Raw genomic sequence first — 57,191 nt, forward strand, 5'->3', positions numbered from 1 at the left:
CGCTGGAGCGTGATGCCATGACTCTGCTCAATGGCGAGGGGATGTTCCTGATCGACGACTTCAAAGTGTGGTCTGCGTCCGACAACCTGGGTGTGGACGCGAACCTCGAGGTTGAAGGTGTCGCCGAAGGGGAAGATGTTGGTGTTGAGCCAGCCTGGAAATGGCGGCGTCTGCTCGCGGCCCTCTGTGCTCCAACGTTCGGTGGTGAGGAGAAAGCTCTTGGGGCTGACCTCGGCCCAGACTCCCCAGATGAAGGGATCTTCAAAGCCTTCGACCGGGATCGGTATTCGGCCGCGCAGGTAGAAGTCCTTGCCATCGACGACACATTGATCCACGGTGTAGACGACCCGCTGCTCGAACTCTTCCGGCGGAATTCCGGCTACTGCGAGCGGTGCCTTGACGCTATAACTCATTGGGAGCGGGTCGTGCTGCTCGCCACAAACGGTACACAAAAAGCCCATTCGCCTATTGTTCCATAGAGCGATGGCTGGCTCTGCTGCTTTGACTTGGACATGGCGAATCCCATACAACTTAAGCTATATCTGTGAGTCCTTTGCGACCTGCGTCTGCGGCTCTCGTGCCGATTCCCGAGAGAAAACGGAGTACTTTCACCATGATCTCTACCTTCCGCCGCGCTGCACGATGCTTTACTTTGCGGGCGATTGCGCCGCTTATGTTCCTTTCTCCAGTTGCGGCTCACGCTGTGATCGTGCGGGGGACTGTAACCGATCCGCTTGGAGCGGCTATTCCGTTTGCCAAGGTGGAGCTGGTGCAGGGTAAGCGTGTCGTCGCTATCGCGCTGAGTGGCCCTGAAGGATCGTTTGAGATTCTGACGGATGCCCATGGTCGTTTCCTTCTGCTGACCTCGGCACAGAGCTTTGCTGTGGGGATTGGGCAGGACTTCTATGGCGGGCGGACGGAGACCATCTCTCGGAATGTCGTGTTGAGTGTGGCGTCGATCACGGAGCGGGTGACGGTCACGGCGACTGGAGCGCCGACTCCGCTGGAACAGGTAAGTTCGGCGGTGACGCTGATCCCAACCCGCGATCTTGAGACGCGGGTTGGGCTGCTGGATGACCTGCGGCAATCGCCGGGGACTGTGGTCGTGCAGACGGGACAGCTTGGCGGCGCTACCTCGCTGTTCGTGCGCGGTGGCAACTCGGATGCGAACAAGGTGCTGATCGACGGGATTCCGGCGGAGGATGTTGGCGGTGGATTCGACTACGGGACGGTGTCGACGACGGGTTTTGGCAGCACGACGAACCTTGGGACGGCGATCGAGCTGTATCGCGGACCAGATTCGGTTCTGTATGGATCGAACGCGGCGGCTTCGGCGCTGAGCCTGACGACAACTCGTGGGACCTCGCTGCGGCCGGTGTTCAACTACTCGGGCGATGCGGGGAATTTCCATAGCTATCGGAATGAAGGGACGCTGAGCGGCGCGTTCCGCAAACTGGACTACTTCGGGGGGTTCTCACGGTTTGACACGTCGAACTCTATCCCTCTGGAACGGTTTCATGCGACGACTTCGGTGGTGAACATTGGGGCTGACCTGATCGCGAATACGCAGATGCGGTTCACGCTGCGGAACACGGATTCGGCTTCGGGACTGCCGAATGCTCATGACTTCTATGGTGTTTCGCAGGATGGTAAGCAATCGGATCAGGATCTTTATTCGGGTGTGACGGTCGAGAATCGGTTGCTTGGGAATCTGCATACGTTGGTGAGCTATGGGATTGCGCGGAAGCGAGAGCAGGCGGCTTACTACGGGAATCCTGGGACGCTGGTGACGATTCCGAGTGCGTTTGGGCCGTTCCAGGCATATGTCGGCGATCTGGTTACATTTACCGGGGCGAATGGCTATTCGGCTACGGGACAGGCACAATTTTTCAGCACGGATCGGGATCAGGATTCGAATCGCGATGAGCTTTACTATCAGACCGACTACACCTTTCCGCATCGCATCTTTGCGCTGTTCGGCTTCCGGTATGAGAACGAGCGTGGCGTCTTCAACGCGCCTGCGTTTGGGGAGAGTAATTCTATAAAACGAACGAACTTCGAGTACACGCTACAGTTTCAGGGCGACATCAAGAACCGGCTGTTCTACTCGGCTGGTGGAGCGATTGAGAAGAACCATCTCTATGGCGTTGCGGGGACGCCACGAATTGGGCTGGCTTACTTTCCGGTTCGTCCAGGCAGCAAATGGTTTCGTGGGACGAAGCTGCGGGCCAATGTTGCTACGGGGGTTCAGGAGCCGAGCCTTGCTACCGAGTTTTCGAGCCTCTATCGCGAGCTGTTGCAGGCTGGCGATACCGCGGATATTGCGAAGTTTTCCATCGCTCCGCTTGGCCCTGAGCGGTCACGGACGCTTGATATCGGTGTCGACCAGAACATCCGGGGAGAGAAGCTGATCTTCAAGGGGGGCTACTTCCATAACCAGTTTTCGCATCAGCTTGAGGGCGTTGCTCCGGGTGATCTGCAGACTTACTTTGGGGTTACGATCAGTCCGGCGAATGATGCGGCGTTCCTTGGTGCGGAGCTGAATTCACTGGCGTTTCGAGCGCAGGGGATTGAGACGGAGTTGCAGTACCAGCCGTTCAACCGGCTGTTTCTTCGCGGTGGCTACACGTATCTTGATAGCGTGGTGAGCCAGTCTTTCTCGGGTGATGCGGCTGCTGCTCGGCAGGGGGTTCCGGAGATGAACCCGAATCTGCCGGGGATTGCGATTGGAAGCACCTCGCCGCTGATTGGGGCGCGGCCGTTTCGGCGTCCTCCGCATACTGGCTTCTTTGCGGTGCAATATAGCGGTTCGAGTTTTACGTGGGCCTTCAAGGGCGCGCTTGCGAGTCGTGCGGATGACTCTACATTTCTGGGTGCGCTTGATACTACTTTGAATGGCAACACGTTGCTGCTGCCGAATCGAAATCTGGACTACGGGTTTGCGAAGCTGGATACGAGTTTCACGTATCGAGCTACCAGCCATGTGAGTGTTTTCTCTCAACTGGATAATTTGCTGAGTCAGCAGCATATCGGTCCGATTGGTTATCCAAGTTTGCCGTTTACGTTTCGGACGGGATTGAAGATACGGCTCGGCGGAGAGTAGTTCTGGGGACTTACAAGTTTTTTCTCCAAGTCCAAGGTCTAACAAAACATTGGACTTAGGCTTGGACTTCAACTTGGGTCGGTGAGCGTTTCGAGACTTATCTGCGCTGAGGGACCTCTTCTGGAGGCGATGTTTGTCAAACAGGGCACTTTTATTCAGGACGTGTTTATCTGAAGATTGTCTTCCGCGCCCGGTTGGCGTAGATGAGCGTCTAATGGGTAGAAGCTATTTTGAAATGACGAAGATACAGATAGAAGGAAGACTCATGAAGAAGTACCTCCCCATCGCCCTGCTTTCCCTTGGACTACTTGCTCACGCGCAGGAGGGTCCGCTGCCTACGCAGGTGCTTGTGACTGCCGACTCGAAGGACGCTCCGCCGCTGACGGCAAGCAGCCTGATCTTTGAAGTGAACCGTATGAAACAGCCACCTACCAGCCTGGTGCCGGTGACACCGGCTACGGCACAGGTCGCCCTGCTCATCGATGATGGTCTGCGCGAATCGGTTGGTCGCGAATTGAATGCGCTTCGCGCGTTTGTGACGGGGCTGCCTGCTGGAACCGAGATATTTATCGGGTATATGTCCAACGGTGCGATTCGCCAGGAGAGCTTCTTTACGACAGATCATGAGGCGGCGGCGGCCAAGCTTCGGTTGCCGATTGGCCTGCCGGGCGTGAGTGCGAGCCCTTATTTCTGCCTCTCCGAGTTCGTAAAGAACTGGCCGACGGAGGGCTTCAACGGTGGCGGTGCAACGCGGAAGGCTCGTTTTGTGTTGATGATTACGAACGGCGTCGATCCGTATAACGGCAGCACGAGCATCCTGAACCAGGACAGCCCCTATGTCGCTTCGGCGATTAAGGACGCGCAGCGTGCAGGAGCTTCCGTTTCCTCCATTTATTTCGCGGATGCGGGATTTCGTGGCGGTCGTGGAAGCTTCAGCGGACAGAGCTACCTGGCGCAGATGGCCGAGGGAACAGGTGGCCGGTCGTACTGGCAGGGAACTGGTAATCCGGTTTCGATGGTGCCGTATCTCGAGCAATTCCACAAAGATATTCTCGAGACGTACGTTGCGACGTTCCCGGCTGCAGGCAAGGACCTTGTGGATGTGCGGGTGAAGACGACGGTTCCTCACCTGAAGGTGCGGACGGCAATGCTGGTGCGTCCGGGTAATGTTGAGATTTCGCAGTAGGTAGTAGAACAGCAGTCGTAGGATGAGGGCCATGCGCGTGCATGGCCCTCGCTGATTGCACCGTCATGCCTCAGCAGGAGCAGTTCTGGACTGCGCTTGCGATTCCGTTGAAGTAGTCTGGCGGAAAGGAGAACTGCGCCACCCAGCCATACCGGGGAGGAGGATTACCGTCCTGCATGTGCGGGCTGTCGAAGGGACCTACACTGAAGAGGGTCGCTCCGTTGGAGCCCTTGATCTGGAATCCTGCGTGCCAGATGTCGCGGTTGGTGGTGTGGTAGGTGAGGACCGTCGCGGTCCATGTCCCGGTGCCATCGGAGTGGAAGGTGAGACGGCCATTATCCTGCTGGCAGTCGCCGCGGTGTAGCTCAGGCCAGGTGAGGACCTTGGTCTGCAGTGCCTGCATGTGAACGTCGGACGCTGTCTCTTCCAACGGTTTTACTGCGGTTGTTGTGCTCATGATTCATCCCTCTTCAGCTTGATTTGTAGAACCTTGTCCCGTGTTCAGGGAACGCTACAAGGTTTGCGCACCCTGCCAGAGATGTTCTGGCGATGAATGGTGCAGCGCTGGACCGGATCGTTTCATGCGAAACGACGCCTGAAACAGGGCCAGGGCTAGAACCTTGGGTTACGCTGAAGCTGGGTGGTCAGGTTCGACTTGTTTTCGGGATCGCTCTCACGAGTTGGACACAAACATAGGCCCCATCGGGTGGGCGGGATGAGAGCAAGGGCGACCGCAGGTCCTTCGGCTTCGCTCAGGATGACAGGTTTTTGGGGGACGAAGAAGAAGCAGCGGCTGTTTGTACCCTTTACGATGACAGTCTCTGGGGTGGGGATGAGTGCGAAGGCGGGCGGAGGTCTCCCTCGGGAATGATCACCTGAGGGCGAAGAACCTACTAAATGGATGCAGCAACAGGAAGGCCCCGGATGATCTCGGGGCCTTTTGTTTTGTTGCGTGATGGTGGAGGCTTAGTACATGCCGTCCATACCGCCGCCGCCGCCGTGCTGGTGACCGCCGCCGCCCGCTTCCTTCTTCTCGGGGATGTCGGCAATCATGGCTTCGGTGGTGAGCATGAGACCGGCGATCGAGGCTGCGTTCTGCAGAGCAGTGCGCGTTACCTTGGTCGGGTCGATGACACCGGCAGCAACGAGATCCTCATAGGCGCCGGTTCCGGCGTTGTAGCCGAAGTTCGGTTCCTTGGACTCGTGGATCTTGCCGATGACGACTGCACCCTCTTCGCCGGCATTCGAAACGATCATGCGAAGTGGCTCTTCGATGGCGCGGCGAATGATCGTTGCACCGATCTTCTCGTCACCCTCGAGGGTCTTGATGACCTCCTCGACTGCGTAGGTGCAGCGAATGAGAGCAACACCGCCGCCGGGGACGATACCTTCTTCGACAGCCGCACGGGTTGCGTGCATGGCATCTTCGACGCGAGCCTTCTTTTCCTTCATCTCGGTTTCGGTAGCAGCACCGACCTTGATGACGGCTACGCCGCCGACGAGCTTGGCGAGACGCTCCTGGAGCTTCTCACGATCGTAGTCGGAGGTGGTCTTCTCGACCTGAGCGCGGATTTCCTTGACGCGGCCAGAGATATCGTCGTCCTTACCGCCGCCGTCGACGATGGTGGTGTTGTCCTTGTCGATGGTGACGCGCTTGGCGGTGCCGAGGTCTTCGATCTTGACGCCCTCAAGCTTGATGCCGAGGTCCTCAGTGATCGCCTTGCCACCGGTGAGGATGGCGATGTCCTGCAGCATAGCCTTGCGACGATCGCCAAAGCCGGGAGCCTTGACGGCTGCGACGTTGAGCGTGCCACGGAGCTTGTTGACGACCAGGGTCGCGAGCGCTTCGCCGTCGACATCCTCAGCAATGATGATGAGGGGCTTGGCGGTGCGGGCGATCTGCTCGAGCAGGGGAAGGAGGTCCTTCATCGAGGAGATCTTCTTCTCATAGATGAGGATGTAGGGGTTCTCGAGGGCTGCTTCCATGCGCTCTGCGTCGGTGACGAAGTAGGGCGAGAGGTAGCCGCGATCGAACTGCATGCCTTCGACGACGTCGAGCTGGGTCTCCATGGTGCGGGACTCTTCGACGGTGATGACGCCATCCTTGCCAACCTTGTTCATGGCTTCGGCGATGATGGTGCCGATCTGGGAGTCAGAGTTCGCGGAGATGGTGCCGACCTGGGCGATCATCTCGCCCGAGACGGGCTTCGAGAACTTGCTGAGGGCTCCGCCCTGGGAGACGCCGTGCTCATCGCGCTTGCCGATGATGGCCTCGACGGCCTTATCGATGCCGCGCTTGAGCGCCATCGGGTTTGCACCGGCGGCGACAGTCTTGACGCCCTCACGGTAGATGGCCTGGGCGAGAACGGTGGCGGTGGTGGTACCGTCGCCGGCTACATCCGAGGTCTTGGAGGCTACTTCACGGACCATCTGTGCGCCCATGTTCTCGAGGGAGTTCGAGAGCTCGATCTCCTTGGCGACGGTGACGCCGTCCTTGGTGATGGTGGGGGAGCCGAACTTCTTTTCGATGACGACGTTGCGACCCTTAGGTCCAAGTGTCACCTTCACTGCGTCAGCCAAGATGTTGACGCCGCGCAGGATAGCCTGTCGCGAATCTTCTCCGTGCAGAATCTGCTTTGCCATGATGCTTACTCCTAATATGTTGTTGCTGCTGTGTTTTAAGGTTTTGCGCCCTAAAGGCGCGGCTGCCGCACGCAGTGCTTACTTCTTGAGGATGCCGAGGACTTCTTCTTCGCGCATGATGAGGAACTCTTCGCCGTCGAGCTTGATCTCGGTGCCGGAGTACTTGCCGAAGAGGATGCTGTCGCCAGCCTTGACGTCGAGCGGGAATACCTTGCCCTCGTCGTTCGACTTGCCCTTGCCAACGGAGATGACTTCGCCTTCTTGCGGCTTCTCTTTAGCGGAATCGGGGATGATGATGCCGCCGCGAATGCTCTCGCCTTCTTCGACGCGCTTGACCAGGATGCGGTCGTGGAGCGGTGTGAACGATGCAGTTGCCATTGCTTTACGTCTCCTTGTTGCGATTTTGGCGAGTGGACATCCTCGCGTTTGAACAGCGCAGCCTGCGGATGCTGACTGCGGGACCCTGCGGACAAGCCGACTGCTTCGGGATTTTGGCCGTTAGCACTCTTGCCCTACGATTGCTAACTTTAGTGAGTTGGGATTTGCTTGTCAACTGGCTTGGTGTGAAATGTGAGTGAATGTCGCGCAGATGTTTTTGGTTGAAAGAAAAAAGCAAGGACAGACGCAAGTTCCCTCCGGGAATGACAACCGAAAGGCAACCTCCGCGTCCTTCGAATTCGCTCAGGATGACGGGGCCTGGGCCGGTGGGAGATTAGGAGAGGAAGTTTTTTAGCCAGGGGTCTTCGGAGTGGACCAGTTGTTCGGTAGTGCCGTGGAAGACGATCTTTCCTTCGTTGAGGACGAGGAACATGGTGCTGGCGTCAATGCCGTTATCGGGGATGAGTTCCATCTTGTTGGTTTGCTGATTGAAGCGGTTCATGGCGAGGACAAAGGCGTCCTGAAGGCGGTGGGTGATGAGGAGGGAGGTGGCGTTGGAGACGTCGCGCTGTTTGACGACGAGTTCGACGATGGTGGTAGAGGTGATGGGGTCGAGGCCGCCGGTGGGGGAGTCGTAGAGGATGAGGTCGGGGCCGGTGATGATGGCGCGGGCGATGGAGACGCGGCGGCGCATGCCTCCAGAGAGCTCGGAGGGGAATTTGTCGATGGCGTGTTCGAGGTCGACGAACTTGAGGGCTTCGACGACGCGGTTGTGGCTTTCCTCCTCAGGGATGCGCTGCTCGTGCAGGCGGAAGGCGATGTTTTCTTCGACGGAGAGGGAGTCGAAGAGGGCAGACTCCTGAAAGACCATGCCGATGTGGGCGCGGAGGGCGTAGAGATCGACCTCGGACATGGTGGTGATCTCCTGCCCGAAGATCTCGATGGTGCCGCTGTCGGGGCACATGAGGCCATTGGCGAGCTTCATGAGGACGGACTTGCCGCCGCCTGCAGGGCCAAGAATAATGAGGGTCTGGCCGGCTTCGACGGAGAAGGAGATGTTCTGGAGGACGGGCTTGAGGTCGAAGGCGATGGAGACGTCATTGAAGACGACCACGGGGCCGGGCGGGACCTGAAACTTCTCCTGCTCGGCGGGCGCGGTGGCGGTGCTCATGAGAAAAGCCCGATGAAGGCGCGGCTGATGAGGAAGTCCACGACGATGATGGTGACGGAGGAGACGACCACGGCCTGGGTGGTGGAGCGGCCGACGCCCTGGGTGCCGCCCTTGGTGTTCATCCCGAAGTAGCAGCCGACGCTGGCAATGATGAAGCCGAAGAAGATTGCCTTGGTGAGGCCCTGCACGACGTCCGAATAGACGAGGGCGCGGTAGGAGTTGTGAAGATAGGACGAGGCGTTGAGGCCGAGGAGGGCTACGCTGACGAGCGCTCCACCGGCGATGCCTACGGCGTCCGAGAGGATGGTGAGGAAGAAGAGCATGAAGACGGTGGCGATGATGCGGGGGGTGACGAGCTTGCGGGTGGGGTCGGTGCCGAGGGCGCGCATGGCGTCGATCTGCTCGGTGACCTTCATGGAGCCGAGTTCGGAGGCCATGCCGGAGGCGTTGCGGCCGGAGACCATGAGGCCGGTGAGGACGGGGCCGAGTTCCTTGACCATGGAGAGGGCGACGAGATTGCCGGTGAGGGAGACGGAGCCGAAGCTTCTGAGGGCGGTCGCGGACTGGAGGGCGAGCACGCAGCCGGTAAAGAAGCCGGTAAGTACGACGATCGGCAGCGAGCCTACGCCGATGGCGTCCATCTGCGTGAAGATGTCGGCCCAATAGCGGGGGCGGGAGAAGAGATTCGCGATTGCGCGACCGGACAGGACGGAGTACTCCTGCAGGGCGGAAATCCTCTCTTTGGCGAAGACCTCGGGGGAGACTAATGGCATGTAATTCTCTGGCTCAGGTTATCAGATGCAGTGGAGTGGATCTTTGACTGTCTTTGGTGACTGGATTGAATGGAGACGAATGGTGGGCCTTACGCGTCAATAGGATACGTGGCTGCGAAGTGAGATGATGGTAAGGATGAAGGTCCAGATGAACGCAGCTGTTTTATACGGGAAGGAAGACCTGCGACTTGAGCGAGTCGCAGTCCCTTTGGCGGGGCCGGGTGAGCTGATCATCCAGGTGGGAGCGGCGTTGACGTGCGGTACGGACCTGAAGGTCTACAAGCGCGGATATCACGCGATGATGTTGAAGCCGCCGATTCCGTTTGGGCATGAACTGGCGGGTGTGGTTTCCGAGGTTGGGGCGGGGGTGACGAAGTTTGCGTTGGGACAGCGTGTGGTGGCGCTGAACTCGGCTCCCTGCGATGTGTGCTATTTCTGCAGACAGGGGCAGCAGAACCTCTGTGAGGACCTTACGTTCAATAATGGAGCGTATGCGGAGTTTATTCGCATTCCGGAGCGGATTGTTGAGAAGAACACGCTGGTGATCCCGGAGCACGTGCCGTTTGAACACGCGGCGCTGACGGAGCCTCTGGCGTGCGTGGTGCGTGGACTTGAGGAGAGCGGGGCGCGGGCGGGCGACTCGATGATTGTGATCGGGGCGGGCCCGATCGGGTTGATGTTGATGCATGTCGCTGCGCTTGCGGGAGTCGAAGTAATTGCCGTCGTGAAACGGCACGACCAGATTGAGACGGCGAAGTTGTTTGGCGCGCGGCAGGTGATGCAGGTTGGATTGCGGGATGCGTTGGATGTGATCGATGCGGCGCGGGCGTTGACGCCGGAGCGGCGCGGGGCTGACGTGGTGATTGAGGCGGTCGCGAGTCCGCAGACGTGGCACTGGGCGGTGGGGATGGTCCGCAAGGGTGGCGTGGTGAACTTCTTTGGCGGGCCGCCGAGCGGGACGAAGGTGCAGTTGGACACGAACCGCCTGCATTACGGCGACATTACGCTGAAGGCTAGTTTTCATCACACCCCGTCTACCTGCCGGACGGCGTTCGAGCTGATTACGAGCGGGCGATTCAAATGTGCCGAGGCAATTACGGGACGAGTCGGACTGGAGGCGGTGCCTTCGGTCTTTCGGGCGATGATGACGCGGGGCGGAGCGGCTGGCATCCACAAGCCGGAGATCAAGACGGCGATCTTTCCGGGTGGTGTGCGATGAGCGTGGCTACCTTTAATGAGCATGCGCTGGGATGGGACTCGCTAGGGGATGGACCGGCGGAGTATCGGACGCCTGCGGAGCGGCCTTCGCTGGAGCAGGCGAAGGTGTGGTGCCGGGAGCTGGCTACATCGCATTATGAGAACTTCCATGTGGCTACGTTCTTCCTGCCAAAACAGGTGAAGCCACATTTTGAAAGCATTTATGCCTACTGCCGTGTTTCGGATGATCTCGGTGACGAGGTAAGCGATCCGCAGACGGCGACGCGGTTGCTGGATGCGTGGGGCGGGATGCTGGACGAATGCTATGAAGCTCCGGAGCGGTCGCGGCATCCGGTGTTTGTCGCACTGCGAGAGACGATCGTGGCTCATGATGTGCCGCGGGAGCTGTTCGCGCGCTTGCTGCAGGCGTTTCGGCAGGACCAGGTGAAGACACACTTTGAGTCGTTGGGCGAGTTGATGGACTACTCGCGCGACTCGGCGAACCCGGTAGGGCGGCTGGTGCTTTGGGTCTGCGGCTATCGCGAGGAATCGCTGGGACTGCTGTCGGATAAGGTGTGCACGGCGCTTCAGTTGGCGAACTTCTGGCAGGATGTTGTCGAGGATGATGAGCGGGGGCGGCGTTATTTACCCGGCGACGCGATGCTGCAGTATGGCGTGACCGACGCCCAGATTCATGAGCGGGTGTTTACGGCGGAGTTCTGGCGGTTGATGCAGAGCCTTGTAGAACAGACGCGCATGATGCTGCATGATGGCGGCAGGATCAGTGGGCTGGTGGATAAGGAGCTTGGGGCAACGCTCGAATTGTTTCGCAAGGGTGGCGATGCGATTCTGGACGCGATCGAGGCACAGGGCTTTGACGTGTTGCGACAGCGGCCTGAGGTTTCGAAGGGCAAGAAGGCACGGTTGCTGGCCGGAGCTTTGGTGGGGAAGATGCGAGGAATGTTCTCGTGACGCTTGTTGAGGCGTATAGGGTATGCCGTGGGATTGCGAAGCGTGAGGCGAAGAACTTCTACTATGCGTTTCGGGTGCTGCCACCACATAAGCGCGATGCGATGTGCGCGGTGTACGCCTTTATGCGGCGGGCGGACGATCTTGCGGATGATGAAGCTGTGTCCGTGGTTGAGCGCAGACGCCTGATGGAGGAGTGGATGGTGGCGTGGCGGGCTTCGCGGCAGCCGGGCTCGACCTCTCAGGATGCGGTGTTCCTCGCGCTTGCGGATACTCAGCAGCGGTTTGGGATTTCGGACGCGTTGCTCGAGGAGTTGGTGCAGGGGACGAGTATGGACCTTGCCGAGTCGGGTGCGGGGACCGGTGTACTTGTCGGGGCGGGACTGCAGGGATATCGGACGTTCGATGAGGTCTATCAATACTGTTACCTGGTGGCTTCGGTGGTGGGACTGGTGTGCATTCGGATCTTTGGGTACAGCGATGCTCGGGCTGAGGAGTTGGCGGAGAAGACAGGGATTGCGTTCCAGTTGACCAACATCCTGCGTGACGTGAAAGAGGATGCGGAGCGCGGTCGTCTGTACCTGCCGATGGACCTGATGGGGAAGTTCAGCGTGCTGCCTGAGGATGTTATTGCGCTGACTGCAGGGCGGGGGATCCGGGCGAACGAGCAGGGATTGCTGCGCGAGCTATCGACCAAAGCGTGGGAGTATTACGGTGCGGCGAAGATGCTACTGCCGCTGATCGATGCCGATAGCCGAGCGGCGCTTTGGGTGCTGGTCGAGATCTACAGCGGACTGCTGAAGCGGGTGGATGCGCGCAACGGGGATGTGTTTTCGCAACGGGCGCGGGTACCGACGATGGTGAAGCTGGCGATCCTTGGACGGGGGATTGAGAAGTCGCTGGTGAACCGGGTGATGGGGTGAGCGGTTCGGTGATTGTGGTGGGCGGCGGGCTTGCTGGGATGGCTGCTGCTGTTGCACTGGCGAATGATGGGGCACAGATAACGCTGGTGGAGCGTCGTCCGGAGATTGGTGGGCGGGTGTATTCGTACCCTCATCCGGCGCTTGGGGAGACAGTCGACTCGCAGCATGTGGTGCTGGGATGCTGTACGAATCTGCTGGAGCTGTGTGGGCAGGCGGGACAGAGCGGGGCGATCCGTTGGTATGACGAATTGGTTTTTCTGGAGCCGGGTGGACGGCGGAGTGTGATGAGGCCGGGGTTGCTGCCCGCCCCGTCGCACCAGACGATGAGCTTTCTGCGTGCGCCGATGCTGTCGCTGCGGGACAAGGTGGGGATCGCGGCGGGGCTGATGGAGTTTCTGCGCGGGTATCCGGCGGGTGACGCGGAGAGCTTTGCGACCTGGGTGAAACGGACGGGGCAGACGGAGCGCGCGGTACGGCACTTCTGGGAGCCGGTGGTGGTCGGGGCGCTGAACGATGGTTTTGAGAACTGTTCTACAAAGTATGCGGGTAAGGTGTTTCATGAGTCGTTTCTGCGGTCGCCGGAGGGTGGGCGGCTGGGGATTCCGGCTCAGCCGCTGAGTGAGTTTCTGGCTCCTGTGGGGGACGTTGCGCTGCGGGCTGGAGTTACGGTGAAGAAGGCTGGCGTGGAGCGACTTGCGCAGTCTGCGGGTGGCTGGGTGGTGACTGCGGGCGGGGAGGAACTTCGTGCGGAAAATGTTGTGCTGGCGGTGAGCTTCAAGGAGGCGGAGCGGCTGATGCAGGGGTTGCCAGGTACGGCGATCGACTTCACTCACTTTGTGCATGCGCCGATCACGACAATTCATCTCTGGTATGACCGTGATGTGACAGGGCTGGACCATGCGGTGCTGCTGGACACGAGGATTCAGTGGGTGTTTGTGAAGTCGCGGATTCGTGGCTGGGCGGCGAGCCGAGGGAGCTATCTTGAGTTGGTCATCAGTGCTTCGGAGCCGGAGTTGGCGATGGGGCGTGAGGAGATTCTTGCGTCGGCTCTACGGGAGTTTCAGCTTTTCTTTCCAGAAGCGAAGAGTGCGAAGCTTCTGAAGAGCGGGGTGTTGAAGGAGGCGCGGGCTACGTTCTCGGTGACGCCGGGGCTGGATCGGTTTCGACCGGCGCAGCGGACGCAGTGGCCGGGGCTCTTTCTGGCAGGGGATTGGACGGCTACGGAGTGGCCCTCGACGATGGAAGGTGCGGTGCGTAGCGGGCGGCTGGCTGCGGGGGAGATTGTCGGGGAGCGCGGGCGGTTTATGGCGGCAGAGCTTCCAGCTACGGGGCTGATGCGGTGGCTTAGCCGGTGCTGATTTGCTTAGAGAATTCTGTCTAAAGATTTTTACCGCGAGAGCAGGACGACGCCGATGCAGACGAAGATGGCGGCGAACCAGCGGCGGCGGTCTACATTCTCATGCAGGAAGAGCTTGGCGGCGGCGGCGTTCCCGATGAAGGTGAGCGAGGCGCTGGCGGGTGCGGCTAACGAGACGTCCACTTTGCTGAGAGTGAAGAGCAGCGAGAAGAAGCTGAGCGCCATGCAGACGACGCCGAGGAGAAACATCGGACTGCCGACGACAGCTTTGATGGCGCCGCCGAGGCCGGATTTGGCGCGGATGAGGTCGAGGTCGCCGATGCGGCGCATGGCTCCGGCGGTGAGGACGTCGCCGGCTATGGCGGTGACGGCTACGGTGAGGATGAGGGCCCAGGTTTCGAAGGTGGAGGCAGGTGCGGGAATCGGGGTCACTTTGCGGGGCTTTCGGAGGGTGCGGGGTGCTCGGTGAGCGAGGGACCGTTGGCGACGAAGCCTACTCCGCAGACGATGAGGATGATGCCAAGCCAGCGGTAGGGGGAGATGTGCTCATGCTGCCAGAAGCGGGCGAGAAGTGCGACGACTACGTAGCCGAAGGCGGTGCTGGGGAGGACGAAGGTGAGGTCCGCCCAACTGAGCGCGGTGAGATAGCTGGCGAAGAAGCCGAGGAGACAGAGGATTCCGGCGACGACCCAGGGGTTGCGCAGGGCGGTGAAGAGAAGTCCAAGGTTCTGGAAGGAGACGGCTCCGACCTGGGTCATGCCGTGGGCGAGCATGGTGTCGCCGATGGAGGCGGTGAGCATGACGCAAAGGAGGATGAGGTAGCGCTGGGGGGTGAGGGTGTGCTTCATCTCTGTTGATTCTAGTGGACGGCAGGTTAGAACGAGATGTCGGCTGGCTTGGTGACGCGGAGGACGGATTGGTCGCCGGTGCGCTGCTTCCATGCGGCGCGGATGGCTTCGACCTTGGCTGCGTTTTCGGGGGTGGCGGGGTAGTCGATGATGAGCATCTTGGAGCGGATGCGCTCGGGTTGGCTGGCGGTCTGTCCGCGTTTGGACTGCCACTGCCCGTAGACATCGAGGACGCTGAGGCCGGCGGGGAAGCGCGGGGTGACCTCCTGATCGAGGAAGGCACGCCAGGCTGCTTCGGTGACTCCCTTGTTGGGTGCGTCGGCGGGGCCGAGGCCGAAGTAGAGGCGGGTGTCGACCCAGTTCTGCGTTGCGGGCGGGTGAACTGGGTCGCCGTGCAGGGTGGGGATTGCCTGGAAGGCCATCATCTCTGACGGCAGAGCGGATGCGATGGCGAGAAATGCAACCAGGTGCGGAAGGCTTCTGAATTGCGGCATACACGTCACTATAGTGTGCCGTGCACGTATCAGACGACATGCATGCACCTATGAATATCTAAGGAAGGGGGGAGATGGAAGTCAAAGACGCCGGGAACACTGACATCATGCTCGTACCATCGGATATCTGCTGCGGAGGAGACACCAGGACGAGCGGGATCTTTGATTCGGCTATTTTCTTCCCGGTGAGATCGAGCAGCTCGACATAGCCGGGCGAGCCGCTTGCGTCTCCGGGAAGAGCAAAGAGACGGTGGGAGCTGTGAACGACCAATTTGTTAGGTTCCGGAAGGACTGAGGTACACCGCGCGGATTGGGCCGGGTGGCCGGAGGATGAGCACGGCAGCAGCATTCAGGATGCACAAAGAGGATAGCCAAATGGCTATCCTCTTTGTGTGCGTTGCATTTTTCAACTTCAGGCGTTCATGCTTACGGATTCCTGAGCCTTGGTGGCGTTGGCTTCCTTGGCGGCGCGTGATGCCTTGTTGCGCTGTGAGCGGAGCTTCATGAAGTCCTTTGCCTCGGAGTAGAGACGAGGGACGTCGCGGTTCACGATGGCCTGCCATACGACGCGGAAGGCTGCCTTGGGGCGGAAGTAATACTCGTCGTAGAACTTGTGCACCATCTCCATGACATATTCGACGGGCAGGCCGGGGTACTCGATGTGGGCCATCTGGTGGCCGTTATCGTCGGACATGGCCTCGTTGGTGATGAAGCCCTTTTCCTTGGCGTAGTCGAAGAACTCGGTGCCGGGGAAGGCGTGGGCGATCGAGACCTGGATGGTCTCGCAGTCGAGCTGCTTGGCGAACTCGATCGTGTTGCGGATGGACTCTCTCGTCTCGCCGGGAAGGCCGAGGATGAAGTCACCGTGAACGACCAAGCCGAGCTTGTGGCAGTCGCGCTGGAAGTCGAGTGCGCGCTGGACGGTAGCACCCTTCTTGATGTTCTTGAGGATCTGGGCGTCGCCGGACTCGTAGCCGACGATGAGGAGGCGGCAACCGGCTTCCTTCATGGCCTTCAACGTCTCGTAGGTCGTGGTGACGCGCGAGGTGCAGGACCAGGTGAGGCCGAGCGGCTTGAGCTTTTCGCAAAGTTCGACGGTGCGCGGTCCATTGATGTTGAAGGTGTCGTCGTCGAAGAAGAACTCTTTGACCTGGGGGAACTTGGCTTTGGCGGACTTCATCTCTGCGGCTACATCGTCGGTGGAGCGCTTGCGCCATGCATGGCCGGAGAGCGTCTGGGGCCAGAGGCAGAAGGTGCACTGCGCCGGGCAGCCGCGCGTGGAGTAGAGCGCGACATATGGGTGCAGGAGGAACGGAACGTTGTACTTGGTGACGTCGAGGTCGCGGTGATAGATGTCGGTCGCCCATGGCATCTCGTCAAGCTGCTCGGGGGTTACCTGGGGACGATCCGGATTGTGCTGAATTGTGCCGGAGGCATCTTTGTAGCTGACGCCAAGGATTTCATTGAGCGGCTTGCCCTGGGCAAATTCAACGACGGTGAAGTCGAACTCGCGGCGGCAGATGAAGTCGATCGCGGGGCACTCGTTGAGGGCCTTGTCCGGGGACGTGGTCACGGGTGGGCCGACGAAGGCGATCTTGATGGACGGATAGGCTTGCTTGATGGTCTCGGCCATCTTCTGGTCGCCATCCCATCCCATGGTGCTGGTGAAGAGGACGAGGAACTCATAGTCCTTGAGGATCGTGACGACCTCAGCCCACTTGATGTGGTGCGGCGGAGCATCGAGGAGGCGTGAGCCTTCCAACATGCCGGCCGGATAGGTGAGCCACACGGGATACCAGTACGACTCGATCTCACGGGTAGCAGGCCAGCGGGAGCTGGCGCCACCGTCGAATTTCTCAAAGGAGGGCGGGTTCAGGAACAGTGTTTTTAGAGGCGTCATCGCTACCTTGTAGTTTACCACTCAGGAACTATCGTGCGAGGAATCTACAAGGGTTCCTCGCACGCCAGCCCTAAGGTTTTGACTGGCGGGAGGTGGCTTTGGTGAGACCTTTCGCATCCACAAAGACCAGCCAGTATGAGGGTTTCAACGGGCCGAATGCCGACCTGTAGACGAGAACATGGTCGCAATTGACCGTGAGTTGGGTGTCGTAGGCAGCGCAGGAGGAGTTGATTGACGATGGTTTGCCGAGCAGCCCACGTACGCTGTCTTCCGTGGCGTCGGCCCGGATGGTGGCGAAGCCTTCATTGATGCGGCGATCGTGGACCCAGCCGAAGAAGAGGACAGCCAGAACGAAGACGAGCAGAACGATGAGTGGGGATTTGAGCTTCATGGGTGCAGCCTCAGGGGGTTTGAGGGTGGGCGGATAAGGACTTCAGCCATGGCTCGAGCTGGCCGGTCTGCCGGAGGAGATTGATCTGGGTCTGACGAAGCTGGAGGTTGGTGTCGAGATAGCTTAGATATTTCTCGCGCTCGGCGATACGGGCGTTTTGCTCGTCTTTAGGAGACATCTGCCGACCGCCTGAGTTGCCGTTGCCCTGAAGCTGGAGGAGCATGGCATCGAGCTGCTGCTGGGCTAACTGCTGGTCGAGATCAGCTACCTCGGAGCGGGCGGCGAGTTCGGCGGAGGCGTGCTTGAGCTTGAGCCGACCGTCGAGGAACTGATCACGCTGCTGGTCGGCGTCACGGAGGGCGTGGACGGCGTCGGCTGCGGATTCCCGAGCCTTGGCGCGGTGGACGTAGTCGACGATGGGCAGGCTGATCTGTATGCCTATTTCGGCGTTGTTCTGTTGGAAGTGGTTATAGTATTCGGCGTAGTTGTTGTAGGCGGCGAAGCGGTTGTATTGTGCGCCGAAGGAGATCTGGGGACGGCGCTCATAACGAGCATCGCCATAGGCCTGCTCCTGCTTTGACTTGGCATTGGCATAGGCGGCCAGGATGCCGGGAGCTGTCGGCAATCCAGTTGAAACGACAGGGGTGAGCCATGTGCCGGATGTGGGAAGACTGCTGGTGAGGGTGGTGAGGCCGGGCTCCGGAAGGCCGATGAGCCGGGCGAGCTTGGCGCGGTCGTACTCGGTTTCATCTTCGTCGCGGAGAGTGGTCAAGCGGATCTGTGCGTTCGTCAGGCGGGCGGTGGTGAGATCGATGCCCGTGTCCTGACCGGCGTCGAGACGATCCTGCACGATGGAGACGAGGCGGGAGGCGTAATGCTTCTCGTCATTGAGAGCGATTTCGCGCTGCTGGTCGCGGTCGAGGGCCAGATAAGCTATAGCGGCCTCTTCAGCGACGGCCTGGCGGGCGTCCATGAGGGCGAGGTTTGCGGCTTCAAGGCCTGAGCGGGCGGCGCGGATGTAGTCATGCTGGGAGAAGTTAAAGACCAGAGACTGAGCGTTAAAGTTGTAGATGGATGGCTGTCCAACTGGGAAGCCATAGGAGTATCCGAGGCCAGAACCGCCTACGACGGCAGGGATGTAGACGTCCCGTGCTTCAGAGAGCAGGGCTCGCGCCTTGTCTACATCGGCCTGAGCCATGAGGACTCGCGGATTATTGCGAAGAGCGAGATCGATGGCGGTGGTGAAGGAGATCTGGGCGTGGGCGGTCACGGCGAGAAAAGCCAGCGAAGTTATCGTAAATGCGAAGCGAAGCAGACGTGCCATGGGTCCTGACGAAACAGTGCGAGATCGATTGACCTCCATGGTATCGCGTTCCACCTGAGTGTCTTCCATTCAGGGCCTCTGCAGTGCTTTGCGTGCGGGGTTATACGCGGGGGCGAGTTGGAGGGCTGCTTCGTACTCAGCGTGGGCGCCGGTCTGGTCCCCGTGCTGGGAAAGCAGATGGCCGAGCTGGACGTGGACCTTGAAGGCAGGGGCGTCTTCGGACTTGGCGGAGGAGGCGAGGTAGAGACGAAGCACCTTCTCGGCAAGGTCGGGGGAGCGCTGTGCGTCCGTCAAGATGCTGGCCATGTCCATCAGCGCGGCATCGTGGGCCCGGTCGGCATTGAGGGCGGACTGAATGGTAATGACCGCTTTGTCGGGTTGATTCTGACGCTGGTAGAAGGCTCCAAGGTCCACCATGGCGTCGGGGCGGTGACCTTCGGCGATGGCACTGCGAAACTCGGATTCGGCGGTTGAAAAGTCTTTCCGCTTCTCTGCGATCATCGCTCGAAGACGATGGGCGGCGGCTGGAGAGTAGCGCTGAAGCTGTGACGCGATGCGCTCAGCCTTATCGAGTCCACCACCGATAAGGGAGGGCGCGGCGATGTAGAACTCACCGAGGGCGGTGCTTGCCGGGATGTTGGATGGGTCAAGTTGGGCGGAACTCTCGAAGGCTACGCGAACTTTCTTCGCCAGACTCAGGCCGGTGAAGGGTCCTGCGTGTTCGGCCTTCAGGCCATAGGCTCGACCGAGCCACATCTGGTTGTTGCTGGAAGCAGGTACGTGGGCGACGGCCTGCTCACACTCATGAATTGCCGGATCGGCCAACTCTTCGGCGTAGTAGACGCGGCAGAGAAGCTGGTGAGCGGCGGGGTCGGAGGGCTGGGCGGCGATCAGGGGCTGAAGGAGGTTGACGGCTTCGGCAGCGCGACCCTGCTGGAGCGCCCGATCCGCAGACGCTATGTCTGCGCGTGCGGGACGAAGAGTCCCAAAGAGGAGGAGCAGGCAAAGCACGACCCGCAGCGAGGCTGCTTCGGCTTTGTTGAGCGTGCTCATTCGACTGATTTGACCTGCAAGCCGTTGGTCAGGTCACGATTGCTGGTGGCATTTAGAGCGACGGTGTCCTTCTCAACAAGACCGCCTGTAATCTCGACGCGGTTCAGATTGACTGCGCCCACCTGGACGGGGGTCCAGACGAGTTTGTGATTGATGACGCGGAAGACATAGTTGCTAACGCCCTCGGTGTGCAGGGCCTCCCGCGGAACGCTGAGAACGTTGAAGCGCTGCGAGTAGGTGACAGCCACGGTCACGTTGGTGTTCGGTAGGAGATCGCCCTTGGCATCATCGACGGTGATGATGCACTCGCCGACGTTCCGAGTGTTATAGGTGATGACTGTGGTCGGAGCACGACTGATGTGTCCGTGCCAAGTCTGGAGCGGCTTGGCGTCCCAGACGATCTTGACCGACTGACCCTGTGCGAGCTTGCCAATCTCCGGCTCATCGAAGTAAGCGCGAATCTGGATGCGATTGAGGTCGGCTACGTCGAGAAGATCGTCACCAGCGGGCACGAAGTCGTACTCGGAGACAGGAATTGAATAGACCGTACCTGCGATCGGAGAGCGCTGATTGGCGCTGGCATAGCTGCTGCGAGCGGATGCAAGAGAGGCCCTGGAATCGGCGAGTTGTGCCTGGACACGTGCCTGATCGGTTGAACTGTAGCGTTGGGTCGATCGCTGCTGGACTCCCAGCAGGGTAGTGTTGGCTGAATCGAGTCGCTCCTTCGCGGATTGTACTTCGCCGGTAGACGCAGCGCCCTTCTGCTGCAAAGCTTGCAGGGCGGCGAGATCTTTGCTGGCCTGTTGTTGCTGCAACTGAGCGCGGCTCAGATCGCCAGCCATGGAAAGGCGTTCTTCCTGGGTGCCTCCATGCGACAGGTCGGCGGAGGTCGCCTCGGCGGAACGAAGAGATGAAGTGGCGGTCGCCATGCGGGAGAGCGCATCGGCATCATCCATCTTGACTAATAGATCGCCTGGTTTCACCTTCTGGCCTACTTCGACGTAAATTCGCTCGACGACACCAGCAGCGGGGGCATGTGCCTGAAACTCCTCAATGGGCTCTACCTTTCCATTGGTGGAGACAATACTGAGCAGATTTTCGTGAGTCACGGGGGCTACACGTACGGCGACAACCTCGCGCGTGAGCGAGCGGATGAAGAAGATGGCAAGTACGGCGACAACTAGCAGGCTGCCCCAGATTACTGCCGGATTGAGGCGCTTCTCGGTCGTGGTGGGCATCGTGTCCAAAGAGTGAAGAATGAAGGTCAGTATATAAGACGCGATTGCACTGGAAACGAAGCAGCTATTTCCTTGTAGCCATTTCAAGGGCAGGATCAGGCTGGTTGGAGATCGAGTAACTCAAGTTGTAGACCGCCGTAGTGCTCGTGTTTATTTTCATTGATCCGGTACGCAATGTGGATAACGGACCCCTCTTGAAGGTTGAGTTGTGCACACTGCGCCGGCCAGTCGATCATCCTGCTCCAGCCAAGAGCGTTTATTCTGCGCGAGGAGTCTCCCTGGGCGAGTTCGAGGCAGATGTGCTTCTCCTTGATGTAGCGAACAGGTGCCGCAAGGATGACGCCTCGTGAGATGAAGACAGGCTCCGGGTGAGCATTGCCGAAGGGGCCACATCGACCCAGCCAAGTGTAGAGGTCGGGGGTAATCTCGGGGAGCGCCAGTTCGCCATCCGCCGCGAGTGCAGGGCGTAGGACGCCGAGAGTCAGGGCGGTTTCGGTATGGACCTTCATCCCGATTCGGAGACCTTCGAGGAGTGCCGACGGCAGCGAAAAGCCTACCGCGTGGGCATGGCCACCGAAACGCGTGAAGAGGCCTCCGGCGGCTTTGGTGTCGACGGTCGTCAACGCATCCAGAAGGTGAAAGCCCGCAACGGAGCGACCGGACCCGTGAGCCTGGCCGTCTTCGTGCATGACGATGAGAGCGGGCCGTCCGGTGCGGTCGACAACTCGTGAGGCGAGGATCCCGAGGACGCCGCGGTGCCAAGAGGCGTCGTCGAGGATGATGCATTCGGCAGGAAATTCGTCGTTGGTTCGAAGCTTTTCAAGCTGAAGTTCGATCGTCGCCAGCGCTTCTGCTTCGGTGGCGCGGCGATCCTGGTTGAGGCCGTCCAGCTTCTCCGCCAGCTCTTTAGCGCGAGCTGGATCGCGTGTCAGGAAAAGCTCGATCACGTCGTCAGCCACGTCCATCCGTCCGGCTGCGTTGATCCGCGGTGCGAGGCGGAAGCCTACCTCGGTGGCGGTTGGAGCGGTGTCGAGCGGGAGTTTGGCGACTTCCATCAGAGCGCGGAGGCCGGGCTGGATGGGATTCCGGAGTTCACGCAGACCGAGCGCCGCGATCACACGGTTTTCGCCAACCAGCGGAACGGAATCGGCAATTGTGGCAATGGCAACAAGCTTTAGGAATGAAGGAAGAATGACCTGATTGAGGCGATCGCGCTGGGCTGTGGTCTCTGCCGCCGCAGCCAGGAGCGCATGAGCCAGTTTGAAGGCGACGCCTGCACCGCAGAGGAATTTGAAGGGATAGGGGCAGCCCTCCTGAGCGGGGTTGATGACAGCGAGAGCCTCGGGTACTCCGGCGGCGTCATCGGGCAGATGGTGGTCCGTGACGATGAGGTCGAGGCCGAGAAGTCTAGCTTCGGCAGCGGCGGCAAAGGCACGGATGCCGGTGTCCACGCTGATGACGAGACGTACGCCAGTATCTGCTGCCTGACCAAGGATATTGGTCTGCATCCCGTAGCCCTCCCGGATGCGGTGGGGGACGTGCCAGGTGACCTGTGCGGGTTTATCTTTCGTGGCTATCCGCTCGATGGCTGTTTTGAGCAGGACAGTAGCGGTCGTGCCATCGACGTCGTAGTCTCCGTAGATCAGGATCGGCTCAGCCAGGCGCACTGCCTGCTGGATGCGCGCGACCGCCTCCACCATGCCTAGCATCTGCAGCGGGTCATGGAGGTGGTCGAGGGTCGGATGAAGGAAGAGATCCGCCGCCTGAGCGCCCGCGATACCGCGCGAGACAAGGAGGCTGGCGATCGCCGGGGGACACTTCAAGTGCCGGATGAGGTCGCTAGTCGCCGCGTCATCTACGCTGGGGGTCGACCACTCGCGCTGTGGCCGGGTGACGGGGGCTGCCATGATCGCGTTACTCGTCGCTGTCGCTATCGTCAACGATCACGCTGCTGAGGTCGGTGACTGCTTCCATTAGCTGTTGAAAGCGCTCATACCATTCAGTCGACACTTCGAAGAGGAACATGACCCCCTGGTTGGCGAACCCAAGCTGGAGGTAGCCGGTTTTTCCGACATGATTGATCAGGTATTCTGCGTCGTCGAGGTCGGGCGCGTCTTCATCCGGGAAGTTCTGCTCTCGGAGTTGCTCCAGGAGAAGAGCGATATCGGTCTTCTCGAGGATGACTTCACTCATCGTGATGAAGGGAGCGTTAGCGGCTTTGGCGTGTTCGACGAAATCTTTCCATCCGTCGGCATCATCCTCTTCGAAGAGGACCGTGGGGACCTCTTCAGTGACATATCCATTGAAACGGCGAAGGCCGTGACCGGCGATAAAAGCCACCATGTCGTCTTTGAGCGAAATAAGGTTATCGGGTTGCATCGAAGAACGATTGTCGCAGAAAGCAGGCGAGAACGCACTGCGTCATGATGGTGGAGGAGATTCTGCATGGCTAGGTTTGAGAAGCATATTTTCATCTGCATGAACGAGCGGGACGAGACGGCCTCGCGGCCGAGCTGCCTGAACGAAGGCAGCAAGAAGGTAAAAGCCGCATTGAAAGATGCGATCAAAGACGCCGGATTGAAGCACCAGGTTCGGGCCAGCCAGGCTGGTTGTCTGGATCAGTGTGAGCACGCACCGGTGATGGTGGTCTATCCAGACGGCGTTTGGTACGGTTTTGTGAAACCCTCCGATGCTGAGGAGATTGTGACCGAGCATCTGGTTGGCGGAAGACCTGTAGAGCGTCTGCGGCTGGCCGAAAGCTGTGTGAATACAGCAGATTGCCCGCATCGTAAGAAGAAACAGTCGAAGTAGTTCGACTGAGAGAAGATGTGCCCGGCGTGCTATATTTAGAGGAAAGTCAATGATTTTTTCAAAAGATTACGTAGGGTATCTGGCGCGCCAGACGGTCAAGCATCTGGTGGACGCGAAGATGATCCAGACCGATAAACCGGCCGTCCTGAACGAGCGCGTCACTGCCGCGATGATCGAGGAGCTTGCTCTCGAAGATCGCATTAACGATGAAGTCCGCGTCATTCTGGAAGCGTACCAGGACGACATGCTGAAAAGTGGAGCGAGCTTTCCTGAGATGTTCAAGAAGGTCAAGATGGAGCTCGCGCGTAAGTACAAGGCGGTGCTGTGAGGATTTCGCGCGATAAGCTCAATAAACTCGCCCACACTGTCGCCGATACACTCGCAGAGATCGACGAGGTCGGGTTTCTGGAGGACCGCAATACCATTCGGCAGGAGGCTCGCAAGGCTCTCGAAAAGCTGCTGATGGACGAGTTGAAGATCGATGCCGGTGCGCGCCTGAAGATTTCTTCGCAACGGAAGATTATCGTGGAAGGCTCTCAGGAGTGGGACATACTTTATCGTAAGTATTATAACGATGAGGTCAAGAAACTCGGTCTGTAACGTGGCATCATCCTTGCTGAGTTGCTATACTAAGTTTGTCGCAAAGGTGAGGCGTAAGGTCTCCTTTTGGTCATCATGGCGTTATGGTGTAACTGGTTAACACGTCGCCCTCTCAAGGCGAAGAGTTCGAGTTCGAGCCTCGATAACGCTACCAATTTCAATGACAAAGGCGACCCTAGAGGTCGCCTTTGTCGTGAACGTCGACCTGACCCTTGTTGCTATGCGGTTAGGCTGCGGTCACATCCGTTGAGAGTGGAATGAGCTTGCAATCAGATCTCACCAACGATGCTATAAGTGTGCCGTCGAAGTGGCGTACGGATACGACAGTACCTTGAGGTCGTTCCACTTTGGCCCTGCAGCCGATCAGCGAGATGACTACAGAGAGACTTCTGGCCCGCAGTTCAGTTCTTTTTGTTTGAGATGCCTCACGTACACTGATGATCGCAGCGTGCAGACCATCTTCTGTGCGGTCAGGAATGTTCCCCATGATCTCTTGCCCCAGCTTCCATTCTGTCCGCATCATTGCGGATGACCTCACCGGTGCGTGCGACACGGCTGTGGCGTTTGCCTGTGTTGGAATGGTCACGGAGGTGGAGACCACGTGGTCTATCAGGACGGCTTCGAATGCGGCGGTGATCGCGTGGAATACCGAGAGCCGAGAAATTAGTGTGATGTCTTCCAATGCCCGCATCGACGAGGCGGCGTCGCGGCTTGAGAAAGATCCTGCGCATCATGTCTTCAAGAAGATCGATTCGATCTTCCGCGGCAACAGCTTCTCAGAGATTGCAGCATGTCTTGTGAAGTTTCCTCATGAGATCGCCGTTCTGGCACCCGCGTTTCCGGAGCTGGGACGCACGTTGCGAGATGGCGTCCTGACGGCTAACGACTTCTTCGGGAAACATCATCGAGACATAGCCGAAGGCCTCCAAAATGCGGGGGTTGCTCCACACAAAGTTTCGAGCGCAGCGTGTATCCGCGAGGCCTACGCGTCGGGCTCGCGGGTTGTGCTCTGCGACAGCGAGACGGAGCAGGACCTGCTGGCGATCGTTGGAGAGTCGCTGAACCTGGCTGGAGCGGGGAGGGTGCTGTGGATCGGCTCGGGTGGGCTTGCGCACGCTTTGGCAAGCGTGCTCAGCTCGGCGGAGGCTCCAAGCTGCCCGACCGTCACGGGAAGTACTGTGGTCTTCGTGGTGGGCAGTGACCATCCGGTGACACTGCGGCAACTCGAACATCTGAGGCTTGCCGGGGCGAATGCCGTGGTGGTTCCGATCGATCAGGAGATCAGCCACGCCCAATTGCGCGAGACACTTGCCCCATACGCTGATCGTGGCGTCTCCTGTCTATTTGCTACGGGAGGGGATACGGCACTTGCCGTCTGCCGTGCGCTCGAGATCGATTGTTTGCGAGTGGAGTGTGAGTTTTCTCGCGGGCTGCCGCAATCGCGCATTCTCGGCGGGCCGTTCAAGGGGGCTCATTACATTATGAAATCCGGCGGCTTTGGGGAGCATGATGTGCTTAGCCGCATCGCGCAGGCGTTTACCCATGCGAGGACAAGCGAACGCAGATGACAGCGATCACGAAGAGGACCTTCTTGATCTCTCTTCGTGGTCTTCTGGACGCCCAAATCTGAGGGCACGACGACAAATTATTTGAATTCGGTTCCGAGTTCCACGACGTAGTACTTCGCGTGGGTGCCGACTGGATTGGTGATGCCATGCAGATCCCATGGGCCGTTGAACATGACTGATCCAGGGCCGCCTCGTGAGGTGACACCGTTGAGATTGAAGTCGAATGCGTGGAAACGTTTGTCGAGAACGGAGGCTCTGATGAAAAGAAGGCCACCTGCGGTGACCACAGGCCCACCGTAGTTTTCAGAGCCGGTCTCAGGGACGCCTACAGCAGTGAGTTCAGGATAGGAGCCGAAGGGAATCTGCCATAGATACCCGTCGGTATTGAGGTCGATGGCGTTTAGCGTACCCAAGGGAAGTGAGTTTGCAGGGAAGCCCTCAGGGGTCGAGAAATTTGTGATAGCCGGTGGTGTCGTAGGCGTGGATTTCCCTTGGAGGACAGCGCCGCTACGTTGGCGGCGTTCGATGCAGCTTTCTCCGTTAACAAGATATTCGGCGAGGCTTCTGGCATCACCCCACATCACGGCGGACATGCAGGACGAGGGCGTTGGTCATGCTGGATTCTTTGGAGTTGATGTAGACGATGTGGTGGCAGGCTCGTGCCTATGACCTGTTCAAGGTTTCGCGTTGCATAAGGTGACTGATGGGTTATTGAGGGTGGGATGATTGAAACAGTGAGAGCACTCGGTTCGAATCCGCAGATTCACCGAATGGGTGCATGCTTCTCGATTCCCAGTCCAAGTTCACATACCCATGTCCGTTAAAGCGAGCGGGAGAGTATTGCCGTAGGTGCCAGGAGCGCTGAAGCCGAAGCGGCGGGCTCGAGCCATGTGAGCGATCGCCAAGCGCCCGTGAAGCGCAGTGTAACAGCCCATTGAAAGAACGTTCGTCAGCTCTAGGTGAAGGCTTTCTGCTCCTCAGTCCGGTTACGCGTTGGCGTCAAGGGGTTACGGTTGCGAGTTGAATCGCCTGGAGCATGGCCTGGAGCATGCTGCGTTCGTCGGCCTTGCCTGTTCCGGCGATGTCGAAGGCGGTCCCATGATCGACTGATGTTCTTACGACAGGTAGGCCGATGGTGATGTTGACGCCTGACTCGAGCCCCAGCACCTTGACCGGTCCGTGGCCCTGGTCGTGGTACATCGCTACGACGAGATCGAAGTCGCCACGCTGCGCGCGAAAAAAGAGTGTGTCCGCAGGCAGTGGGCCTTCGATGTCGATGCCCTGGGCACGGCATCGACGGATTGCCGGCTCAATCTTCTCGGCCTCTTCACCCCGTCCGAACAGGCCGTTCTCCCCAGCGTGTGGATTGATGGCACACACTCCAACGCGTGGGTTTGCAATCCCTGCACGTCGCAGCGCATCGACTCCGCGCAGGATGGTGCGTTCGACGAGTTCTGGCCCAATCTTCGCGATGGCGTCAATGAGCCCGATGTGAGTCGTGACGTGGATCACGTTCATCTTCGGTGTGCTCAGCATCATCGAAACTTCGGGCGTACCGGTGAGGGCCGCGAGCATTTCGGTATGCCCCGGATACTTGTGTCCCCCGGCGTGCAGTGCTTCCTTATTGAGCGGCGCGGTGCATATCGCCTGCACCTTGCCGGCAAGCGCGAGTTTCGCTGCAATCTCCATATACCGAAAAGCTGCATCGCCGGCGATGGGCGAGAGCACGCCCCATGGAAGATCCTCAGGGATCAACTCAAGATCAATACAGTCAACGATGCCATACGCATAGAGGGCTCGATCGAACTGTTCCGCATTGAGGCCACGGACCTTAAAAGGTGCGCCCACGACCACGGCAGCTTTGCGGAGGCGTGCGGCATCGCCGATCACCAGTGGGTAGCACTTCTCGTAGAGATCAGCATGCATCAACGTCTTGATGATGATCTCGGGGCCAACGCCGGCGGCGTCACCCATCGTCATCGCGATAATCGGTCGGGGTGTCATCGGGCTCCTTTGTTCCATGGTAACGAGTCGTCTGGATGTGGAGGGTCAACTGGAGGGATGTTCTCCTGGCTGCGCCTGATCCGCGCCCTCCACCAAGCCGTCAACGGAGGAACGACAAGGCTGCTTACGATGACACAGGCCGCTACCAGCACGGTCGCCGACGCAGCCGCCTGGAAGTAGTTATGGTTGGCTGTTGCCACCAGCATGGGAACAGCGGCCGCGTTCCCCGCTGTGGTGGAGGCTGCTATTCCAGCAGTTCCATTGCCTCCAATGATCCGATCAACGGCGATGAGGCAGACGCCGCAAATGAGTACCAGGATGAGACCGAGCGCGAGGCCGAGCAGACCGGCTGCCCACACACGATGGAGGTCAAGCGTGGCTCCAAGAGCAAAGGCAAAGAAGGGGATCATGACTCCTGCGCCCTTGGATAGGAAGTCGCGCATCTCAGGATCGAGGTTGCCGAGTAACATGCCAGCGGCAAGGGGCAGGATAGCGCCCAAAAGCGTCTGCCACGGGAACGCCGAAAGACCCACGACTCCGAGTGAGACCATCGTGAGAAATGGGCCGGATTCGAGAGCCATGACGGAGTAAGCCGCTGTGTCCTCGGGCCTTCCATATTGCTCCATCAGGGCCATGTAGAGGCCGCCGTTGGTATCGTTGATTGCTGCAACGACGGCCAGGGTTGAGAGCCCGGCAAGCCAGCCGGTGTGAATGGGCTCGACTCCTAAGAAGTGCCCGAGCAGAGCGGCTGCGGCGAGGCCGAGTGCGATCTTGGTCACCATCAGCATGCCCCCCTTACGGATGACTTCCGGAAGCGAGCGGAGAGTAATCCTCGCACCCATGCAGACGTAGAAAACTGCGAGAATCGGCAGCGCTCCTGTAAAGAGCGCATTGGTAAAGGAAGCGAAGTAGACTCCGGTGTGCGGCGCGAGGGTCGTAATCATCGCCCCGCAAAGAAGCGGAACAATCATCATCCCACCCGGGACATTGTCGATGGCATGTTTGATTCTGATTTGCATAGAAGCTAAATCACCTGTCGCGCGGTTGCGCGTATCCGTGCATCTTCGAAGCGGCCACGCGCACCCGGCACGTGGCGGGAAGAAGGTAGCCCGCCGTTTATAAATCAGGCCTGCTCGACGAGGAAGTATTGCCTGCCTGTAAGGTCCGCCCCAAGCCCAGGAAAGATCGAGGACTGGTGCGCGTTGTGCTGCAGTTCAAAGTAGTACTGAGGAGCAAACTTCGTGCTGGCGTATGCGGCGGGGATAACAGCGTGGTAGACGCCTCCTCTCTGAGCCGTCGTCTCGGCAGTCTCATAGTACTCAGCCTGATTGACGTGGCGATACTTGAGGCGCATCTCCCCAACCGGAGAGGTGACATGCACTTCGATGGTCTGTGGTGTACCAGATGTAAAGCTTGCAGCGGGCTTGTGACAAGATTGGCACATTAAACTTCAACGCGCCCGAACAGCAAGTATGGATTCTAGGCATGGTGGAAAGCTAGACATGCAACTACGATCTCGACGGGATCGTGTGGGGTTCGGAGCGGCAAGGGCCGCTTTGTAACATGCTTGGCGCTAGTCATTCGCACCCGTCGCTTTCGAGCATCTGCGACTTTCGGAAGACACGATTGCGAAGGCTAAGGCACAGGGCATCAATCCCGACCGTGCGGAGCAGGGCTTTCTGGAACTTGAGAAGTTTGTCACTTCTACCCGTAAGGGCATGAAGCCCACGGATGGCTGCTACGTCACGCTATGGCGTCTCATGCTGCGTTATCCCGAGTTGCTTGCGTGGGAGTCGCTCCGGACACAAAGCTTGCGCGAGACGCAGAAGTCGATATACGACAAAGTCAAGTCCCTCAAACCGGAGATGGGTGTGGGCTGGCACGTGTGGAACAACAACTCGTTCAGTCCGATCTATCGTGCGGAGCAGGACCGTGCCGAGATGGCTCCGTACACTGACTTCCTTAAAGTTGTTATGTATCAAAACTGCGCTGGCGAACGCATGGTCGACTACGTGAACTCGGTTGGTGAAACCTATTTTGGTGACGTGCCGAAACAGGAGCTCCTTGAGTTCCATTACCGCGTGCTGGACTATGGACCCGAAGCGGATATGAAGCATCTTGCCGCCACGGGCTTCTCCGCGGACTATGTGCTGCGCGAAACTAAGCGTGCCGAAGAAGGGTTGGCCGGAGCCAAGACGAAGCTATGGCCAGGCATTGATATCGACATCCCAACGGGAAACAACAGCGTGAAGAGCACTCCCGAGATGATGAGGGCCGCGGTAGAGGCAGCGTTCAAAGGAGGCGCGGACGGGGTCATTCTCTCGCGTAAATACCCCGAGATGAAGCTCGCAAATGTGCGCATAGCAGGCGAAGCACTCCGCGATCGTTTGGTTTTGGCATGCGCAGCGTTATCTGTTGAAGTTGTTAATCTAGAGTTCGCCTTGCTTCATTTGGGCCACAGCGTAATCGCAAGCACGTGCAGTTAAAGCCATATAAGTAAGAGATGGATTCACGCAGGACGAAGAGGCCATGCAGGAACCATCCGTGACGAACAGATTTTTGATGTCATGAGCCTGGTTGTGCTCGTTGAGAACGGATGTTTTTGGGTCGCGTCCCATGCGGGCACTGCCCATCTCATGGATGGATTCTCCGGGTAACGACTGCGATGTAGAGGCGATGATGTCCTTAGCGCCAGCAGCTTCGAGCATCTCCGCGGCGGTGATGGCCATGTCGTTGTAGATGGCAAGCTCGTTGGGTTGCCACTTGCAACTTATTTTCATCGCAGGGATGCCCCAGGCATCCACTTTGTTCTTGTCAATTACGAGGTGATTGTTGTGATTAGGCAGGCACTCACCGAAGCCGGTAAAGCTGAAGCGCCATGGGCCGGGCTTCTTCAGCATGTTTTTGAAGTCCACGCCGAAGCCGGGCATGTCGCTGCCGCGCTCCCATCCTTCGCGGCGTCCGCCGCCCTGAAAGCCATAGCCGCGCAGGAAGGCGGGATGCTTCTCCTTCACGTTCCTGAACCGGGGAATATAGATGCCGTTGGGCCGGTTTCCATCTGCACGTGATCTTCGTGGCCGGGGATGGTTCCGGAGGCCCCGCCTTTGAAGATGTGATCCATGAGATTGTGGCCGAGTTCGCCACTGGAGTTAGCGAGACCGGCAGGAAACTCCGGGGTGGCGGAGTTGAGCAGGATGCGGGCAGACTCGAGCGTGGAGGCGCAGAGAAAGACGATGCGGGCGTGGAACTCTATGGTCTCGCGGGTCTGGGCGTCGACAACGCGGACACCGGTGATCCTGCGGGTTTGAGGATCAAAGATAAGGCTGTGAACGACGCTAAATGGACGCAAGGTCATCTTACCGGTTGCCTGCGCAGCGGGAAGGGTCGAATTGATGCTGCTGAAGTATGAGCGGGTGATGCAGCCTCGCTGGCATGGGCCGCAGTAGTGGCAGGGGGCGCGACCGAGATGGAAGTCAGTAAGGATGGCTACGCGGCCGATGGTCATCATGCGGTCATCTGAAAATTTGCCGGCGATCGACTTTTTTACTGCGATCTCAGCGCAGTTCATCTCCATGGGCGGCAGGAACTTGCTGTCGGGCAAGTGGGCCAAGCCCTCTGCCTGACCGCTGACTCCGATGAAATTTTCGACGTAGGTGTACCAAGGCTCGATGTCTTTGTAGCGGATGGGCCAGTCGACGCCGATGCCCTCCTTAGCGTTGGCCTCAAAGTCGAGATCGCTGAGTCTGTAGGTCTGGCGGCCCCACATGACGGAACGTCCACCGACATGACGACCGCGGAGGAAGAGATAGGGACTATCGGGGTCGGTAGTGTATGGGTTCTCCCGGTCATCGACAAAGAACTTGGCGTTCCACTCATCGCCGATCTTGGATTGCACAGGCCGGCTGGTCAGTTCCGCCTTGCGGTCGCGCAGGCCACGGAACTTCACTTCCCATGGTGGAACGTGTTCGACGTAGTCGACCTCGGGAACGATAGAGCGTCCGGCTTCGAGCACCAGCGTCTGCATACCCTTTTCGGTGAGTTCCTTTGCAGCCCAACCACCGGACATGCCCGAGCCGATCACAATTGCGTCATAGGTATTTGCTGGCATAGTTATGCAACCCCCGTAATGGCGACGCAGCCCCCGCCGCTGGCGGGGATGATGGATTTGTGGAGCTCATTCTCAAAGCCAACCTCTGAGGTGTAGTAGCCAAGGAGCGTTAGTTTTTTCATCATCCCGAAAAAGTTCAAAGGAGCGACGGCTAGCTGTTGGCCTGCGGCTTCCGCTGCGGCCTGCTGCTTGCGAGCCACGGAGGCCTCATCGTCGAGAGACTGCATGATCCTGGTCTGTTGGACGGTGCTTGCGTCCACGAACTGCTTGCCGAAGAGCTTCTGGCTGCGACTGTCGACATCGGCCAGTCCGGCAAGGAAGCGAGCTGTTGAGGCGTCGTCATACCAATCGAAGAGGATGAGGTCAATGAATTCATTGACCTTGGTAGCCTTCGCGCCCGGGGTATCGGTCTGCGGAATGATGAGTTCGGCGATCATGGTGACGGTCGCGTCCTGATGGCGGTTCAGGGCTTTCAGGCCGGGGGTGTCCGCGAGTTCCGCGTGCATGTTGTGGAAGAGGGAGAAGGCATCCGGCGTTAGTGCGGGTATGATCGCTGCCGATGCGAGCAGCCTAAGTACTTCCCTACGATCCATCTGAGCTCCTCCTAAGGCATCAAGAACTACCTGCCTTATCGCGTCTCTTATGATAACCCTGCGTATGCACCTCCGGCATCCTTGTGGAACCCCGCTTTGACAGGTCAAAAAGGTAGGGCCATTTTTGGAGAAGAATGCTGCACCGAGGGCGGTTTACCTGATGGTGCCTGCGCAGCGTCTGCGTCAACTCTCCGGAGAGGCTCACAGAACCTCTCCGTCTATGGCCTGAGCCATGGGCAGCTTATGTAAAGCAGAGTTGTTTCGAACTGCATCGTGCTGACGTCAGGGGCTTGTGCGCTCGGGGAGAGTCGCTGGGTCGTTATAATAACGAAGGCGGCTTTTGTGCTAAGCGTGACAGAGCCCTGCCAAGCACGCAGATGTTGAGGGCCTTCCATTGCCAACACTGCAACGCAGAGGATTACAGGGAGACATGACTACAGCCAGCCAACATCCTCTAGAAAAGATACTCGAGAGCCGGATTGCCATTATCGATGGAGCCATGGGCACGACGATCCGCACCTACGGCATGCAGGAAGTGGATATTCGCGGGGAGCGTTTCAAAGACTCGAATAAGGATCTACTTAATAACGGGGATCTTTTTTCCCTGACACAACCAGACATGATCTGTGACATCCATCGCCGGTTCCTTGAGGCTGGCGCTGACATCATCGAGACGAATACGTTTGGCGCGACCAGCATTACGCAGAGCGAGTTCTTTGTCGAGGATCCAAGAGAGTCCGGCGGGCGCAAAGATCCCGACTTCTATCAGAAGGTCATCGAGGATTCGGCGCTCAACAGCCTGGCGTGGGAGATCAACGAGCAGTCGGCTCGGCAGTGCAGGGAGTGGGCCGATCGTGTGGGAAACACGACGGGTCGGCAACGGTTTGTAGCCGGTGCGATTGGACCGCTGACGGTGTCTCTATCGAACTCGCCAGACGCTGATGACGCGGGCTTCAGAGTTGTGACATTCGACCAGGTGAAGGCTGCTTATGCGTCGCAGGTCCGCGCCCTTATAGCTGGTGGATCCGATCTTCTTCTTGTCGAAACAATCTTCGACTCACTCAACGCCAAGGCGGCGCTGGTCGCGATTCGCGAGGTCTTCGATGAGGATGGATTGACGGCGAGTCATAAGGAGTTGCCGGTGATGATCTCTGCAGCGGTAGGGCGCGGAGGCGAGACGCTTATCTCGGCGCAGACCACGGAGGCCTTCTGGAATGCGGTAAAGCATGTGAACCCGCTGTCGGTAGGACTGAATTGCTCCCTTGGACCTGATCTGATGTATCCATTTCTGGAAGAGCTTTCGGAGAAGGCCAATGTGGCGATCTCATGCTATCCGAACGCTGGTCTACCGAATCCGCTTTCGGAGACGGGCTTCGACCTGGGACCTCCAGATATGGCTCGCTACCTGGGAGACTTTGCACAGAGTGGTTTGATCAACATCGCTGGCGGATGCTGCGGCAATACGCCGGAGCATATCGCAGCGATTGCGAAGGCACTAGAAGGCAGAGTTCCGCGCAAGCTCAATCGGATCGAGGTCGCAGCTTGAGCGTTGCCATAGAGACTAAACCGCTCCGGCTGTCAGGATCACAACCCTTTACTCAGCAACCTGGCGTTTACATCATGATTGGTGAGCGGACCAACGTGGCCGGCTCGCCCAAATTTGCAAAGCTGGTGAAAGAAGGTAAGTACGAAGAGGCAGTGAGTGTGGCCCGGCAGCAGGTGGAGAACGGAGCCAACGTCATCGACATCTGTATGGATGAGGGCATGATCGATGGCGTTGCGGCGATGACGCGCTACCTGCAACTGCTGGGGAGCGAACCAGAGGTCGCGAAGGTTCCCTTCATGGTGGACTCCTCGAAGTGGGAGGTCATTGAAGCGGGACTGAAATGCCTGCAGGGTAAGGGAATCGTCAACTCGATCTCGCTTAAGGAAGGCGAGGAGAAGTTCCGCCAGAACGCCGCTGCAGTGCTGAAGTACGGCGCGGCGGTCGTGGTGATGGCCTTTGACGAGCAAGGCCAGGCGGCTACGTACGAAGAAAAGATCCGCATCTGTGAGCGCGCATATCGGATACTGGTCGACGAGGTTGGCTTTCCGCCTGAGGACATTATCTTCGATCCAAATATCCTAACCGTTGCCACGGGCATGGAAGAGCACAATAACTACGCAGTCGATTTTATCAACGCAACGCGCTGGATTAAAGCTAATCTGCGGCACGCGAAGGTTTCGGGCGGTGTATCAAATATTTCGTTCAGCTTTCGCGGCAATAACAAAGTTCGCGAGGCAATGCACTCGGCGTTTCTCTACCATGCAATCTCCGCCGGTATGGACATGGGCATCGTAAACGCCGGGATGCTTGAGGTATACGAGGAGATCGAACCCGAGCTGAAGATGCTGGTTGAAGACGTGCTGCTCAATCGACGTCCCGATGCCACAGAGCGCCTCGTAGATCACGGTGAAAAGCTCAAGAACGTCGGTCAGATCGTCAGTGAGAAGAAGGCTGAAGAGTGGCGCGCTGGCGCTGTGGAGGAGCGCCTTTCGCATGCTTTGGTGAGAGGCATCGACTCCTATATAGAAATCGACACCGAAGAAGCCCGCATTAAGTTAGGCCGCCCACTTCTTGTAATTGAAGGTCCATTGATGGCTGGTATGAGCGTGGTGGGTGACTTGTTCGGTGCAGGCAAGATGTTTCTGCCCCAGGTTGTAAAGTCTGCACGCGTGATGAAGAAAGCCGTCGCGCATCTCACCCCTTTTATGGAGGCCGAGAAGGCTGCGATGGAAGCGGCTGGTCTTGTCGTCAAAGCGCAAGGAAAGATTATCCTCGCAACGGTCAAAGGGGACGTTCACGACATCGGTAAGAATATTGTCGGCGTCGTGCTCGCGTGCAACAACTACGAAGTTATCGATATGGGAGTAATGGTCTCGTGCGAAAAGATCCTCGAACGGGCCAAGGCAGAGAAAGCTGATCTGATTGGCCTCAGTGGGCTGATTACGCCATCTCTTGACGAGATGGTGCACGTGGCGAAGGAGATGGAGCGTCAGGGCTTCAAACTGCCGCTACTCGTTGGCGGAGCTACCACCAGCCGGGCGCACACCGCGGTTAAGATTGCGCCACACTACAGCGAGCCGGTAATCCACGTGCTCGACGCGAGTCGAGCAGTTCCAGTAACAACCAGTCTTCTTAGCGATGACGGAAAAGCTGAGTTTGTTTTACGTCATCGCGCTGACTACGAGGCGATACGTAAGAAGCACTCCGCGCCAAAGCAGAAGACAATTGCGCTTGAGACCGCTCGTGCCAGGCACACTCCAATCGAATGGCGCTGTGAGGACCTGCCTGCACCCGAGTTCATCGGCATCCGTGTGCTGGATAACTTTCCCTTGGATATGTTGCGCGAGTACATCGACTGGTCACCGTTCTTCCATACTTGGGGCATGAAGGGCATCTATCCGCGCATCTTCGATCACGAGGAGCAAGGTGCCGAGGCCCGCAAGCTCTTCGCTGACGGCAATGCGCTGCTGGACGTAATTATTGAGAAGAACCTGATCGTGGCCCGTGGTGTGTACGGTTTATTTCCTGCCAATGCCGTCGGCGATGACATCGAATTGTACGCGGACGACACACGGGACGAGGTGCTTGAGCGGTTCCATTTTCTCCGCCAACAAGCGAATAGAGAAGGAAATGAACCTTGCCGATCACTAGCTGACTTTATAGCGCCGAAGGAAACGAAGCTTCGGGATCATATCGGTGCGTTTGCTGTAACAAGCGGAATCGGCCTTAAGGAATTATGTGATGGGTTCAGAGCTGAGAACGATGACTACAACGCGATAATGGCTGAGGCTCTTGCAGACCGACTGGCCGAGGCGTTCGCCGAATGTCTGCATAAGCGAGTGCGGGATGAGTGGACGTACGGACTTGCAGAAGATCTCAGCCCCGCGGAACTGATCCGTGAGACATACCGGGGAATTAGGCCGGCTCCCGGTTATCCAGCTTGTCCGGACCACACGGAAAAAGGTACGCTCTGGCGTCTCCTCAATGTGCAGGCCAACACTGGGATGCTTATTACGGAGTCGTTCGCAATGTGGCCTGGATCGAGTGTCAGTGGCATCTATTTTGCTCACCCAGAATCCCGCTATTTCAGCCTCGGCAAGATTGATCGTGATCAGGTCGACGATTACCACGAACGTAAGGGTATGAGTGTAGAAGAGGTCGAGCGATGGCTTGGACCAAATCTTAATTACGATCCTGCGGAATAGTATTCGAGCTGCGTCTTCTTTGACACGGGCGAGTGAAGACAAAAACTCTCAAAGAGCCGGGGGAGCCAGAATACTCCGGTGTGAACCGTCAGCCCTCGATTACTCAGCAGTCCGTCGGCGACTACGGTATGTCAACGAGTATGCGAGAACCTGAGTTGAAGACAAGGTAGTTCCCGGCGATGGTTGAAACTCCTTGATTCAACAGCACAGTTGTTTTACCAAGTAGGAGGGGTTCTGTCCAAACAAGCGCGCCAGTACTCAGGGAATAGATGGAATAGGTGACTGGTGAATAGATCTCGTTGGGGCTTACAGTCTGGAAGCCACCAAGATATCCCGAATTCTGAGGTGGAGCGAGTTGGGGAAGCGTGGGCAGGTTAGCGAGCTGGTTGCCCGTGGCATCGAAGATCGCTGCCCCGGTACTGGCCAAGGTCCCATTGCCGTTGTTCCCAGTGAAGTTGTTGACCAGGAGTCGGTTGTTGTCGATCCAGCCAACGATGAAACCGTTCACGGTCGCGACAAGCGCACCGTTCTTGTAGATGCTGGTCTGGGAGGTCGCCGAGTAGTCGCCCGTCGAGGCGGCCACGAGGGTTCCATCGGGTGATAGGAACATGGCTTCGCTTCCTTCATAGACGCCGGAAGCTGGGTGGTCGGACCAGATGATGGGAGTACCAGCAAGCGGGGTGACTTGGCGGGTGTAATCGAAGTACAGCCCGTTATAGGTGCCTAATAGTTGACCAAGGGCAGTGCCTGAGCCAGAGAGCGTGAAATCGAAGAGAAACGGAGTGGGCGGCGTGTCGACAAATTGATAAGGAAAGCTTTTGGTAAGAGTGCCGTCGGGCAGCGAATAAATGTTGAGAGTTCGGTCGGGTTCATATTGCGACTCGACATCGCTTGCTTTAGCGGCGAGAACAGTTCCGTCGATCGAGAGGGCTAGCTTGGAGCTAGTGAAGTTAATGGTGTTGGTGATCGTTGGGGAATCGGGATTGTAGGAAAGTATCTTGCCTGAGGCAGTGGCGATCGAGACCAGCCCAGGTGCTCCCGCGATGCTTAGAGCGTTGCCGTAGCCAAAGAAGCGGGTGTTGGTTGTGACACTCGGGCCATCGAGGACGACTCCATTGTGGTTTCCAGCGACCCATTGCGTGGGAGAGGTTGCAGCAAAGGTAGTTACATAGGCAACGGGCAGCGTGGCCTGCGTGAGGACTGGGGTTGAACCGGAGAGGTCAACGATAGAGGCGGCGCCCGTTCCATAGGCCAGCAGACCGATTGTAGAACCTGAGGGAACGAGTGTGGTGATCGAGCCGAAGGGGTACGAGATGACCGGGGTGGTCGCTCCGACCGTGTAAAAGATGAGGCTCGAACTGGATGGGAAGCGCCAGAGCCAGTTACCGTACCCGTTAAGACCCTCTAACGAGTTGAGAGAGATCATGCCTTCCTGGCTCGAGAGGGAAGAGTACGTATAGACGCTATAGAGAGGCGGCGAAAACGGTGGGTTGAGGTCCAGCGTGTTGGTAATGAAATGGCTGCCATCAGTAAACCAAGTGTTGAAATTGGCAAGAAAGACTGGGCCGATGGACGAGGTTCCGTTCGGGATGGAATCAGTTTCGATCACATTGTTGCCTGCTGGCCCAAGTGCGACCTGAAGCTGTTGTGGAGCGGCAAAGGCGTTGGCTCGCGAGTAGTCGCCAGAACGGGTGAATAGCTGGTGTCCATCAGCCGTACTCCAAACAAAAAGCCCCGAAGAGTAGCCAGCAGCGACATAGCTGCCGTCGGTCGCAAGCTTCCACCAGGAGATTCGGGCGAGAGCGGGCAAACTCACGGTAGTGATGAGCTTGCCATTCGCATTGGAGCGAATCTCAACTGTATTTGCAGCGCCGATAGCCAGCGCTGCACCGGCCATATCCGCTGGATAGGGGAGTTTCGGGTTCGGCGCAATTGCATCGCCACTGGCTAGCTCGTTGGTTGCGATGTAGTCCCACAACGCCCAGTGACCACTGATGTCCTGACTGAAGAGACGGGTGGGTTGGAGACGCAGGAGGGAGATCTGATTGGCGTGACCTAGATCCACAAGGCTAAAGACGCTGAAGCTGGCCACCGCAATGCCAAGGTTTGCGGTGGTTGAGCCAACGGCGTTGCTTGCGGTGATTGTGTAATTAGTCTGCGCGCTGACGGCACCTGGGGTTCCGGAGATGGCTCCCGTCGTTGCACTCAGGCTCAGTCCATTTGGAAGTGCAGGACTGATGGTGTAGCTGGTCACGGTTCCGGTAATTGTAGGTGTATCCGTAGTGATGGCCTGGCCGACGTTTGCCGCAATGGTTGTTTGTGGATAGGCGAGACCGGTTGGGGCACCGAGGTTGACGACGATCTGCACGGTTGCTGTCGTATTGCCGGAAGCATTGGCGGCAGTGACGGTGTAGGTCGCTTGTAGGACGGCTGCGGCTGGGGTTCCGGAGATGGCTCCTGTCGACACGCTCAGGCTAAGTCCAGTCGGCAGTGCAGGACTGACGGTATAGCTGGTCACGGTTCCGGTCACGCTTGGCGTATCCGTGGCGATAGCCTGGCCGATTGTTGCAGCAATGTTTGTTTGCGGATAGATGAGGTTGGTTGGGGCGCTGAGGTTGACGACGATCTGCACGGTTGCTGTCGTATTGCCGGAAGCATTGGCGGCGGTAACGGTGTAGGTCGCTTGCGGGACGGCTGCGGCTGGGGTTCCGGAGATGGCTCCTGTCGTGGCATTCAGGCTAAGTCCTGCAGGAAGCGCAGGAGAAATGGTGTAGCTGGTCACGATTCCGGTCACGCTTGGGATGTCTGCGGCGATCGCCTGGCCTACTGCGGCCGTGATCTTAGTCTGCGGATAAGCGAGATTGGTGGGCGGGGCCACGTTCACGACAATTTGTACGGCCGCCATCGTTGAGCCTGAAAGATTCGTGGCTGTAATCGTGTAGGTCGCCTGAGCCGCGACCATGGTCGGGACGCCGGAGATTGTTCCAGTCGACGTACTGAGACTAAGTCCAGCGGGGAGCGCCGGACTGACGGTAAAGCTCGTTACGGTCCCGGTTACGGTGGGCATATCCGGCGTGATGGCCTGGCCGACTGTCGCGACGATAGCGGTTTGCGGATAGACAAGGAGTGTTGGCGCGAGTGCATTGACCACAATCTGCAAGGTGGTCGTCGTATTGCCCGAAGAGCTCATTGCAGTCACGGTGTAGGTAGCTTGTGCTGCGACCGCTGTCGGCGTTCCAGAGATTGCTCCCGTCGTGGCGTTGAGGTTGAGTCCTGCAGGAAGCGCTGGACTAATGGTATAGCTCGTTACAGTTCCGGTGACAGAAGGAGTATCTGCAGCGATCTCCTGGCCTACCATCGCGGTGATGGTACTTTGCGGATAAACCAGATTTGTCGGCGGAGCCGGGTTTGAGGGGTTTGAGGGATGCGAGCCGCAACCTACTATCGCGAGCAGCAGACAGGCTAAGGTGAGCAGAAACGTGGTTATAAGCTGTGCTCGATAAGACAACTGCCTCTCTACAAGCACAACAGAGTTGATTGCCACAACAACCACCCTATCTAGGTACAGTGGAACTCTACCACCTGTCAGTGTAGACCGTCGACGAACAATTGTAGAGCGCTTTGAACCTTTTGCTTCTTCAGCCGACAGACTGGCTGATTTCCCACGAGATTGTCAACGAATATAAGAACGAGAAGGTTCTGTAAATCATCGAGTTCCGGGCAGCAACCGCAACGAAGAGACAAAAAAGAACGGGAGTTCACGATCCCGGGCCTCGGCAAGCTCGTAAGAGCTCAGCATGCTGCGCGTCTCGGTCGCAATCTTCAGACCGGCGAATCGATCAAGACCAAGGCAAAGACGACAGTGAAGTCCGCGTCGCGGAGGCAGCCAAGGATGCTTAAATAGCATTGCGATTGACGATGCGGGTTGGATGGTTCCAGACTTCGGGCCCCAGCCCTAAAACCGTTGCCGCTCGAGTGCTGGCCGAGGTGACGCGGCAGGTCGAGCATCCGGATCGAGAGTTCTAGATACTTTGCAATGCGGGGATGATGGCGATCGAAACCGGCGTTCTTGAACTGCTCCTCTATCGTGTCGGTCGGTCCCTTCCCCTCCCAGGAGCCGACGGGAGCTTCGTGGTCTCGGCATCGAAGCCGAGCGCCTTCCCTCGCTGCGCGGCCTACTGGCAACCTAGCTTTGCCGGCGCGACAGTCACCGTTCTCAGCCCGTATGGGGGAGGCTCCTCAACCGGTGGCCGCCTTCCATTCAAGGCGCGGGCGGCAACGATGTCACGCTCTGGATCAAGGCTCCTCGACCGCATGGAGGGCAGCATCACTCGCCGGCTCGCCGACTACCGCTTGGTTCATGGCGTGCTTTCACCCATCCTCGAGATGAAACTGGTCGGAGACAACGAACTCACGGTCATCTACACGAGCCGCGGCCTGCTCCTGCATCTTGATAGGGCCGCATTCATTGTTCCATTTCTCAAGGATTACACGCTGCCTGCAGGCGGGGTTACGATGGTCGCCGAGGGCTGATTGATCTCTCAATCGAAGATCAACGGCAAAGGACCTTTAGTGACTGAAACTTTGCCGATCAAAGGATCCAGCATTCGCCTCACCGCGGGGTCTAAGCTGATTTCTTGGGTTGGCGGTCACACTTCTTCCCAGATTCTCTTAGGCTTGTCCAACGTGCCTTCTGCTTGTTGTACGGATCACTTTCTGCTTACCAGATCGTGACCGCGAGTATCTTGGCGGAGCCTGCCATTCCGTTGACTACATCCGTGCTCAGCACCACTTCGAAGTCGTGATCCTTGAAGCGAGGGCCAAGCCGTCGCCGCAACTCTTCGACTTGATTGCTGTCGGAGATGAACTCTCCGGCCGCCGCGGTCCCGCTCATGCCGATGCCTGCTACGACCATCTCGGGTTGACCTGTTTGTTGATTGTGGAGCCGCGCGATGATTGCGTAGTCATTTGTGACCGCACCATAAGGCTGCTTGAGATCCAACGACCACTCCTTCGCGGCTGGATTCAGCTGATCTGAGATCCAATATCGCTCCCGATCACTGCCGGTAAAGCGAAAGCGGAGTGGAGTAAGCGCACGCATCGTCCACTGATTATCCAGCCCGCCAATCAGGATCGTAGGCCCGTCGCGCAGATCTTCAAGGCTTGTAGCCACATTGAGTCGTACTCTGTAACTGCGATGATGGAGGGTAAGTAGATCCGCAATCTTCAGCGTGGCCAGTACATCGGAATAGACGACGTTCTCATCAAGCGACTCGTGTACAAGGAAGGTAGAACCTCTACCCACTGCTGAGTCGAAGTTACGGATGGTAGAGCTGGTATTGCCCACCTCGGACGCTGAGGCAGGTCCTGGCCGCTTGCCAACGTCGGTAGGAATACAGAAGAGAATTGGCTGCCTAGAGCCAAGTATTGGTGCCCAGAGCTCCTCCAGAGCGGAGGGTTGGAGAAAGTGCACGTAGCCAAACAATCCGATGGCAGAAATAATCACTGTCACAAACGAGATGACCTGCCAACCGAAGATCCTTCGCCTCTCAGAATCGGCGGGCGCGGCAGAGATCAAGGCAGAGGCGGGTGAAGATGGTATTGGGTCTTCCAGAGCCTCGAAAACTTTCTTCGGTTCCCGGGTGCGAAACTCCGGAGCGTATCGCCCAGGTAGCAGTTCGATTCGCATCTCGGCGTCGTGCTCTTCATCATGGTAGTACTGCGCGATCCGTTTCCGTACCTCCGCGATGGTAACGCGAACGATGGGGTCGGTCGCGGTGTCGTAGTCAGGTGGGCGATCAAATACACGTACACCGAGTAGACGCTCCTTGAGGTATTCGCCACGGCCCTCAAGTGTCTCTTCCACAATGAAACGTAGAAGAGCAGGGTACCTTCGACTGTTCTTGAAGTGGTGAGTCTCAAGCAGACGGTGAAGCTGCAGACGTACGCGATCGCGCTCCTCTTCGCTCATAGGTGCGGCGACGGACGTCGGTTCGTGTGTGGTGTACATGATGCGAGCCTTTCAAGCTGACTCAGCATAAGCCTGTCCCTGATGATCTGACAAGCTGTAACTCTTTACCTTCTTTACCTACGCCAAAATGTTGAAGATATGGCCTATATCAGTCTTTACCTAACGGGTTCATACCAGAATGTACCTGTTGCTTATGCGGGCCGGCGCGTAGAGTGCAGTGACGAAACGAAACGTTCGCGGATGAGGCGCAGAAGTTCGTTTGCCCTCGCCTGTCCTTTGTTCTCGCTCGATAAACCCTGCAACACAGGAATGAACTACCTATGATTAAATCGATACGAAAGACAGACTCACCTTGCACTGGCCAGTGCGTAGAGACCTACTCCAGACGAGCATTGCGTTGGTTCTTACTCGCAGCAATCCTCATCTTTGCCCATTCTTTCGCATTTGGACAACTCACAACGGCTGACATTGTCGGAACGGTTACGGACGCAACAGGCGCTGTTATCCCTGGAGCCAAGGTGACTGTACTCAACCTTGACACTCATGATCAGAGAAATGCCACTGCCAACGCAACCGGTGAGTACCAGTTCACCCTTCTTCCTGTGGGACGGTACACCGTCACAGTTGTGGTAGAAGGCTTTAAAACCTCAGCGACGTCAACCCTGCCCGTCGAGGCCGGCGACCGCGCCCGGGCCGATATCCACATGGAGACCGGCGGCTCATCAGAAACTGTGACCGTTGAAGCGCAGACCCCCCTACTGCAGGCTGATAACGCCGTCGTCAGTTCTACTGTGACAGCGAAGGCTGTGCAAGACCTTCCGCTTAATGGGCGAAACTTCGTGCAGTTGGTTCAGCTCGTGCCCGGGGCAAATGAAGGACCAGGCAATGGTCTGACCAGTGGTGGCCGTCCGGACGACCGTCGCAATACTAGTGGCTTCTCTGTCAACGGGCAGGATGACACCCTGAACAACTATGTGATCGACGGTATCGACGACAACGAGCGTGTGATCGGCACCATCGGCGTCAAGCCAAATGTCGAAGGAATCCAGGAGATCACCGTTCAGACGAATAGCTATTCTGCTGAGGCAGGCCGTACGGCGGGCGGAGTGGTCAACATCGTGACGCGCTCCGGTACCAACCAGTTTCATGGCACGGCTTACGAATTCTTCCGTAATGACATCTTCGATGCCCGGAACGTCTTCCAGACAACAGGAAGCAAGCCCGAACTGCGGCAGAATCAGTTTGGAGCCAGCGTTGGAGGTCCAGTATTCAAAGATCGCACCTTTTTCTTCGGAGACTATGAAGGGTATCGCCAGGTAGCCGGTGTCACGTACAACAGCACGGTGCCGACGATCGACGAGTACAACAACATTCATAGCATCGGTGGGGGTTCGCCATCTGCCCTGGTCGCCGCTGGAAAAGGTACGCAGGGAAGGGTTATTGATCCTATCGCGTTGAACTATCTGCTGCTGTTCCCCGCGCCAACGTCTGCGGGTCTGGCAAACAACTACACCGTCAGCCCTAATCGTACTCAGTACAGCAATATCTTCGACGCTCGGGTCGACCACAAGTTCAGTGCAAAGAATATGTTCTTCGGCCGGTACTCCTACAACAAGGTTGATACCAACACGCCTCAAGCGCTCGGGAACGCCAACGGACTTGACATCAGCGGAGGGCGGTATATTTTTGCGGGTCCTGCGACCAGTACGGCACAGCAGTATGCGTTTGGCCTCACACACATCATCAATCAGAACCTCGTGGTTGATCTGCGAGCAGCCTTCACGCGAGTCAACAACCTATCGCTTCCGCTGAACTACGGTTCGAATCCTGACACAAAGCTGGGTTTCGGATCAAATATGAACTTCAACGCCCTTTCCTCCTTCTTGACACCCATCCAGTTCGGACCATTCAGCGACATCGGAGATGGCGCCTACGTTCCGCTACAGGATATTGACAACACGTTTCAATACGCAGGAAGTGTGAGCTATACGAAGGGCGCCCACAATATAAAGGCTGGTGGAAGCTTCATACGTCGCCAAGCGCGCAACATACAGAGTGCCTTCGCTGCTGGTCAGTATACCTTTGGCCTACCAAGCGATAACGTCTCGGGCAACCTGAAACAGACGCAGGACAATAATCTTGCCTCCTCGCTCGTGGGAGCTTTCTCTGCCGCAAGCCGCAACTACAACTTGAACCCACCGGATTACCGAAGTTATGAACCGAGTGGCTTCGTTCAAGACAGCTGGAAGATCACGCCGAACTTTACCCTAATCTTCGGCATCCGCTACGACGTTTTCACCCCGTTCACAGAAGCACATAATCACATTTCGAATTTTGACTTCCTGCAAGCTTCGGGATCTACGGCTGCAACGATCGCCTCTTCTCTCAAGGTGGCGGGGGCCAACGGCGTCGATGGACACGCAGGAATTCAGACAGACTACTCCAATCTCGCTCCGCGGCTTGGCTTCTCCACCTCGATTACGCCGACCACGGTGGTTCGTGGAGGGTATGGACTAAGCTTCTTCCCAGGCAATTACACATCGAACGCCGACCTTAAGAACGCGCCGTTTGTCTCCGTCTACTCACCCAACTGCCAGTCGAGTGCGGCCGTGCAGATCGAGGCAAGTCAGGGCATAACCACTGGCCAGAATCCGGACTGCGCGAGCATCGCCGGCGCTAGTACCACCTTTGACCAAGGACTTCCGCTTCCTGCTCCACAGACAATTAGTAGTCCCGCACTTTCCTTTGTTGCGGAGAATCCACACTTTCGATCTGCACTGATTCAGCAGTTCAACCTGCAAGTGGAGAAGCAGTTTGGAGCGAACGTCGTCACCATCGGCTATGTAGGAAACATAGGCCAACATCTGCCAGAGACAATCAACGATATTAATGTACCGAAGCCTTTTGATCCGGCTACAGGCTCTTCTGCTCGCCCACTCTCGTCAACGCTGGGCAATTTGGGCCAAGTCGGATGGCTTCAGAGTGAGGGAGTTTCGAACTATCATGCTCTACAAACGTCGATCCAGCGCCGCTTCACGAAGGGGCTTGCGTTCGACGCAAACTACACCTTTGCCAAGGCTTTAAGCGACATCACGGGCTTCTCCGAGGAGGGCCAGCAGGGATGGAGTAACGCTGACCCAACACGGATTGGTCAGATTGAATATGGCATCGCCGAAAACAATATCAAGAGCCGCTTCGCTTTATCTCTGAACTACGAGTTTCAATACGGCAAAGGATTTACCGGCATCAAGAAGCAGGTCCTTGCCGGCTGGCAGATCAACACGATTGCGGTCTGGCAGAGTGGCAAGCCTTTCTCCATCGTAAATGGAGGTAGTGGTATCGATGGTATCTATACCAACAGGGCTACACCTGTGAACAACGGTGGAAGCGATAGGCCAAATCAAATCAGTAATCCCCGTCTCTCCCATAAGACAAGCACGCAGTTCTTCAATACGGCTGCCTTCGCCCCTCAACCCCTTGGAACAATCGGCACCTCGCAGCGTAACTCGCTCTCAGGTCCAACCTTCCGCCACGTCGACCTATCGCTCTTCAAGGACTTTCCCATCATGGAACGTGCTACGGTCCAGTTCCGTGCAGAGTGCTTCGACATATCCAACACGCCAAACTTTTACATCAACAACAATGGTGGCAACAGCAGCACACAATTGGGCAATGCGGCTTTCGGTACGGTCGCGCAGGTCGATCCGAACTACGTTCCCCGTCAGTATCAATTCGCAGTCAAGCTTCGCTTCTAAGCTCGACTGCAAAACTGACGATCCGTTGTCCTGAATGTAATCAGGACAACGGATCGGAACGAATAAACTACACAAGACTTCTCGTAAACAGTAGTGCTACAAATACTCTAGTACAGGATCAAGCGGGCAATCAGACCGTCCACAAGTTCACCATCGCGAATGGCTTGTTCGAAGAAACAACGCCAAGTGTTCCAGACCGATGCTGCAGGAAGAGCAACCTCTACGACTGAATGGGAAAGGGAACCACAAATTACACCTAAGAACAATGTCTGATGCTACGAAAAGGCAGAAAAAGCGCACCTATGGGGTGCGTATCTGGGGTTCTGGCCGTGCCGGAACTTCGATCGGGCAAACCAATGCACTCCCTACTGTGCAGTGTCTTACCACCACATCAGCCAAGGGCTGTAGTAGCAACGCGGGGGCGTGAGATAGCTCTTCCTCGCTACGCTGACATGTTAGCCAGTTACCGCGAAGGCGGACTACGGAAGATCACCTGTAAGGAATTGAGCGCTGCCATTTCCAAAGCTCCAATCGGCATCCCCATTCTCAATAAGGCAAATGACCACATCGCTCGGAGCGATGCCACAGGACGTCGCTAGGTGCTCCGTGAGTGCTCTGTAAAGCTTCACTTTGAGAGCTTCATCACGCTTCTTGCTGAAGATCGTAAAGATCACTACGTCGTCAGTTCTATCGATGTTCAAGCCTGTATCTTGAACGACAAGATGCCCCTTGGCATGCGCTTTGTAGATCTGGTAGCGATCTCTCTCGGGTACACCCAATGCGAGCACGACAGCGCGATGAGCTGCCTCTAAGAGCGCTTGAACCTCTTCTTCCCGGCGTCCTTCAATCACGTCAATCCGTACGAGTGGCATGTTCTTCTCCTTCGTCTAAGGTCCGTGGCCGGAGTGGGGCCGGTTCGACTCGTCCCTTGCTGTGGGGTCATACTTCAAATTGCAGATAGATCATGAGGCATCCCACCACAAGAGCAGGGATCGCTACTGTAAGAGACAGAATCAAATTGAAGATTGCAATGACGTGATTCTCCCAAAAAGCTTTCTCCTCAGCATTTACTAACTCCTGTTTCGTCCAAACTTGACTCTTCATTCCAGCTCCATTAATTCTCTCTGCCGAAGCGTTCGAGAGCAAGTGAGTCCCTATGGACTTCGTGTGCAGACAGCGTCGGCGTTATGTTCATCAATGTTTAGCTATTTGTCCCAGGCGGGCGAGAAGTCGAAACTGTTGAATCGGCCGTCACCCTGAAGCGTATGGATCTTGGCCATGTCTTCCTCAGTCAGCTGAAAGTCGAAGATTTCGAAGTTGGACCTAAGGTTCTTTTCGCTCGAAGCCTTTGGGATCGCGGCGACGTTGGTCTGTTGCACAAGCCAGCGGAGCGCTACCTGAGACGCTGTTTTCTTGTATTTATAGCCGATCTCCTCAAGGATCGGCTGCTCCTTGAGTCTCCCCTGCGCGAGAGGACTATAGGCGGTGATAGCGATATGATGAGGCACCGCAAAACCGAACACGGCCTTCTGCGATAGAAGAACGTGATATTCAATCTGGTTCGTGGCGATCGGGGCTTCGCTGAGTTGGACCGCCTCTTCCATCAGGGCAACAGTGAAGTTGCTGACACCGATGGCTTTAGCCTTACCCTTCTTCGCAACATTGTTGATGGCTTCGATGGTCTCAGCCAGATCCACTTTAGGATTCGGCCAGTGCAGCAAAAGCAGATCAACGTAGTCAGTCTGAAGCTTAGCGAGCGATTCGTCTACCGATCTTTCAAGATCTTCTTTGTGAAACTTGTCGGTCCAGACTTTAGTGGTCAGAAAGATTTCATGACGTGAGACCTCCGACTCGGCGATGGCGGTTCCAACAGCTTCCTCATTGCCGTAGATCTGTGCTGTATCAATATGGCGATAGCCGACTTTCAAGGCGGAGTGAATTGCCTGAATGCCTGCCTTGCCTTTGAGGAGATAGGTTCCCATGCCGAGGGACGGCATCTTGCTTCCGCTACTGAGAATTACGTCGATCATAGAGTCCTCATTCCTAAAGTTAAGAGTGTCCCTGAGATTCATAGTGCTTCCTAAGCGAGACGTCCGCCGCCATCCACATGATGAACGGTGCCTGTCGTAAAGCCGTTGACCAAGAGCATGATTGCGGCCTGTGCCAGGTCCTCTGGCTTCCCAACGCGCTTCACAGGTAGAGAAGCGGCGATCGTCGCAAATGTCGAGCTACGGTCCTTTTCAGGGATGAAGTTCCATCCGTTCGTGTCGGTTACCCCGGGGGAGATGACATTCACACGAATCGGCGCAAGCTCAACCGCCAAGGCTCGGCCTAGTCCCTCGAGGCCGGCATTTACGGCCGCTACGACAGCAGTTCCTGTACCAGGTTTCGACGCAGCAAGGCCAGAAAAGAAGAGAATGGAGCCGCCAGGATCAAGGCTCGCCGCGCCATGCCTTGCCACGAGGATAGGTCCCAGAAACTTGGAGGCGATCATGGAGTCGATCGCGCTACGAGGAAGAGTGGCGAGGGGTCCATAGGTAAGAGAAGCAGCAGTCGTGACAATGTGATCGAGCTTCCCTAAATTCTTAAACGCTTCGACTACACTTGCTTCATCCCCGACGTCGATTGCGATACCCTCGCACGTGCCTCCAATCTTTACTTTGGCGAGGTTGACTTGATCGATCGTGCGCCCGGCGATCACAACCTGGCCTCCCTCGGCCATGGCGGCCTGAGCGATGGCCAGACCGATTCCCGATGTGCCTCCTATGATGAGGATCTTCTGTCCTTGCAATGTCATATTTCCTCCGTGGTGTCGTTTCGAAGCGTGTAGGTGCGCGATGGCACCCAAGGGGTTCCTTCGTGATGCGTTCCGTTTGGCCTATTGCTTAGTCGAGGGGCGGCAGGATGTGTCTCGACCGCATATCGTCGAAGAATTGAGTAAACATGTCTTCGGTATCGATGCAGTCGTGGAAGCCATGCGTCCGTGCTTTTACGGTGCTGCTGATGTTGTCAAAGGCTGAATTGAAGATGAAGTCTCCGAACGGCCAGCTCACCAGATGGTCATAAGGAATGGGCTTCAACCCGTACTTCTCGGTCATCTTTGCCCAGAGCGGAGCCTTATCTGCCATGTAAACCTTCAATGGCATCGGGATCGGTTCTGCAACTTCCATGCGGAAAGCCTTGGCGATCTTGGGCCACATGAACTGCCAACGGAAGTAGTCTCCGTTCGTGATGTTGAAGATCTCGTTCGCAGCGGATGGAGTCTCACCCGCCCACGCTGCAGCCTTTGCAAGTATGTCAGCGGAAGTCACCTGATAGAGAGCGCGGTAGGCGGCTTCCGGTCCAGGGAAGCGCAGAGGAAGGCCAAGCTCTCTTGAGATTGCGGCGTAAACACCGATCACCATCGTAAGGTTCATGGGGTTTCCTACGGAGTAACCGCATACGGCCTCCGGCCGCAGGACGCTGAAGCTCCACTTCTTTCCTGACTGGCTCTCACGAAGATATTGTTCCTGGTCATAGTAAAAGTTTGGCCCCATGAGCCGGGGGTCATCTTCACGAGCCGGAGTCTTGAAGGGACCAAGGTCAGCTCCATACGCTTTGCCACCCTGATAAAGCGTGACGTGCTTCAGTCCAGGAGCATTCTTTTCTACCACTGTCAGCAGATTTTGCAAGAGCGAAACATTGACCGTACTGCGCTCTCCAGGCGTATCTTTTTCCATATAAGCCCCAAAGATGATGTGAGTCACGTCTTTAAGGGGAGCAATCGTATGCTCGACATCTCCAGGGGAAAGAAGATCCACGTTGATCTCCGTCACTCCGTTAAGATCCTCGATTTTGCGGCGAGACAAGCCATAGACAGTGGTATCCGGAAGGGAACTGAAGTGCTTGGCCGCCGCCTGACCGATGACACCCTGAGCGCCTGCGACGAGGATTGACCGTTTGGAACCTGACATGTTGTTTCTCTCCTTAGTGCTATGCACTGTGCAGTGCAATTAGTAATCAGATGCTGATTTGAAAGCGAAGATGCGAAATGCATACAGATTTGTCAGCTCACATCTGACATTTCGCGGTCCCATAAGTCTTCAGGAACATTTCGACGGCAGAATCAACGACCTTTCTCCGTGATCGAGGTGTTGTAGAGGTTTCGATTCCAAGTACCTTCACCCAGAGCAGAGGCTCGTTCACCAGGCCGAAAAATTGGCGCATGGCGAGTTCAACGTCTGAAATAGCGAGGCAGCCATGGCCGGATAGAGCCTGCAGATACGACACAAACTCTTCCATGAGCGGAAGTTTGCCCGCCTCGAAGAAGGTTTCGGCAAGATCGGGAAATTGGGGAATCTCCGAAATGGCCAGCCTCAGAAACGCGATGACTGCCTTGGTCTTCCAGAAATCAGCGATCGCATTGCCCGTTTTCGTGAGGCCAAACCTCGGGTCCCGCAAGGCAATCTCATCAGTAGCCAGTGCCATGACGGGGAACTTGCTCCAGAAGTGCTCTACAACGGCACGGAAGATGGCTTCCTTGCCATCAGGAAATTGATTGTAGAGCGTCCTGCGGGCAACACCTGCAGCCTCGGCAATTAATTCCATACTCGTTCCGCTGTATCGCTTGGCTAAAAAAACCTGTGTTGCGGCATCGAGAATGGTTGCCCTGTTTTCCATCCCCAGGGCGGCAGGTGTACGAGAGCGCTTGCTGCTGATGATCTCTTTCGCCATTTTCATATCTTACCCTGTATTGCACTGTATAGTGCATAGAGGGTCAGATTTATGGGAGTTCACATGGCAGAAAATCTGAGTGGCAAAATCGCACTTGTAACGGGAGCGTCAAGGGGCATCGGGCGGGCGACAGCCCTGGCACTTGCGGAGAGTGGATGTGATGTTGCAATCAACTATCTTCATTCCTCCGATGAGGCTGCCGCAGTCGCGGAGTCCATCGCCATCTTCGGGAGAAGAGCCATTCTCGTTCGGGCCGATGTGACCAGGGAAGACGAGGTCCTACGTCTCGTACAAGACGTAGAGGCTCGTCTCGGTCCCATCGATTTGCTTGTCAACAACGCCGGGGTCAATCCAGTGACATCGCTGGAAAGTATTACGCTTTCGGAATGGAATGAAGTTCTTACCACCAACCTGACTTCCTCGTTTCTAGTATCTCAGGCCGTCATTCCAGGGATGAGGGCGCGAAAATGGGGGCGTCTCATCATGCTCTCCTCGGTGGCGGCCCAAACCGGAGGGGTCATAGGGCCCCATTATGCGGCAAGTAAGGCTGGCATTCTCGGCCTGATGCACAGCTACGCAAATCTTCTTGCCAAAGAGGGGATTACGGCCAATGCCATTGCTCCGGCTCTCATCGAGACAGACATGATTTGGAACAACGATAAGATCAAATCCACCCTGATTCCAATCGGACGGTTCGGCCAGCCCGAAGAGGTCGCGCAAGCGGTCGTCATGCTGGCGAGCAACGGCTACATCACTGGTCAGACCCTTAATCTGAACGGTGGGTGGTACATGAGTTAGCGATGAACAAAGGAACTGTACGCCCCATGGTTTATGGGAGTCTTGACGCGAGGATTCTCCCTCCAAAGCTCATGCCTTTGACTGTTGTGAGCGCGACTCTTCTCACGAAGCGAACGCGACGTCTGACGTTCTTTGGCTCGGACCTGGCTGAAATCCCAGAGCCGAAGGCAGGGCAATGGGTGAAGCTCTTCCCCGACCTGTCGGGAACGGAGCGACATGGGCGCCCATATACCATCAGCAGCTTTAGCCGCTCTGACCGATCACTTCAGATTGACGTCACGCTTCATGGCAAGGGGGCATTCTCGAAGTGGGCTGCTGCTGCACGTTGCGGTGACACAGTGGAAAGCTCCTTGCCTTGCGGGATGTGTAAGATTCCTTCCGGCGCACAGGGCTGCGTATTTGCCGGAGATGAGACTGCAGCCCCGGCCATCCTGTCGATTCTGCGTTCGCTTCCGAGGGGTATCGAAGCCAAAGCGTTCATCGAGATTGGCAGCGACAACGACATCGCGCTGGTGCCGAAGCAGTACGTGGCTCATGTTCATTGGCTCTCTCGGGAATCGGGGCGTCACGCCGTGGGCTCGCTACTAACCCACGCAATCATGTCCACATCGGATCTCGCATCCAAAGATGTTTGGCTGGCTGGCGAACAGAAGGTTGTTGCCACACTGAGAGGGCATTGCCTTCGGACCTGCGGTATAAAAAGCTGCTGTTTGCAAGCAGCAGGGTATTGGAAACAGGGAACTGAGGAGTATCGCGATGAAAAGGGAGAATACTGACCCGGTGTCAATAAAAGGCAACTACGAAGATGTGTGACGCATAACGCCAGGTTTGCAAACATCAAGACGTAAGTGGACGTGCTCTCGGAATGGAAACTAATGCGGGTGTGCTCAACCTGACCGAGACGGGTGTCGCCCTCAGCCTTCCAGCACCACCTGACATGGACGATCTGTTGCAGAACGGATTGGATGCACCACCGTCGCGATACGCTGCCACCAGCCGGCGTGCCTGCCGCGTGCTCAGCCGTAGGATAGCCGCTGCCGAAACCTCGGTGCGGCGCTTCGCCAACACCTCAGAGAGGACTTCTATGCGTCGCAGTTCGTGTCTACGCAGGGTGAAAAGATCCAATCTCCGCCTCCGCCATCTCTCGGAGGGGTAGTTTGGACATTTCAACGTTGCAGAAACCATGACATTTCTAACGAGCCGCTACAGCGCGTGTTGGTACAAAGCGATAACGTCGCTGTTTCTGAAAGCGGTTCTGTCATCATACTGCGTCGTAGTTGTCGTGCGGTGCGTAATGTGGAATCGAGGTACGGTGTCGCTTTCCATCAGGCCGTCATTTTCGCCGCGGACGCCGCCGCGCTTTTCGGTTTGTAGTTGGGCCCATAGAGTTGACGAGGGTTCTTCTTGTAGTCGATCTTCTGGCTGCTGGTCTGCACCTTCGGCTCGCGCTGTACATCCTGCTGTGCCTTGATGATCGTAAGAGCGTGGTTGAGTCGCTTGTTCTCGACGACCGCAGTGTGGCTGACACGTTGGTCTTTGCTGAGGAGGCGATAGGGAAGCGTGCGACCTTTTGATCGGACTTCAAGCGTGCCATCCGGGAACTCGTAGAGATCGAAGTACTTGCCGCCCAGGCCTTCCGAGAGCTCATTCTGGTCGAGGATGATCTGCTTCCTGCCATAGGACATGGTTAGTTGATCGCTCCCATAGCGCTGTTCGCGATGGCACAGGATGTCGTTGAGCCGATTGGTCTTGACGTTGAGAGGCCAATGCAGGTTCTCCGGCTTTGCGGCATACAGCGCGAACCGTTCGTTGAAGCGCTTCAGGAACCCGGGCAGGAACGCGTTGCCGGTGTCCATGTCGCAGACGTTCTCAAGCCGCAACTCTTTACCAGGCGATCCTGCAGCGTACGGTTGGCCCGTTCCACGTGGCCCTTGGCCTGACTGGAGTTGGCGCAGATAATTTCGATATTAAGCTCAGCCAGCGTACGGCGGAACTTCGTCATGCCGGTGCCACCTTGCGCGTCGCGGTTGATCCGAAAGACCGAGTGCATATCCGAGTAGAAGGCTACCGGGCATCCGTGGGTGGCCAGATATCCTTGCAGCGCTTCGAAATGAGAGCCCATGCTCTCGCAGGGCACGAAGCGCAGCTGCATCAAGCTGCTCGTGGCATCGTCGATGAAAACCAGCAACGTGCAACGATCGCCGCGGTCCTCGAACCAGCGATGTTCGCTGCCGTCGATCTGCACTAACTCACCCCGGCACTCACGACGCAGCCTTGGCTGTGCGCACGGTCTCCCGTGAGACCTCGACTCTGTGACGCTCCGGCAAAACCTCCGCTGCGAGCGTCGGCCCGAAGTCACGGTAGTTCTGCCGGACAAGTTTCAGGACCAGCTCACGAACAACTGAGGCCAACTTGTTGCTGTCCGGCCGGCCTCGGCTCTTGTGGATCAGGGCTCCGCCGCCATCACGGTATCTCGCCACCAGCCGCTGCGCCTGTCTCAAGCTCACGCCCAACACACCAGCCGCCGACTCCGTCGTGCGACTGCCTGCCAGTACCTCAGTCAAGATCTCAACCCGTCGTGACTCCTGCTTGCTCATCTGTAGCCAACCCATCTGCCGCCTCCAACCCTTACTTAGGATGGGGCAGCGACACTTTGGCTTTGCAGAGCTACGATATTATTCCTTTGCTACTACAGACCGTGTTGGCGCCCGATAGGAATGTCTCGTTGGGCGCCGGATAGAAATGTCAGTATAGGTCCTTCTCATAACTCGTCGTAGTCGATGCGGTGGGAATGTGTGAAATCGCTGCACTTGCGATTTCCAAGGACTGTAGGAAGAGAGGGAAACGGCTTTATCGTTTTCCTCGCTTTCCATCAGGCCGTCATTTCCACCGTGGGCGCGCCCGCGAGTTTTTCTTTGTAGTCTGGTCCATAAACCTGGCGCGGTCGTTTCTTGTATCCGTTCTTGTCACTGTTGGTCAGGATCTCGGGCAAGCGCTTGATATCCTGCTGCGCCTTCACCGTAGCGAGTGCATGTCGCAACCTCTTGTTCTCGACGATCGCTGTGTGACTGACACGTTGGTCTTTGCTGAAGATGCGATAGGGAAGCAGTTGACCCTTCCATCGCACCTCAAGCGGCCGATCTGCGAAGTCGTAGATCTCAACGTACTGACCTGCCAAGCCATCCGCTAGAGCGCTTCGCTCGAGGATGATCTGTCTGCGATCGTAGGCCAGGCTGAGCTGCTGGCCTACATGGCGTTGCTCACGATGGCACAGGATGTCGGCCAGGCGAGGAGCCTGCACGTTCAGCCTGCGATGCAGATCCTCAGCCTTCACCGCGGACAGTGAAAACCTCTCGTTATAGTGCTTCATGAACTCGGGCAGAAAGGCGTTGCCAGCGTCCATGTCGCAGACGTTCTCAAGCCGAAGTTCCTTCACAAGACGATCCTGGAGCGTCCGGTTGGCTCGTTCCACACGTCCCTTCGCCTGGCTTGAGTTCGCACAAAGGATCTCGATGTTCAGCTCCGCCAGAGCGCGCCCGAACTGCGTCATCCCTGAGCCGCCCTTCGCATCCGGCTTGTTGACGCGGAAGACAGTGTGCTTGTCGGAGTAAAATGCGACAGGACAGCCATGCTCGTTCACATATCCCTTGAGCGCGGCGAAGTAGGAGTCTGTGCTCTCGCTGGGAACGAAGCGGAGTTGCATCAGCTTACTCGTGGCGTCGTCGATGAAAACCAATAAGGTGCAGGGCTCGCCACGCTGCTCGAACCACCTGTGGTCGCTGCCGTCGATCTGGATCAGCTCGCCATAGCTCTCGCGTCGCAGGCGGGGCTGATGGCAGCTTCTGCGCTGCTTGCGGGACTGCCAGAGACCTTCCTCCAACATCCACGAGCGCAGCGTCTCGCGGCCAACCTGGATGTCATGCTTCGCGAGCAGAACTTCAGTCGCCAGTGTCGGTCCGAAGTCAGCGTACTTCGACTTGACGAGATCGAGCACGTACTCACGAACGCCAGCGCTCATGCTGTGGTTCGAGGACTGACCTCGACCCTTGTGGATCAGCCCGCCGCCGCCGTCCTCACGAAACCGGATCAACAGCCGGTTGACTTGGCGAGCGGTGATCGCCAGCACGACTGCGGCTGAAGCTATGGTCCGCCGGCCAGAAAGCACTTCAGTCAGAACCTCGATGCGCCGTACGTCCCGTTCGCTCATCAGCACCCATCCCATAAACATCCGTCTCCCAGGCCAGACCTAGGAGAGTACTTGGGACATTTCTATCGGGCGAGAGTAGGACATTTCTATCCGGCGCTAATAGACCGACTATACATAACGGTTATTATCAGACATAGAAGAACCAGTCAAAGTGATATCAGATAGAGACGTTACCTGATATCGCGGTTGATTTTTTTATGTACTTTCAAGATGTCACGCATTCGGGGGTAGCCCGCCTGTGGGCTGCGACCTACCGCTCCGATAAGGAGACTTGTATCTCTGTGACCATGCGGAAATGTCGTATCCTTACCTTTCGCGATGAAATCGTCGGGTATTGACGCGACCGCTGAGGCTGCGAGGAATAGCGGCTCCGCATAAAAATATCCATGTGAGTGTCGCGAGCCGCTTCCCCTGAGGCGCTGATGTCACAGGCTCGGGAGATTAGACCCATGGTCGTCGCCAGTCACTGCAGGTTCTTGCGCTTCAGCCGCTCAGCGGGTAGGTGCCGCGATCTTCAACCCGCCTTTCGTCCACAGGTTATTCTGCCCTCTAGCAAGTCTCATGATTGAGCCAGAGCCTAAATCTCTCTCGAAGAGTTCGCCGTAGTTGCCAACCGCCTCGATCATGTGCGCTGACCAGTAATCGTCAAGCGCGAGGTACTGCGCGTAGCCCCGCTGTGTGCCGAGCAGCCTTTGTATCACCGGATCATCGGACCTCAGCATCGTTGGCAAATTGGACTGAGTGACGCCGCTCTCCTCTGCTTGTATCGGGGTTTCTACGACCCAGTCTACGATTGTTCCCCACTGTGAGTCGTCCAAACGGTATGCAGGAGCGAGGGGGTCCTTGGCAATCACGTCTGGGAGA

At 57.3% G+C, this 57,191-nt stretch carries 49 protein-coding genes, 1 tRNA gene and 2 pseudogenes (2 of these 52 only partly in view); 19 read left to right on the forward strand and 33 right to left on the reverse strand.

The features are described 5' to 3' along the window. Positions 1 to 461 carry the 5' portion of a DUF2199 domain-containing protein gene (locus tag OHL20_RS19690; protein WP_263384857.1) on the reverse strand. 43 nt of this gene lie to the left of the window's left edge, so only the first 461 of its 504 coding nucleotides appear in the window; its start codon is at positions 459 to 461; its stop codon lies beyond the left edge, outside the window. Between the two features lie 152 nt (positions 462 to 613). Between OHL20_RS19690 and OHL20_RS19695 the strand changes: the two genes are divergently transcribed. After that, on the forward strand, positions 614 to 3,103 hold the full coding sequence (locus tag OHL20_RS19695) for a TonB-dependent receptor (RefSeq protein WP_263384858.1): 2,490 nt from the start codon (positions 614 to 616) through the stop codon (positions 3,101 to 3,103). A gap of 265 nt (positions 3,104 to 3,368) precedes the next feature. Further along, positions 3,369 to 4,289, forward strand: a complete 921-nt coding sequence (locus OHL20_RS19700) for a vWA domain-containing protein (protein WP_263384859.1) — start codon at positions 3,369 to 3,371, stop codon at positions 4,287 to 4,289. 70 nt (positions 4,290 to 4,359) lie between these two features. Here the strand turns inward: OHL20_RS19700 and OHL20_RS19705 are convergent, their stop codons facing one another. From OHL20_RS19705 to OHL20_RS19725, 5 genes are all read right to left on the reverse strand, one after another. Continuing rightward, the gene (locus OHL20_RS19705; RefSeq protein WP_263384860.1) at positions 4,360 to 4,746 is read right to left on the reverse strand and encodes a DUF6294 family protein; all 387 of its coding nucleotides are present in this window, start codon (positions 4,744 to 4,746) and stop codon (positions 4,360 to 4,362) included. 509 nt (positions 4,747 to 5,255) lie between these two features. Next, a complete protein-coding gene (gene groL / locus OHL20_RS19710; protein WP_317890976.1) occupies positions 5,256 to 6,932 on the reverse strand; it encodes a chaperonin GroEL in 1,677 nt (558 codons plus the stop codon). A gap of 78 nt (positions 6,933 to 7,010) precedes the next feature. Beyond that, positions 7,011 to 7,310 carry a co-chaperone GroES gene (locus tag OHL20_RS19715; RefSeq protein WP_263384861.1) on the reverse strand — a complete coding sequence of 100 codons (300 nt, stop codon included), beginning with the start codon at positions 7,308 to 7,310 and terminating at the stop codon, positions 7,011 to 7,013. A 334-nt stretch (positions 7,311 to 7,644) separates the two neighbouring features. Continuing rightward, the gene (locus OHL20_RS19720; RefSeq protein WP_263384862.1) at positions 7,645 to 8,481 is read right to left on the reverse strand and encodes an ABC transporter ATP-binding protein; all 837 of its coding nucleotides are present in this window, start codon (positions 8,479 to 8,481) and stop codon (positions 7,645 to 7,647) included. Next, positions 8,478 to 9,254 (reverse strand): MlaE family ABC transporter permease, encoded by a 777-nt coding sequence (locus OHL20_RS19725; protein WP_263384863.1) that lies wholly within the window; start codon positions 9,252 to 9,254, stop codon positions 8,478 to 8,480. The genes OHL20_RS19720 and OHL20_RS19725 overlap by 4 nt, the downstream gene beginning before the upstream one ends. 148 nt (positions 9,255 to 9,402) lie before the next feature. Here OHL20_RS19725 and OHL20_RS19730 point away from each other — a divergent pair, with 148 nt between their 5' ends. The 4 genes from OHL20_RS19730 to hpnE are packed head-to-tail and all read left to right on the forward strand — an operon-like array spanning position 9,403 to position 13,701. Beyond that, positions 9,403 to 10,473, forward strand: coding sequence for a zinc-dependent alcohol dehydrogenase (locus OHL20_RS19730; RefSeq protein WP_263384864.1), 1,071 nt, complete (start codon positions 9,403 to 9,405; stop codon positions 10,471 to 10,473). After that, positions 10,470 to 11,423 (forward strand): squalene synthase HpnC, encoded by a 954-nt coding sequence (gene hpnC, locus OHL20_RS19735; protein ID WP_263384865.1) that lies wholly within the window; start codon positions 10,470 to 10,472, stop codon positions 11,421 to 11,423. Before OHL20_RS19730 ends, hpnC begins: the two co-directional genes overlap by 4 nt. Continuing rightward, on the forward strand, positions 11,420 to 12,343 hold the full coding sequence (locus OHL20_RS19740) for a phytoene/squalene synthase family protein (protein WP_263384866.1): 924 nt from the start codon (positions 11,420 to 11,422) through the stop codon (positions 12,341 to 12,343). The genes hpnC and OHL20_RS19740 overlap by 4 nt, the downstream gene beginning before the upstream one ends. Continuing rightward, entirely contained in the window at positions 12,340 to 13,701 is a 1,362-nt protein-coding gene (hpnE, locus tag OHL20_RS19745; protein WP_263384867.1) for a hydroxysqualene dehydroxylase HpnE, read from the forward strand. Before OHL20_RS19740 ends, hpnE begins: the two co-directional genes overlap by 4 nt. Before the next feature lie 29 nt (positions 13,702 to 13,730). Here the strand turns inward: hpnE and OHL20_RS19750 are convergent, their stop codons facing one another. The 10 genes from OHL20_RS19750 to OHL20_RS19795 all read right to left on the reverse strand — a co-directional run bounded on the left by OHL20_RS19750 (position 13,731) and on the right by OHL20_RS19795 (position 23,327). Further along, entirely contained in the window at positions 13,731 to 14,132 is a 402-nt protein-coding gene (locus OHL20_RS19750; protein WP_317890977.1) for an EamA family transporter, read from the reverse strand. Beyond that, positions 14,129 to 14,548: a DMT family transporter gene (locus tag OHL20_RS19755; RefSeq protein ID WP_263384868.1), complete on the reverse strand. Its 420-nt coding sequence runs from the start codon at positions 14,546 to 14,548 to the stop codon at positions 14,129 to 14,131. Before OHL20_RS19755 ends, OHL20_RS19750 begins: the two co-directional genes overlap by 4 nt. A 26-nt stretch (positions 14,549 to 14,574) precedes the next feature. Then, positions 14,575 to 15,042 carry a DUF3574 domain-containing protein gene (locus tag OHL20_RS19760; protein ID WP_263384869.1) on the reverse strand — a complete coding sequence of 156 codons (468 nt, stop codon included), beginning with the start codon at positions 15,040 to 15,042 and terminating at the stop codon, positions 14,575 to 14,577. A 412-nt stretch (positions 15,043 to 15,454) separates the two neighbouring features. Next, positions 15,455 to 16,942 (reverse strand): hopanoid biosynthesis associated radical SAM protein HpnJ, encoded by a 1,488-nt coding sequence (hpnJ, locus tag OHL20_RS19765; RefSeq protein ID WP_263384870.1) that lies wholly within the window; start codon positions 16,940 to 16,942, stop codon positions 15,455 to 15,457. A 70-nt stretch (positions 16,943 to 17,012) separates the two neighbouring features. Beyond that, the gene (locus OHL20_RS19770; RefSeq protein ID WP_263384871.1) at positions 17,013 to 17,333 is read right to left on the reverse strand and encodes a hypothetical protein; all 321 of its coding nucleotides are present in this window, start codon (positions 17,331 to 17,333) and stop codon (positions 17,013 to 17,015) included. 10 nt (positions 17,334 to 17,343) lie between these two features. Further along, the gene (locus OHL20_RS19775) at positions 17,344 to 18,657 is read right to left on the reverse strand and encodes a TolC family protein (RefSeq protein WP_263384872.1); all 1,314 of its coding nucleotides are present in this window, start codon (positions 18,655 to 18,657) and stop codon (positions 17,344 to 17,346) included. 69 nt (positions 18,658 to 18,726) lie between these two features. Then, positions 18,727 to 19,710 (reverse strand): tetratricopeptide repeat protein, encoded by a 984-nt coding sequence (locus tag OHL20_RS19780; protein WP_263384873.1) that lies wholly within the window; start codon positions 19,708 to 19,710, stop codon positions 18,727 to 18,729. Continuing rightward, a complete protein-coding gene (locus OHL20_RS19785; RefSeq protein ID WP_263384874.1) occupies positions 19,707 to 20,948 on the reverse strand; it encodes an efflux RND transporter periplasmic adaptor subunit in 1,242 nt (413 codons plus the stop codon). The genes OHL20_RS19780 and OHL20_RS19785 overlap by 4 nt, the downstream gene beginning before the upstream one ends. A 95-nt stretch (positions 20,949 to 21,043) precedes the next feature. Then, positions 21,044 to 22,855 carry a single-stranded-DNA-specific exonuclease RecJ gene (recJ, locus tag OHL20_RS19790; protein WP_263384875.1) on the reverse strand — a complete coding sequence of 604 codons (1,812 nt, stop codon included), beginning with the start codon at positions 22,853 to 22,855 and terminating at the stop codon, positions 21,044 to 21,046. Positions 22,856 to 22,862: 7 nt separating this feature from the next. After that, the gene (locus OHL20_RS19795) at positions 22,863 to 23,327 is read right to left on the reverse strand and encodes a hypothetical protein (protein WP_263384876.1); all 465 of its coding nucleotides are present in this window, start codon (positions 23,325 to 23,327) and stop codon (positions 22,863 to 22,865) included. A gap of 66 nt (positions 23,328 to 23,393) precedes the next feature. On the opposite strand from OHL20_RS19795, the gene OHL20_RS19800 reads away from it, so the two are divergent. From OHL20_RS19800 to OHL20_RS19820, 5 genes are all read left to right on the forward strand, one after another. Next, entirely contained in the window at positions 23,394 to 23,759 is a 366-nt protein-coding gene (locus OHL20_RS19800; RefSeq protein ID WP_263384877.1) for a (2Fe-2S) ferredoxin domain-containing protein, read from the forward strand. A gap of 49 nt (positions 23,760 to 23,808) precedes the next feature. After that, positions 23,809 to 24,087 carry a DUF507 family protein gene (locus OHL20_RS19805; protein ID WP_263384878.1) on the forward strand — a complete coding sequence of 93 codons (279 nt, stop codon included), beginning with the start codon at positions 23,809 to 23,811 and terminating at the stop codon, positions 24,085 to 24,087. Beyond that, positions 24,084 to 24,359 (forward strand): DUF507 family protein, encoded by a 276-nt coding sequence (locus OHL20_RS19810; RefSeq protein ID WP_263384879.1) that lies wholly within the window; start codon positions 24,084 to 24,086, stop codon positions 24,357 to 24,359. Before OHL20_RS19805 ends, OHL20_RS19810 begins: the two co-directional genes overlap by 4 nt. A gap of 77 nt (positions 24,360 to 24,436) precedes the next feature. Continuing rightward, a tRNA-Glu gene (locus OHL20_RS19815) sits at positions 24,437 to 24,513 on the forward strand. Between the two features lie 331 nt (positions 24,514 to 24,844). Further along, the gene (locus OHL20_RS19820; RefSeq protein WP_263384880.1) at positions 24,845 to 25,927 is read left to right on the forward strand and encodes a four-carbon acid sugar kinase family protein; all 1,083 of its coding nucleotides are present in this window, start codon (positions 24,845 to 24,847) and stop codon (positions 25,925 to 25,927) included. A gap of 77 nt (positions 25,928 to 26,004) precedes the next feature. Here OHL20_RS19820 and OHL20_RS19825 read toward each other — a convergent pair whose 3' ends face one another. The 4 genes from OHL20_RS19825 to OHL20_RS19840 form a co-directional block, all read right to left on the reverse strand. After that, complete coding sequence (locus tag OHL20_RS19825) at positions 26,005 to 26,520, reverse strand: hypothetical protein (RefSeq protein ID WP_263384881.1); 516 nt, start codon at positions 26,518 to 26,520, stop codon at positions 26,005 to 26,007. A 406-nt stretch (positions 26,521 to 26,926) separates the two neighbouring features. After that, positions 26,927 to 27,931 (reverse strand): 4-hydroxythreonine-4-phosphate dehydrogenase PdxA, encoded by a 1,005-nt coding sequence (pdxA, locus tag OHL20_RS19830; protein ID WP_263384882.1) that lies wholly within the window; start codon positions 27,929 to 27,931, stop codon positions 26,927 to 26,929. Beyond that, the gene (locus tag OHL20_RS19835) at positions 27,928 to 28,950 is read right to left on the reverse strand and encodes a 2-keto-3-deoxygluconate permease (protein ID WP_263384883.1); all 1,023 of its coding nucleotides are present in this window, start codon (positions 28,948 to 28,950) and stop codon (positions 27,928 to 27,930) included. Before OHL20_RS19835 ends, pdxA begins: the two co-directional genes overlap by 4 nt. Positions 28,951 to 29,054: 104 nt before the next feature. Then, positions 29,055 to 29,375, reverse strand: coding sequence for a hypothetical protein (locus tag OHL20_RS19840; RefSeq protein ID WP_263384884.1), 321 nt, complete (start codon positions 29,373 to 29,375; stop codon positions 29,055 to 29,057). Between the two features lie 367 nt (positions 29,376 to 29,742). On the opposite strand from OHL20_RS19840, the gene OHL20_RS19845 reads away from it, so the two are divergent. Further along, complete coding sequence (locus tag OHL20_RS19845) at positions 29,743 to 30,417, forward strand: hypothetical protein (protein ID WP_263384885.1); 675 nt, start codon at positions 29,743 to 29,745, stop codon at positions 30,415 to 30,417. Here the strand turns inward: OHL20_RS19845 and OHL20_RS19850 are convergent. Genes OHL20_RS19850 through OHL20_RS19860 form a run of 3 tightly spaced genes read right to left on the reverse strand, consistent with a single transcriptional unit; the run spans position 30,361 to position 32,632 of the window. After that, positions 30,361 to 30,945 carry a GMC family oxidoreductase gene (locus OHL20_RS19850; RefSeq protein ID WP_263384886.1) on the reverse strand — a complete coding sequence of 195 codons (585 nt, stop codon included), beginning with the start codon at positions 30,943 to 30,945 and terminating at the stop codon, positions 30,361 to 30,363. The genes OHL20_RS19845 and OHL20_RS19850 overlap by 57 nt on opposite strands. Continuing rightward, entirely contained in the window at positions 30,942 to 32,039 is a 1,098-nt protein-coding gene (locus OHL20_RS19855) for a GMC family oxidoreductase N-terminal domain-containing protein (protein WP_263384887.1), read from the reverse strand. Before OHL20_RS19855 ends, OHL20_RS19850 begins: the two co-directional genes overlap by 4 nt. Positions 32,040 to 32,041: 2 nt before the next feature. Continuing rightward, complete coding sequence (locus OHL20_RS19860; protein ID WP_263384888.1) at positions 32,042 to 32,632, reverse strand: gluconate 2-dehydrogenase subunit 3 family protein; 591 nt, start codon at positions 32,630 to 32,632, stop codon at positions 32,042 to 32,044. 430 nt (positions 32,633 to 33,062) lie between these two features. Here OHL20_RS19860 and OHL20_RS19865 point away from each other — a divergent pair, with 430 nt between their 5' ends. Together OHL20_RS19865 and metH are read left to right on the forward strand one after the other, a co-directional pair. Next, positions 33,063 to 34,178, forward strand: coding sequence for a homocysteine S-methyltransferase family protein (locus OHL20_RS19865; protein WP_263384889.1), 1,116 nt, complete (start codon positions 33,063 to 33,065; stop codon positions 34,176 to 34,178). A 74-nt stretch (positions 34,179 to 34,252) separates the two neighbouring features. After that, positions 34,253 to 36,883, forward strand: coding sequence for a methionine synthase (metH, locus tag OHL20_RS19870; protein ID WP_396272500.1), 2,631 nt, complete (start codon positions 34,253 to 34,255; stop codon positions 36,881 to 36,883). A 121-nt stretch (positions 36,884 to 37,004) separates the two neighbouring features. Here the strand turns inward: metH and OHL20_RS19875 are convergent, their stop codons facing one another. After that, positions 37,005 to 40,391 carry an Ig domain-containing protein gene (locus OHL20_RS19875; protein WP_263384891.1) on the reverse strand — a complete coding sequence of 1,129 codons (3,387 nt, stop codon included), beginning with the start codon at positions 40,389 to 40,391 and terminating at the stop codon, positions 37,005 to 37,007. Between the two features lie 162 nt (positions 40,392 to 40,553). Here OHL20_RS19875 and OHL20_RS19880 point away from each other — a divergent pair, with 162 nt between their 5' ends. Together OHL20_RS19880 and OHL20_RS19885 are read left to right on the forward strand one after the other, a co-directional pair. Continuing rightward, the gene (locus tag OHL20_RS19880; RefSeq protein WP_317890978.1) at positions 40,554 to 40,787 is read left to right on the forward strand and encodes an HU family DNA-binding protein; all 234 of its coding nucleotides are present in this window, start codon (positions 40,554 to 40,556) and stop codon (positions 40,785 to 40,787) included. A 140-nt stretch (positions 40,788 to 40,927) separates the two neighbouring features. Further along, positions 40,928 to 41,416: a hypothetical protein gene (locus OHL20_RS19885; RefSeq protein WP_263384892.1), complete on the forward strand. Its 489-nt coding sequence runs from the start codon at positions 40,928 to 40,930 to the stop codon at positions 41,414 to 41,416. A 187-nt stretch (positions 41,417 to 41,603) separates the two neighbouring features. Here OHL20_RS19885 and OHL20_RS19890 read toward each other — a convergent pair whose 3' ends face one another. Then, positions 41,604 to 42,893, reverse strand: a complete 1,290-nt coding sequence (locus tag OHL20_RS19890) for a hypothetical protein (RefSeq protein WP_263384893.1) — start codon at positions 42,891 to 42,893, stop codon at positions 41,604 to 41,606. A 353-nt stretch (positions 42,894 to 43,246) separates the two neighbouring features. Between OHL20_RS19890 and OHL20_RS19895 the strand changes: the two genes are divergently transcribed. After that, the gene (locus OHL20_RS19895; RefSeq protein ID WP_263384894.1) at positions 43,247 to 46,609 is read left to right on the forward strand and encodes a TonB-dependent receptor; all 3,363 of its coding nucleotides are present in this window, start codon (positions 43,247 to 43,249) and stop codon (positions 46,607 to 46,609) included. A gap of 479 nt (positions 46,610 to 47,088) precedes the next feature. On the opposite strand, the gene OHL20_RS19900 is transcribed toward OHL20_RS19895, so the two are convergent. From OHL20_RS19900 to OHL20_RS19920, 5 genes are all read right to left on the reverse strand, one after another. After that, positions 47,089 to 47,481 (reverse strand): tautomerase family protein, encoded by a 393-nt coding sequence (locus OHL20_RS19900; protein WP_263384895.1) that lies wholly within the window; start codon positions 47,479 to 47,481, stop codon positions 47,089 to 47,091. A 333-nt stretch (positions 47,482 to 47,814) separates the two neighbouring features. Further along, a complete protein-coding gene (locus OHL20_RS19905) occupies positions 47,815 to 48,639 on the reverse strand; it encodes an aldo/keto reductase (RefSeq protein ID WP_263384896.1) in 825 nt (274 codons plus the stop codon). 50 nt (positions 48,640 to 48,689) lie between these two features. After that, a complete protein-coding gene (locus tag OHL20_RS19910) occupies positions 48,690 to 49,406 on the reverse strand; it encodes an SDR family oxidoreductase (protein WP_263384897.1) in 717 nt (238 codons plus the stop codon). Positions 49,407 to 49,494: 88 nt separating this feature from the next. Next, positions 49,495 to 50,562 (reverse strand): SDR family oxidoreductase, encoded by a 1,068-nt coding sequence (locus OHL20_RS19915; RefSeq protein WP_263384898.1) that lies wholly within the window; start codon positions 50,560 to 50,562, stop codon positions 49,495 to 49,497. Between the two features lie 97 nt (positions 50,563 to 50,659). Continuing rightward, a complete protein-coding gene (locus OHL20_RS19920; RefSeq protein ID WP_263384899.1) occupies positions 50,660 to 51,322 on the reverse strand; it encodes a TetR/AcrR family transcriptional regulator in 663 nt (220 codons plus the stop codon). Between the two features lie 63 nt (positions 51,323 to 51,385). On the opposite strand from OHL20_RS19920, the gene OHL20_RS19925 reads away from it, so the two are divergent. Next, a complete protein-coding gene (locus tag OHL20_RS19925) occupies positions 51,386 to 52,120 on the forward strand; it encodes an SDR family NAD(P)-dependent oxidoreductase (protein WP_263384900.1) in 735 nt (244 codons plus the stop codon). A 2-nt stretch (positions 52,121 to 52,122) separates the two neighbouring features. Continuing rightward, the gene (locus OHL20_RS19930) at positions 52,123 to 52,896 is read left to right on the forward strand and encodes a siderophore-interacting protein (RefSeq protein ID WP_263384901.1); all 774 of its coding nucleotides are present in this window, start codon (positions 52,123 to 52,125) and stop codon (positions 52,894 to 52,896) included. Between the two features lie 612 nt (positions 52,897 to 53,508). Here the strand turns inward: OHL20_RS19930 and OHL20_RS25445 are convergent. The 3 genes and pseudogenes from OHL20_RS25445 to OHL20_RS19955 form a co-directional block, all read right to left on the reverse strand. Next, positions 53,509 to 54,732 (reverse strand): annotated as a pseudogene (locus tag OHL20_RS25445) (ISNCY family transposase); the annotation flags it as partial. A gap of 323 nt (positions 54,733 to 55,055) precedes the next feature. Continuing rightward, positions 55,056 to 56,342: pseudogene (locus tag OHL20_RS19950) on the reverse strand (ISNCY family transposase); the annotation flags it as partial. Between the two features lie 476 nt (positions 56,343 to 56,818). After that, positions 56,819 to 57,191, reverse strand: partial view of a type 2 periplasmic-binding domain-containing protein gene (locus tag OHL20_RS19955; RefSeq protein WP_263384905.1) — the 3' portion only. 20 nt of this gene lie beyond the right edge of the window; 373 of the gene's 393 nt are visible here — the last part of the coding sequence; the start codon falls outside the window, past its right edge — the gene reads right to left on this strand; its stop codon occupies positions 56,819 to 56,821.

The organism is Granulicella arctica (assembly GCF_025685605.1).
In the GTDB taxonomy this organism is placed as follows: domain Bacteria; phylum Acidobacteriota; class Terriglobia; order Terriglobales; family Acidobacteriaceae; genus Edaphobacter; species Edaphobacter arcticus.

Excerpts from the sequence above, each read along its gene's own strand:
- OHL20_RS19820 (WP_263384880.1), top strand. The coding sequence starts at position 24,845 with ATGATCTCTTGCCCCAGCTTCCATTCTGTCCGCATCATTGCGGATGAC.
- OHL20_RS19715 (WP_263384861.1), bottom strand. The coding sequence starts at position 7,310 with ATGGCAACTGCATCGTTCACACCGCTCCACGACCGCATCCTGGTCAAG.
- recJ (WP_263384875.1), bottom strand. The coding sequence starts at position 22,855 with ATGGCAGCCCCCGTCACCCGGCCACAGCGCGAGTGGTCGACCCCCAGC.
- OHL20_RS19780 (WP_263384873.1), bottom strand. The coding sequence starts at position 19,710 with ATGAGCACGCTCAACAAAGCCGAAGCAGCCTCGCTGCGGGTCGTGCTT.
- OHL20_RS19795 (WP_263384876.1), bottom strand. The coding sequence starts at position 23,327 with ATGCAACCCGATAACCTTATTTCGCTCAAAGACGACATGGTGGCTTTT.
- OHL20_RS19700 (WP_263384859.1), top strand. The coding sequence starts at position 3,369 with ATGAAGAAGTACCTCCCCATCGCCCTGCTTTCCCTTGGACTACTTGCT.
- OHL20_RS19860 (WP_263384888.1), bottom strand. The coding sequence starts at position 32,632 with ATGGATCGTAGGGAAGTACTTAGGCTGCTCGCATCGGCAGCGATCATA.
- OHL20_RS19910 (WP_263384897.1), bottom strand. The coding sequence starts at position 49,406 with ATGACATTGCAAGGACAGAAGATCCTCATCATAGGAGGCACATCGGGA.
- OHL20_RS19775 (WP_263384872.1), bottom strand. The coding sequence starts at position 18,657 with ATGGCACGTCTGCTTCGCTTCGCATTTACGATAACTTCGCTGGCTTTT.
- OHL20_RS19855 (WP_263384887.1), bottom strand. The coding sequence starts at position 32,039 with ATGCCAGCAAATACCTATGACGCAATTGTGATCGGCTCGGGCATGTCC.
- groL (WP_317890976.1), bottom strand. The coding sequence starts at position 6,932 with ATGGCAAAGCAGATTCTGCACGGAGAAGATTCGCGACAGGCTATCCTG.
- hpnJ (WP_263384870.1), bottom strand. The coding sequence starts at position 16,942 with ATGACGCCTCTAAAAACACTGTTCCTGAACCCGCCCTCCTTTGAGAAA.
- metH (WP_396272500.1), top strand. The coding sequence starts at position 34,253 with ATGATTGGTGAGCGGACCAACGTGGCCGGCTCGCCCAAATTTGCAAAG.
- OHL20_RS19760 (WP_263384869.1), bottom strand. The coding sequence starts at position 15,042 with ATGCCGCAATTCAGAAGCCTTCCGCACCTGGTTGCATTTCTCGCCATC.
- OHL20_RS19905 (WP_263384896.1), bottom strand. The coding sequence starts at position 48,639 with ATGATCGACGTAATTCTCAGTAGCGGAAGCAAGATGCCGTCCCTCGGC.
- OHL20_RS19840 (WP_263384884.1), bottom strand. The coding sequence starts at position 29,375 with ATGTGCCAATCTTGTCACAAGCCCGCTGCAAGCTTTACATCTGGTACA.
- OHL20_RS19865 (WP_263384889.1), top strand. The coding sequence starts at position 33,063 with ATGACTACAGCCAGCCAACATCCTCTAGAAAAGATACTCGAGAGCCGG.
- OHL20_RS19805 (WP_263384878.1), top strand. The coding sequence starts at position 23,809 with ATGATTTTTTCAAAAGATTACGTAGGGTATCTGGCGCGCCAGACGGTC.
- OHL20_RS19825 (WP_263384881.1), bottom strand. The coding sequence starts at position 26,520 with ATGTCCGCCGTGATGTGGGGTGATGCCAGAAGCCTCGCCGAATATCTT.
- hpnC (WP_263384865.1), top strand. The coding sequence starts at position 10,470 with ATGAGCGTGGCTACCTTTAATGAGCATGCGCTGGGATGGGACTCGCTA.
- OHL20_RS19770 (WP_263384871.1), bottom strand. The coding sequence starts at position 17,333 with ATGAAGCTCAAATCCCCACTCATCGTTCTGCTCGTCTTCGTTCTGGCT.
- OHL20_RS19835 (WP_263384883.1), bottom strand. The coding sequence starts at position 28,950 with ATGCAAATCAGAATCAAACATGCCATCGACAATGTCCCGGGTGGGATG.
- OHL20_RS19730 (WP_263384864.1), top strand. The coding sequence starts at position 9,403 with ATGAACGCAGCTGTTTTATACGGGAAGGAAGACCTGCGACTTGAGCGA.
- OHL20_RS19915 (WP_263384898.1), bottom strand. The coding sequence starts at position 50,562 with ATGTCAGGTTCCAAACGGTCAATCCTCGTCGCAGGCGCTCAGGGTGTC.
- OHL20_RS19920 (WP_263384899.1), bottom strand. The coding sequence starts at position 51,322 with ATGGCGAAAGAGATCATCAGCAGCAAGCGCTCTCGTACACCTGCCGCC.
- OHL20_RS19725 (WP_263384863.1), bottom strand. The coding sequence starts at position 9,254 with ATGCCATTAGTCTCCCCCGAGGTCTTCGCCAAAGAGAGGATTTCCGCC.
- OHL20_RS19890 (WP_263384893.1), bottom strand. The coding sequence starts at position 42,893 with ATGTACACCACACACGAACCGACGTCCGTCGCCGCACCTATGAGCGAA.
- OHL20_RS19720 (WP_263384862.1), bottom strand. The coding sequence starts at position 8,481 with ATGAGCACCGCCACCGCGCCCGCCGAGCAGGAGAAGTTTCAGGTCCCG.
- OHL20_RS19755 (WP_263384868.1), bottom strand. The coding sequence starts at position 14,548 with ATGAAGCACACCCTCACCCCCCAGCGCTACCTCATCCTCCTTTGCGTC.
- OHL20_RS19695 (WP_263384858.1), top strand. The coding sequence starts at position 614 with ATGATCTCTACCTTCCGCCGCGCTGCACGATGCTTTACTTTGCGGGCG.
- OHL20_RS19925 (WP_263384900.1), top strand. The coding sequence starts at position 51,386 with ATGGCAGAAAATCTGAGTGGCAAAATCGCACTTGTAACGGGAGCGTCA.
- OHL20_RS19705 (WP_263384860.1), bottom strand. The coding sequence starts at position 4,746 with ATGAGCACAACAACCGCAGTAAAACCGTTGGAAGAGACAGCGTCCGAC.
- OHL20_RS19885 (WP_263384892.1), top strand. The coding sequence starts at position 40,928 with ATGATGGCGATCGAAACCGGCGTTCTTGAACTGCTCCTCTATCGTGTC.
- OHL20_RS19900 (WP_263384895.1), bottom strand. The coding sequence starts at position 47,481 with ATGCCACTCGTACGGATTGACGTGATTGAAGGACGCCGGGAAGAAGAG.
- OHL20_RS19785 (WP_263384874.1), bottom strand. The coding sequence starts at position 20,948 with ATGCCCACCACGACCGAGAAGCGCCTCAATCCGGCAGTAATCTGGGGC.
- OHL20_RS19930 (WP_263384901.1), top strand. The coding sequence starts at position 52,123 with ATGAACAAAGGAACTGTACGCCCCATGGTTTATGGGAGTCTTGACGCG.
- OHL20_RS19800 (WP_263384877.1), top strand. The coding sequence starts at position 23,394 with ATGGCTAGGTTTGAGAAGCATATTTTCATCTGCATGAACGAGCGGGAC.
- pdxA (WP_263384882.1), bottom strand. The coding sequence starts at position 27,931 with ATGACACCCCGACCGATTATCGCGATGACGATGGGTGACGCCGCCGGC.